The sequence below is a fragment of the uncultured Anaerobiospirillum sp. genome (assembly GCF_902485895.1).
GTDB lineage: Bacteria > Pseudomonadota > Gammaproteobacteria > Enterobacterales > Succinivibrionaceae > Anaerobiospirillum > Anaerobiospirillum succiniciproducens.
The window spans coordinates 1-44,424 of the sequence record NZ_CABTML010000105.1; the positions used below are offsets into that span (position 1 = coordinate 1).

At 43.6% G+C, this 44,424-nt stretch carries 33 protein-coding genes; 9 read left to right on the forward strand and 24 right to left on the reverse strand.

From position 1 onward, the window contains the following. Both RDO37_RS08400 and RDO37_RS08405 read right to left on the reverse strand, forming a co-directional pair. Positions 1-987: flagellin (locus RDO37_RS08400; RefSeq protein ID WP_308498769.1), on the reverse strand; the 987-nt coding region annotated here is incomplete at its 3' end. Between the two features lie 199 nt (positions 988-1,186). Continuing rightward, entirely contained in the window at positions 1,187-2,170 is a 984-nt protein-coding gene (locus RDO37_RS08405) for a flagellin (protein ID WP_308498770.1), read from the reverse strand. A 2,464-nt stretch (positions 2,171-4,634) separates the two neighbouring features. Here RDO37_RS08405 and RDO37_RS08410 point away from each other — a divergent pair. Beyond that, entirely contained in the window at positions 4,635-5,237 is a 603-nt protein-coding gene (locus RDO37_RS08410; RefSeq protein ID WP_156907633.1) for a cell division protein ZapC domain-containing protein, read from the forward strand. A 950-nt stretch (positions 5,238-6,187) separates the two neighbouring features. Then, the gene (rpoD, locus tag RDO37_RS08415; RefSeq protein ID WP_308498771.1) at positions 6,188-8,218 is read left to right on the forward strand and encodes an RNA polymerase sigma factor RpoD; all 2,031 of its coding nucleotides are present in this window, start codon (positions 6,188-6,190) and stop codon (positions 8,216-8,218) included. 187 nt (positions 8,219-8,405) lie between these two features. On the opposite strand, the gene RDO37_RS08420 is transcribed toward rpoD, so the two are convergent. Continuing rightward, complete coding sequence (locus RDO37_RS08420) at positions 8,406-9,068, reverse strand: HAD family phosphatase (protein WP_156907634.1); 663 nt, start codon at positions 9,066-9,068, stop codon at positions 8,406-8,408. An 824-nt stretch (positions 9,069-9,892) separates the two neighbouring features. Here RDO37_RS08420 and RDO37_RS08425 point away from each other — a divergent pair. The 5 genes from RDO37_RS08425 (at position 9,893) to RDO37_RS08445 (ending at position 16,429) form a co-directional block, all read left to right on the forward strand. Next, positions 9,893-10,678: a basic amino acid ABC transporter substrate-binding protein gene (locus RDO37_RS08425; RefSeq protein ID WP_273324605.1), complete on the forward strand. Its 786-nt coding sequence runs from the start codon at positions 9,893-9,895 to the stop codon at positions 10,676-10,678. Positions 10,679-11,279: 601 nt separating this feature from the next. Beyond that, positions 11,280-12,059 (forward strand): basic amino acid ABC transporter substrate-binding protein, encoded by a 780-nt coding sequence (locus RDO37_RS08430; RefSeq protein ID WP_027940520.1) that lies wholly within the window; start codon positions 11,280-11,282, stop codon positions 12,057-12,059. A gap of 548 nt (positions 12,060-12,607) precedes the next feature. After that, positions 12,608-13,264: an amino acid ABC transporter permease gene (locus tag RDO37_RS08435; RefSeq protein ID WP_303073716.1), complete on the forward strand. Its 657-nt coding sequence runs from the start codon at positions 12,608-12,610 to the stop codon at positions 13,262-13,264. Between the two features lie 157 nt (positions 13,265-13,421). Continuing rightward, positions 13,422-14,141 (forward strand): amino acid ABC transporter ATP-binding protein, encoded by a 720-nt coding sequence (locus tag RDO37_RS08440; RefSeq protein WP_027940522.1) that lies wholly within the window; start codon positions 13,422-13,424, stop codon positions 14,139-14,141. A gap of 413 nt (positions 14,142-14,554) precedes the next feature. Beyond that, positions 14,555-16,429 carry a hypothetical protein gene (locus tag RDO37_RS08445; protein WP_308498772.1) on the forward strand — a complete coding sequence of 625 codons (1,875 nt, stop codon included), beginning with the start codon at positions 14,555-14,557 and terminating at the stop codon, positions 16,427-16,429. Positions 16,430-17,013: 584 nt separating this feature from the next. Here RDO37_RS08445 and RDO37_RS08450 read toward each other — a convergent pair. The 9 genes from RDO37_RS08450 to rsfS all read right to left on the reverse strand — a co-directional run bounded on the left by RDO37_RS08450 (position 17,014) and on the right by rsfS (position 28,842). Beyond that, on the reverse strand, positions 17,014-17,937 hold the full coding sequence (locus RDO37_RS08450) for an ElyC/SanA/YdcF family protein (protein ID WP_308498773.1): 924 nt from the start codon (positions 17,935-17,937) through the stop codon (positions 17,014-17,016). 405 nt (positions 17,938-18,342) lie between these two features. After that, positions 18,343-18,621 carry a DUF493 domain-containing protein gene (locus RDO37_RS08455; protein ID WP_044122555.1) on the reverse strand — a complete coding sequence of 93 codons (279 nt, stop codon included), beginning with the start codon at positions 18,619-18,621 and terminating at the stop codon, positions 18,343-18,345. Between the two features lie 277 nt (positions 18,622-18,898). After that, positions 18,899-20,212 (reverse strand): serine hydrolase, encoded by a 1,314-nt coding sequence (locus tag RDO37_RS08460; protein ID WP_281710155.1) that lies wholly within the window; start codon positions 20,210-20,212, stop codon positions 18,899-18,901. 386 nt (positions 20,213-20,598) lie between these two features. Beyond that, positions 20,599-21,777: a septal ring lytic transglycosylase RlpA family protein gene (locus RDO37_RS08465; RefSeq protein ID WP_308498774.1), complete on the reverse strand. Its 1,179-nt coding sequence runs from the start codon at positions 21,775-21,777 to the stop codon at positions 20,599-20,601. Positions 21,778-22,169: 392 nt separating this feature from the next. Further along, complete coding sequence (mltB, locus tag RDO37_RS08470) at positions 22,170-23,225, reverse strand: lytic murein transglycosylase B (protein WP_281710157.1); 1,056 nt, start codon at positions 23,223-23,225, stop codon at positions 22,170-22,172. A gap of 865 nt (positions 23,226-24,090) precedes the next feature. After that, entirely contained in the window at positions 24,091-25,239 is a 1,149-nt protein-coding gene (gene rodA, locus RDO37_RS08475) for a rod shape-determining protein RodA (RefSeq protein WP_273326727.1), read from the reverse strand. Between the two features lie 186 nt (positions 25,240-25,425). Beyond that, positions 25,426-27,438 carry a penicillin-binding protein 2 gene (gene mrdA, locus RDO37_RS08480; RefSeq protein ID WP_308498775.1) on the reverse strand — a complete coding sequence of 671 codons (2,013 nt, stop codon included), beginning with the start codon at positions 27,436-27,438 and terminating at the stop codon, positions 25,426-25,428. A gap of 439 nt (positions 27,439-27,877) precedes the next feature. Beyond that, complete coding sequence (rlmH, locus tag RDO37_RS08485; RefSeq protein ID WP_027940527.1) at positions 27,878-28,348, reverse strand: 23S rRNA (pseudouridine(1915)-N(3))-methyltransferase RlmH; 471 nt, start codon at positions 28,346-28,348, stop codon at positions 27,878-27,880. A 125-nt stretch (positions 28,349-28,473) separates the two neighbouring features. Then, on the reverse strand, positions 28,474-28,842 hold the full coding sequence (gene rsfS / locus RDO37_RS08490; RefSeq protein WP_027940528.1) for a ribosome silencing factor: 369 nt from the start codon (positions 28,840-28,842) through the stop codon (positions 28,474-28,476). 601 nt (positions 28,843-29,443) lie between these two features. On the opposite strand from rsfS, the gene RDO37_RS08495 reads away from it, so the two are divergent. Beyond that, a complete protein-coding gene (locus tag RDO37_RS08495; protein ID WP_308498776.1) occupies positions 29,444-29,626 on the forward strand; it encodes a hypothetical protein in 183 nt (60 codons plus the stop codon). Positions 29,627-29,799: 173 nt separating this feature from the next. Here RDO37_RS08495 and RDO37_RS08500 read toward each other — a convergent pair whose 3' ends face one another. From RDO37_RS08500 to RDO37_RS08550, 11 genes are all read right to left on the reverse strand, one after another. Beyond that, positions 29,800-30,954 carry a hypothetical protein gene (locus RDO37_RS08500; RefSeq protein ID WP_308498777.1) on the reverse strand — a complete coding sequence of 385 codons (1,155 nt, stop codon included), beginning with the start codon at positions 30,952-30,954 and terminating at the stop codon, positions 29,800-29,802. Between the two features lie 261 nt (positions 30,955-31,215). Then, positions 31,216-32,187 carry a hypothetical protein gene (locus RDO37_RS08505; RefSeq protein WP_308498778.1) on the reverse strand — a complete coding sequence of 324 codons (972 nt, stop codon included), beginning with the start codon at positions 32,185-32,187 and terminating at the stop codon, positions 31,216-31,218. A gap of 263 nt (positions 32,188-32,450) precedes the next feature. Then, positions 32,451-33,389, reverse strand: coding sequence for a hypothetical protein (locus RDO37_RS08510; protein ID WP_308498779.1), 939 nt, complete (start codon positions 33,387-33,389; stop codon positions 32,451-32,453). A gap of 118 nt (positions 33,390-33,507) precedes the next feature. Next, positions 33,508-34,311, reverse strand: a complete 804-nt coding sequence (nadD, locus tag RDO37_RS08515; protein ID WP_308498780.1) for a nicotinate (nicotinamide) nucleotide adenylyltransferase — start codon at positions 34,309-34,311, stop codon at positions 33,508-33,510. 126 nt (positions 34,312-34,437) lie between these two features. Then, positions 34,438-35,640, reverse strand: coding sequence for a hypothetical protein (locus RDO37_RS08520; protein ID WP_308498781.1), 1,203 nt, complete (start codon positions 35,638-35,640; stop codon positions 34,438-34,440). Positions 35,641-36,246: 606 nt separating this feature from the next. After that, a complete protein-coding gene (trpA, locus tag RDO37_RS08525; protein ID WP_308498782.1) occupies positions 36,247-37,023 on the reverse strand; it encodes a tryptophan synthase subunit alpha in 777 nt (258 codons plus the stop codon). Next, complete coding sequence (gene trpB / locus RDO37_RS08530; protein WP_308498783.1) at positions 37,016-38,206, reverse strand: tryptophan synthase subunit beta; 1,191 nt, start codon at positions 38,204-38,206, stop codon at positions 37,016-37,018. The genes trpA and trpB overlap by 8 nt, the downstream gene beginning before the upstream one ends. Positions 38,207-38,656: 450 nt before the next feature. Further along, the gene (trpC, locus tag RDO37_RS08535; RefSeq protein WP_308498784.1) at positions 38,657-39,454 is read right to left on the reverse strand and encodes an indole-3-glycerol phosphate synthase TrpC; all 798 of its coding nucleotides are present in this window, start codon (positions 39,452-39,454) and stop codon (positions 38,657-38,659) included. Position 39,455: 1 nt separating this feature from the next. Beyond that, positions 39,456-40,577: an anthranilate phosphoribosyltransferase gene (gene trpD, locus RDO37_RS08540; protein ID WP_308498785.1), complete on the reverse strand. Its 1,122-nt coding sequence runs from the start codon at positions 40,575-40,577 to the stop codon at positions 39,456-39,458. 165 nt (positions 40,578-40,742) lie between these two features. After that, on the reverse strand, positions 40,743-41,309 hold the full coding sequence (locus RDO37_RS08545) for an aminodeoxychorismate/anthranilate synthase component II (protein ID WP_308498786.1): 567 nt from the start codon (positions 41,307-41,309) through the stop codon (positions 40,743-40,745). Continuing rightward, entirely contained in the window at positions 41,310-42,815 is a 1,506-nt protein-coding gene (locus RDO37_RS08550) for an anthranilate synthase component I family protein (RefSeq protein WP_308498787.1), read from the reverse strand. 386 nt (positions 42,816-43,201) lie between these two features. On the opposite strand from RDO37_RS08550, the gene RDO37_RS08555 reads away from it, so the two are divergent. Further along, positions 43,202-43,351 (forward strand): hypothetical protein, encoded by a 150-nt coding sequence (locus tag RDO37_RS08555; RefSeq protein WP_308498788.1) that lies wholly within the window; start codon positions 43,202-43,204, stop codon positions 43,349-43,351. Positions 43,352-43,400: 49 nt separating this feature from the next. Here RDO37_RS08555 and lptE read toward each other — a convergent pair whose 3' ends face one another. Further along, positions 43,401-44,219, reverse strand: coding sequence for an LPS assembly lipoprotein LptE (lptE, locus tag RDO37_RS08560; RefSeq protein ID WP_308498789.1), 819 nt, complete (start codon positions 44,217-44,219; stop codon positions 43,401-43,403). Positions 44,220-44,424 lie beyond the last annotated feature (205 nt).

Sequence of the window (44,424 nt, forward strand, 5' to 3'; positions counted from 1 at the left end):
GCCTAAAAGATTAAGAGCAACGGTTGGACGCTGGTTAGCCTGGCTCAGAATAGTCTGAGAGGCCTGCTGAATAATCTGGTTCTGAGTTAAAGCTGCAGTCTCAGATGCAAAGTCAGTATCACGAATACGGCTGCGAGCATCTGATTCGTTCTCAGAAATTGAGCTCTGATTACGGATGGTGCTTTCCATACGATTTTGGATTGCGCCTAGGGCCGCACGCTTAGAATCAACAGCTTCAATAAATAAATCAACAAACTCTAATGTCTTTTGAGCGGCTGAAGGGGTAGATACCACCCAATATGCCAGACTAAGCTGATTTTGAGCGGTCGCTACAAGACCAAAACCGTCTGCTTTGCCAGCATCAGCTTCAGTCGTTTTAAATTCTAGCTTTGCAGGGCCTGCACCACCACCGCCTCTTCCGACGTTGGCCATACACATGATGCCTTGCATGTGGAATGCACCGCATTCAAGTGTAATTTCGTCCTTAGCGTTCGCGCCAACTTGGAAGAAGTATTCATAAGCATTCTTAGTTTGTGCTGAAGAACGCATGAGGGTGTTGGCACCGCCACCGTCAAGAACCTGAGCGCCAGCAAAGGTAGTTTTCTTTGCAATACGGCTGATCTCGTGGGATAGGGCCTTTACTTCTTCTTGGAGAGCCTGACGATCTTTTGCTGTATTGGTACCGTTGGCAGCTTGGACTGCGAGGGTACGGATACGCTGCAGCATGTTGGTGGTTTCGTCGAGGGCACCTTCGATGGTCTGAGCTAAGGCGATACCGTCATTTGCGTTGCGGTTACCTTGGTTGAGACCATTAATCTGGGCTGTTAAGCGATCAGAGATCTGAAGACCAGCAGCATCATCTTTAGAGCTGTTGATGCGAAGACCTGAGGATAAACGCTGATAGGAAGTATTGAGCGCAAGAGTAGAGTTAGCGAGCTTACGCTGTGCGTTAATCGAGCTAACGTTAGTATTAACGTATAAAGCCATGAATCTCTCCTTGTATCTGTCTCAGTAGAGAGAGCTGTACAAGCACTATCTCCACCTTGCTTAATGCAATCAATATATTCGTAAAAAGCATGGCATGCTGCTTACGAATAGACTGTCTGCTGTGAATCTCTTCTTCAAGAAGGCCGCCTTTGAAGAGGCAGCCTTAGACGATATGAGAGATTCGAAAACTGTTACTAGCCTACCGGCCGCCTAAAAGATTTAAGGCAACAGTAGGTCTTTGGTTGGCCTGGGTCAGAATAGTCTGAGAGGCCTGTTGAATAATCTGGTTCTGCGTTAAAGCTGCAGTCTCAGATGCAAAATCGGTATCGCGAATACGGCTGCGAGCATCAGATTCGTTCTCAGAAATTGAGCTCTGATTACGGATGGTGCTTTCCATTCTGTTCTGTATTGCGCCTAGGGCCGCACGCTTAGAATCAACTGCCTGAATGAACTCATCGATATATTGGAGAGTCTTTTGAGCAGCTGACGGTGTTGAAACAACCCAATATGCTAAGCTTGGAGCGTCAGTAGCATCTGTTGCTACTAGACCAAATGCGTCATCAGCGCCTGCATCCGCCTCATTATCTTTGAATTCGAGTTTGTTTTGGTTTTTGCCTACATTAGCCATGCACATGATGCCTTGCATGTGGAATGCGCCGCATTCAAGTGTAATTTCATCCTTAGCATTAGCGCCAACTTGGAAGAAGTATTCATAAGCATTCTTAGTTTGTGCCGATGTGCGCATGAGGGTGTTGGCACCGCCACCGTCAAGAACCGGAGCGCCAGCAAAGGTTGTCTTGTGGGCAATACGGCTGATCTCGTGAGAAAGGGACTTTACTTCCTCTTGGAGGGCCTGACGATCTTTTGCGGTGTTGGTACCGTTAGCAGCTTGGACTGCGAGGGTACGGATACGCTGCAGCATGTTGGTGGTCTCATCAAGAGCACCTTCGATGGTCTGAGCTAAGGCGATACCGTCATTGGCGTTACGGTTGCCTTGGTTGAGGCCATTAATCTGGGCAGTTAAGCGATCAGAGATCTGAAGACCTGCAGCATCGTCTTTGGAGCTGTTGATACGGAGACCTGATGAGAGTCTTTGGTATGAGGTGTTAAGCGCAAGAGTAGAGTTAGCAAGCTTACGCTGAGCGTTAATAGAGCTAACGTTAGTGTTTACATATAAAGCCATAGTTGTATCTCTATATAGCCGATCCAGCTGCTCGTAAGCTGTGATCTTATATATGGCGCTTTTAGAACCTGTTCGCTATATTCTGCTGAGGCGAGCACCTTATTTTGTTTGTTGATTGCTACCCCAACGACATTTCAAGATTTTGAATCTGTCATATCTATGAAAGTCATGAGTTGCTTGTATATATCGGTTGCAACACAAGTGCCATTTTGAAAATGTACACAAGTGCTATTACTGTTGATGTGTTAAATTTTGTGTGTAATTAGTAAATATGTTTTGACAAATTATTCATCGTAAATGTTTGATTCCCTTGATATTACGGAACACTTATCATTTGAAACATTTCAATTTTTGCTTAATTCAAAAGTGTGAGAGTTTTAACAATTACATGCCTTCACCATACAACAAGTGAGATTTTTGCATAGTCAAATTTGCCGCCATGTTTTGTCAAAAAAGATTAAGGAAGTGGCATTTATGATTCAATAATGAAGTATGTGTTGGTAACGCCGTTTCTGTAAGTTAATTATTGACACACCAAGATCAGAGCGTATGAAGGTAGAGATCAAAAGATCAGCGATCGTCGATCAATAGTGGATGTGATAGCTAAGTAAAAGCGCTCAGAGATCGTGGAAAGGTTGTTATTGGTATGCTGAGATCGTTGTTTGGTGCTGGTCTGTGATCTTGAGAACTTGGAACGTGGGTATATATGGTTAGGGTTGAGATCGTGACTTGCGATCTTAAGATCTTGGGTCGTGGGTATATGTGGTTAGGGTTAAGATCGTGGATTGCGTTCTTGAGAACTTGGATCGTGGGTATATATGGTTAGGGTTAAGACTGTGGCTTGCGATCTTGAGATTTTAGATCGTGGGTATATATAGTTAAGGTTAAGATCGTGGATTGCGATCTTGAGATCTTGGAATGTGGGTGTATATGGTTAGAGTTAAGATCATGGATGGCGATCTTGAGATCTTGGATTGTGGGTATATATGATCGGGATTAAGATTATGGATGGCGATCTTAAGATCTTAGAACGTGGGTATATGTGGTAAGGGCTAAGATCTCGTGGATGGCGATCTTGAGATCTTGGGTCGTGGATACATATATGGTTAGAGCTGAGATCTTGTACAGCGATCTTGAACTAGCGATCGTAGAGTTTGATCTTCGGCATTGATATAGAGAGGTGATCCTTGATCTCTGATCTTTGAACTCTGATCTTGTGGCGTTGATCTTAATTAGCGAGCTGTGAGCGTAAGTGGAGTAGTGCTGGTGTTTTGATCGCGGCTTAACTAGATATTGAAAAAATGTATGGGGATTCAGGCAAAATCTAAAATGAGTAGCCAGTAATTATGTTCAAAGAGATGCTTGGTTAGGGCTGCTTTTTTAAGGCCTCTTTTTGTGGATGGGTGGCAAGGTTTTGCCTAGAGATTGTGTACCGTCACATGAGCTCTGTGGCGTGGAACATTTCTTAACTGGTTTTTAGTAGTGTTGTTTTGGTATAAATGGCTTGTATAAGCCAGTTGTTATGCTTGGTTAGTTGGTTTTGTTTTTTCTGCTGGGGTTTGTATTGGGTGTCGGGATTTTGGTGAAGCGCATGTGTATGAACTTTGCATGAGATTTCTCTATTGTGCACTACTATTGGGCGGATCCTTGGCATGTTCCACAGTATGGCTTTGCAACCTTAGATGGAAAGATATTTTCATACAAGATAATTTACATTCTTGTTATGGAGTGTTCTTGGCTCTGCTTAGCTTAGAGCATCCGTCTAAGGAGAGGCTTATACATGGGATTTTAGTAAGATCTTATGCTTATGAGCGAGAGTGTTCTATACATGTATTTGAGATGAATTTTGGCTCAGAGTGTGAATATCTTTTGTCAAAATTTGTTGATGAGCGTGTCACTTTGTGTTCGTGGGACATATTTCTTTGCAGATCTTTGCTAGAATGTTAGAGTGCAGTAGGTTGTCTAAAAATTGATGACTTACATTGTTGAGTTTTGCCTTTGGCAGATACTTAACTTTTATGTTCCACAGATCTTTTGCTTGATCTGTAGTACGTGCTTTGCTGTTAATGTTTGATTTGACATAGATAGACTTACAGCGATAGCAGCTTTATACAATCTTGTTGGCATGACTTAGTTTTGGCGCCCTCATATGCAGCCCAAGCTTTTAATAAGCTCAAAGGTTGTTTAGTAGCTATTTGTTAAAACTGTTCTAGTCTGATCTTGTTAGTAACTCTCAAAATCAAAGGTCACGCTTACGTAGCCTGATCTTGGATTTGACGAGTAGGTGGCTAAATAGCCCATTGCACTGCTTTACTAGTTTCTATAGTGAATTAAGTAAAGTTCATCAGTACGTTGATGTTACTTTCATTTGCTCAAGTTATAGATACTTGAACATGAGCGAGCTAGCTATAGAAGTGCATGAGTAAGTAGTTTTCAATGAGCATATTTGTCTAAGGTATTCCGTATGAGGATAACTCCGAGCGACTCATGGACATGGTCCATTCAAAGCGTTGAGGGACAAGTGTATCTTGGTATCAACCTCTCGCTAGATAATGGACGTAGGTTCTTTTTTAGAACCAACTACCGTGTCGAAGCTCTAGCATCTTTCCCTGAGATTGGAGAGCCGTTTTGCATTTTAGACGGTCAGATGCTTAATGACTTTACTGCAGGTCTTAATGCTATTGGTGTCCCTGACGTCAGTGCTGTTGATGAAGTGTCTGCAAACATGGAGCTATCTTTGAATGCCGTAGCTGGTGCACGTTTTGTCGCACCTCCACGTAAAGCCATCATGTGTTCATTCTTACCTTACACAGGCAAAAGCTTCCAAATTAAGCGCGGCAGTGTTATCTCCATGTGCACAAGCAAGACTAAGGAGATTTACGACTTCATTGTGTTAGACGATCCCAACACTGTTAAGGATGACGTCTACCGTGTGATGTTCTGTAACCGCGAGTTCCTTATTGACGCACAGCACTCTGTTCAGGTGGGAGCCATCTTTAAGGTTCTCAGAGAGTTTATGTGCCCATATCGTCAGGTTGTAACCGATCAAGGCCGTAACTTAGCCTAGTTACTTATTACAACTCATAGCTTTGGCTCAGGCCAAGGCTGTGTAGATATGTATTGAAGCTAGCTATTCATTTTTAAGGCTGATTGGCCTTTTATACCTTTGTATATTTTTAGCTAAGCTCATTACCATCTTTAGTGCCAGTCAATCGACTGGTATGAATTCTTCAAGACCTCCTTTAACCTTTTATCTTTGCTTAAGGTGCAATGTTTGTTGCAGCTAGGGTAAGTTTTCCCTTAGCGTTTTTGCTCATGATGGTTTTTGGTTGGTCTTATATTGGCGCTGGATGTGAAGAGATTCCTTTCATATATACAACGCCGCATCGTAGATGAAGTGATTGAGATACACGCTCTCCTTCATCTATGAATTTAAAACAGTTTTTCAGGCATAGCTGCATCTATAGCAGTATCCGGATCGCGCCGCATTGAGATTAAAGAGCGGATTCGGCTGACAAAATTTGCATCTGTCGCCACGCCTTGAATGGCAGAGCTAAAGCCTTGAGATAGTTGTGTTGCTATCCGTTTATTAGCTAGCTATTGCTTAGCATGATAGAGCGGTATACAACTACATCATGGCCTGTAAATAGCATCTGTTTAGTCTATGCGTACTGAAAGCATCTATCTGTCAATGATTGTCAGATAACAACTAATTATGCCACTGCAGTATGTTTTTCACAGTGGACTTAGGTAGCAGTTACCTAAAAATCGTTGAGCAATTTACGTGGTCGTACATGTAAGAGGCTAGACCAAAGAAAGTGTACAGGTTAGCTCAGGTTGTATACCAACAAAGACCAGTTATAACAGTGCTCAAAATAAAGTAGGTTGTCACGATGCTGATATTTACAAGACTCATGGGCGTTTGAGCATGTCAGTTTGGTTGACTAGTAGGCAAGATAGGCATATAATTTACTGTTGAGCCTTTTTTCAGCCGATAGATTTTTTTGGGACGATTTGATGGATAACAATTCCGCAAGTACCGAGTTTAAGCAATTGATTGCCCGTGGTAAGGAGCAAGGCTACCTTACTATCGAAGAAATCAATGACCTGATCCCACCAGATATTATCTCTGGCGATCAGTTATCGGTCTTCATTCAGACCTTCATTGATATGGGCATCAATGTGTGTGAGACCCCACCAGATCCTGATGAGATTCTTTTAAATGAGAACTCACAGTCCGTGGAGTCTGATGACGTTGAGACCGTAGCATCTCAGCTCGATAGCAGTGTTGAAATCGGCCGTACCACTGACCCTGTACGTATGTACATGCGTGAAATGGGTAACGTATCACTGCTGACCCGTAAGGACGAAATCGAGATCTCTAAGCGTATTGAGCGCGGTACAAACAATGTGCAAAAGTGCATTGTTGAATACCCAATGGCTATGTTCGATCTCTTTGCTCGTTACGAAGAAGCTTGCGATCCTGAGACCGAGACTAGACTGTCCGATGTTATTGTTGGTTTCTCTGATCCTTATGTAGAAGAGGAAGATGACGTAACAAAGGAAGTTGAAGTTGAAGGTGATGAAAATGAGCAGATTGATGCTGAAATCCCTGATAACATCGATGACATTGAGTCTGATGCCGATGATTTAGAAGGCCTTGATCTTGATGAGAGCGATGACGGTGACGTTAAGAAAGCCTCCAAGAAAGGTCCTAAGAAGCGTACTAAGTCAGCCAAGAGTGCAGCTGTTGATCTCGATGATGACGAGGATGAGGATGCTGCTGATGATGCTGGCGGCTCAGGCAATGACTCTGGTCCAGATCCAGAGCTTGTAAAGCAGCGCTTTGCAGAACTACGTGTACAGTTTGATAAGGTTCAAGCTCTGCGCGTTAAGATGAATGCTGCTAAGGTTACTGCTGCAACTAAGCGTAAGTACGAAGAAGAGCTCAAGCGTTTAGTTGAGTTATTCTCTACTTTCCGTTTAGTTCCACAACAGCTTGAAGCACTGTTAAATCACATGCGTGACATGATGGATCGTGTTAAGACCCAGGATCGTCACATTCGTGAAATTGCAGTTAACCGTTGCGGTATGAAGATCGAAGACTTACGTACTCTGTACACTGAGTCTGAGATGGAAGCATCCATGGATTGGTACGAGAAGGCTATTCGTCCACGCCGTGCATATGCAACTCGCTTAAAAGAGTATCGTCCTCAGGTTGAAAAGTGCGTAGAGGCATTAGCAGATATTGAGGCAGAAGCCGGTATCTCTATTTACCGTCTGCGTGAGCTCTCCCGTCGCGTTATGATGGGCGACGCTATGGCTAAGAAAGCCAAGAAAGAAATGGTTGAGGCAAACTTACGTTTGGTTATTTCTATTGCTAAGAAGTACACCAATCGTGGTCTGCAGTTCCTCGACTTAATTCAGGAAGGTAACATCGGCCTGATGAAGGCAGTTGATAAGTTTGAATACCGCCGTGGTTATAAGTTCTCAACTTATGCTACTTGGTGGATTCGTCAGGCTATCACTCGTTCTATCGCTGATCAGGCACGTACCATCCGTATCCCTGTGCACATGATTGAGACTATTAACAAGCTCAATCGTATTTCTCGTCAGATGCTCCAGGAAAAGGGTCGTGAGCCTACCCCTGAAGAGCTGGCCTTTAAGATGGGCCTGCCTGAGGAGAAGATTCGCAAGGTAATGAAGATTGCTAAGGAACCTATCTCATTAGAGACTCCAGTTGGTGATGATGATGATTCGCATTTAGGAGATTTCATTGAGGATAGCTCAATTGCAATCCCAGCTGATGCAGCAACTGCCGAATCATTAAAGAACGCCATCAACGGTGTATTAGATGAGATGCCTCCAAGGGAAGCTCAAGTTCTGCGTATGCGTTTTGGTATCGGCATGACCTCTGACCACACCTTAGAAGAGGTAGGTCGTCAGTTTGGCGTTACCCGTGAGCGTATTCGTCAGATCGAAGCTAAGGCCTTACGTAAGCTGCGTCACCCATGCCGTTCAGCTGGCCTCAAGGGCTTCTTAGACTAAAAGTTTAGTCTCAAGATAATCACTAATCATTTCTGTTTCCATAAATCCCAGCACTACGCTGGGATTTTTTTTGACCGCTAAATGCATTTTGGCTGCAGCACTTGCCAGATGCTTGACGAGTACAAACAAAAACAGCGGCCTAGGCCGCTGTTTTTTAGAGATAGTAGCATTGGGCTACTACGAGTAATTAGTTGTACTCGTGATTGTGCTTAACAGGCTCTTCACCCTCATCAGGAGCAGGAAGATTTTGGATCTCTTCAATCTTCTTCCAAACTTCTTCTGGGTTGTGCTCCCATAAGATAGCGTGAATGCCGATCTTGTTAGCCATGTCAACGTTAGCCTGATTGTCATCGATGAAGATGCAGTCATCAGCCTTTAAGTGATAGCGCTCAAGCAGTGTATAGTAGATGCGCTTGTCAGGCTTGTTCATCTTCTCTTCGCCGGAGACTACGATGCCCTCGAAATCATCGAGGAAGCGGTAGTGACTAAAAGCAAATGGGAAAGTTTCAGCAGACCAGTTGGTCAGACCATAGGCCTTAAAGCGCTCATCTGCAAGCACACGCTTGAGCAGCTCAACGCCATCAGCATGCTCGCTCTTGAGCATCTTGACCCAACCTGTGTGGTACAGTTCAATTGCCTCAGCCCACTCAGGATACTTCTCTGAAAGTTCTTTTACACCCTCGGCAAAAGGCTTTCCAGCATCCATCTGAGCGTTCCACTCACTATTACAGATCTCAGAGAGGAATTTCTCCATCTTTGCGTCGTCATTAAAATAGTCGCGGAACAGGTAACGAGGATTCCAATCAAGCAGGACTCCGCCGAAATCAAAAATAATGTTGCTTCTGGTCACAGTTAGACTCCACTTAACAACAAACATTAACGTATTATCTAGCATAGCGCAGTGAGACTGTCTTTAAAACCTAAACCGTGATTCTTTCATCTCTTTTGACGGCAAGCTCACCTTTTTGCACAATTGCATTGTCTTTTTACCATGAATTGGCACAAAAACTCACATCAAGAATGCGCGTGTGCACTAAAACATAAGCACAAGCACGCTTTGTCTAAGTAAAATATCTACACACCATAGCGTCTCGCTTAAAGCTCTTCATCGTTCAATTTCAATAGCTCAGATATCTAAGTGCATAAGTCACTGCACCATACCTGCAGCAATAAAGTACCAGGTGCATTAGCTCCCGTCATACATGTATACAGCCATGCCTGGTGGTTAGATCATGCTCTATCTAGTGTGTCTTGCTGTGTTTTGCTTACCGCTCATGGGATTTTTTCATAATAAACACTGCTTTATTAACTCAAATGTGCACGCCTTTAATGCATGGCTATGTGGAGTTTGGTGCGAAATAATTGCTGAGGTATTGCGCAAATAGCGATAGATAAAGGGTTTATGGTTATGCATCAATATGGATGTGGGGTGTGCAATTTTGGGGCGATTTTGCGTTAGACGTTCTATGTAGTGTGGTTGTGCGTATGATTGACTCACACATAAGCCTACGAGGCAAAGAATATTAGACAGCAAAAGCGCAGTTGTTGTTTGCATCTTGTATAAGCGCACAACTAGTGGCAAGTAATGAGCTAAGTTTAGATGCTTATGCGCTACAGACCAAAGCGCAACGCTAGCTGTCATGATCAGCAATTACATCAGGTGGATTATAGATTATGGGTTACTCAATGTTTAAGCAAGCCATGTGCGCAGCCGCTATGTGCTCAGCTGTTTTTGCAACTTCTGCCGCATCTGCTGAGGATAAGCTCTTAGTAGGCACTGAGTCTTCTTATGCACCGTTCGAGTTTACCAATCAAGATGGCAAGCTCGTTGGCTTTGACATTGACCTTACCGAAGCTATTGCCAAAGAATTAGGTCTAGAGGTTGAGTGGATGCAGATGCCTTTTGATGGCCTCATTCCAGCAATGCTCACCGGACAAGTAGATATGGCTGCAGCTTCATTCACTATTACTGAAGAGCGCAAAAAGCGTATTAACTTCTCTGACCCTTACTACACCTCAGGTCTTACCTTTGTAATTCGTGCTGCAGATAAGGCTAAGTATCCTGATAACAAGTCACTTGCAGGCAAGAAGCTGTGTGCACAGCTTGGCTCTGTATCAGCTATGAAGGCTAAAGAGATCTCTCCTGATAACACCGTTACTTTCAATGACGCTTATGCAGCCTACTTAGAGCTTCATTCTGGTGGTTGTGAGGCTGTGCTTAACGACCGTCCCGTAAATCAGTACTACTTATCTACAGTTAAGAATCCAGAGCAATCTTATGAGATTGATGAGGTTATGGATGCTGAGGACATGGCTTTAGTGGTACCAAAGAACAATGAAGAGCTTTTAAAGAAGGTTAATAGCGCTTTAGCTACATTAAAGAGCAACGGTACTTTCCAAGCAATTCACGACAAATGGTTTAAGGCTGCTGACTCTCAAGCAGCTGCTGAGGCTAAGTAATTTAAGCCAAATATAAGCATCTAATTGCTGAAACTTGCCCCACTATCCATCCGATAAGATAGGTAGTGGGGCTTTGTCTTTAATGTAGCTCCAATAAAACTTCACATTGCAAATAGCACGCAATTACATATTGGCAGTAACATGCAAGTAAGTATTGGCAGGACATACAAGTTCAATTGCGCAGTAGCTGCTGACCATGGTTGCGAAAGTAGGGCGTTTTTAAGAGTCTGGTCGCTTTAAGAGCTGTTTACCTCCAATTTGCATGGGTTCAATAGCATGGTTTTTGACTACTATGTTAGAAACATTGTGCAATGATAGGCTTTTGTACTAGGTCACTTTTAGTGCATTAGTCTCTAAACTGTGAGAGAAAACACTTTTAAGCTGATTTTTAGGGTGACTACATGCAAAGTTGCAATGTTTTGTTGTATAAATAGATACCCCTCATGATGGGTATCCCCATCAGAGGTAGTAGTGGCTTATGCAGCCTTAGTTCTTAATGAACGCTACATTAGCTAATGCTAGATTAAGTTTTTGGTTAAGACTCAAGTATTGCAGGGTCTTTGCGATCGCAGGACGCAACTGAGTTAAATAGGAGTTAGTTATGTCTTTAAAGTTAAGCGGTGCGCTCAAAGCCTTAGCTTGTGCAACTGTTTTTACCTGTGCAGGCTTTAGTGCAAGCTCATATGCTGAGACCTTACGCGTTGGTACTGAGGCTACCTATGCACCATTCGAGTTCGCAGCAGAAGATGGTACTTTAACCGGTTTCGACGTTGAGCTAATCAAGGCAATTGCTCAGGAAGCTGGCTTTGATAATGTTGAAATTAGCAACATGCCATTCGACGGCTTAATTCCAGCCATTTTCACTGGCCAGATCGACACTGTTATTGCAGCTATGTCTATCACTCCAGAGCGTTCTAAGCGCGTTGCTTTTACTGAGCCTTACTACACCTCTGGTCTTTCTGCTCTGATTTTAGAGAGCAACAAGGATAAGTATCCTAATGTTAAGAGCCTCAAGGGTCAGGCCATTTGCGTTCAGATCGGTACTACTGGTGCTTTAAAAGCTGAAGAGCTAAGCCCAGGTAAGGTTAAGGCATTCAACACCCAGCCAGAAGCTTTTATGGAGTTAAAGGCAAAGGGCTGTGAGGGTGTAGTTAACGATCGTCCTATTAACCTCTACTTCCTCTCCAAGTCCAATGTTGCTGAAGGCGTTGCTGAGATTCCTGAGATCTTAACTGCTGAGAAGTACGGTATTGCTGTTAACAAGAACAACAAAGAGCTCTTAAACAAGCTCAATGCTGCTCTTAAGACTCTCCACGAGAACGGTAAGTACAACGAAATCTACCAGAAGTGGTTCAAGCTCTTACCTCACAACGAGTCATAATCGACTACAAAAGGTAACAAGCTAATAGAGCTTATACTTCACAAGAAAGCCTGGCATTTGCCAGGCTTTCTGCATTTTGGCCAAAGCAAAAATGCAGCTGCTGCCCATCATCAAAAAGCCAATGCCCAGCCTAGGCCACAAAGCCTTTGCCCGTCCCTGGCAATAATGCAGATGCTCAACCCTGACCATAATGCGCAAGCTCAGACAGTGCTCTCATGCCGAAGCGCAAAGCTTACAAGCACAGAATGCTACCTTATCTGAATATGGTGGGCTAGTTGGGTTAGCTGTGGTTAAAAGGGGCAGTTTGCATGGGCAAATAGTCCATATTAGGCAAAGAATTTGTGATTAAGCTCTAAACTAATAGCGATTGAAAGTGTTTTGAGTTACAATCTTGCGTTCTATGGGCAATGCATTTTAGCCCAGATGGATCAGAATACGGGGCTTCCCGCATTTATTAGTCGCGGCTCATTTTAGAGTCGTTCATGGTTGCATCCTAGTCTCATTGAGACTTGGGTCATCAGTCATAGTTTGAAGAGACTTTCTAACACATGTCGATACCGTTTGACTTCAGCTTGATTATTGACAGCTTGCCACTCCTTGGCATCGGTGCTTTAGTTACCATTGAGATCACTGCTATGTCAGTGTTCTTAGGTACCTGTATCGGTCTTTTTGTCGGTATTGCTGAGCTGGCACGTTATCCGTGGATCCGAATCCCTGCAAAGATCTACGTAGACTTTATTCGCGGCACTCCACTGCTCGTACAGATTTTCATCATCTACTTTGCACTTCCAATCATATTTGGAACCAGAATTGAGCCGTTTGTAGCTGCAGTTGCAGCCTGCTCCATTAACTCTGGTGCTTATGTAGCTGAAATCTTCCGTGCAGGTATTCAGTCCATTGACAAGGGTCAGATGGAAGCTGGTCGTTCTTTAGGTATGTCCTGGACTCAGACCATGCGTTACATCGTAATCCCTCAGGCTTTCCGTCGCACCATCCCTCAGCTTGGTAATGAGTTCATCGCCATGCTTAAGGACTCCTCATTAGTATCCGTTATCGGCTTCGAGGAGCTGACTAGAAAGGGTCAGTTAGTTATTGCATCCACATACGGCTCTCTTGAGATTTGGACTGCAGTTGCGATCATCTACCTGATTATGACCTTAACTATCACCCGCTTCGTGGCTTACCTCGAGAAGCGTTTCAATTAGTAATTTAGTCACAGCAAACAGCAGCGCATCATTTGCTTAGCGCTGCTAGCAAAACAAGCTTTAAAGCCAAAATTATGATGCAAACACTCGCCATCATAAGTTGCTCTAGCTTGTATATGTTGTGAACAGGTACTTAGAGATTTATTAGAGGCCAGCTATGATTAAGATTCGTGGTCTGAAAAAGAAGTACGGCAAGAACGAGATCCTCAAGGGTATCGATCTTGATGTAAACAAGAGCGAAGTAGTGGTTGTTATCGGCCCATCAGGCTCTGGTAAGAGTACTTTACTGCGTTGCGTTAACTACCTTGAGGTTCCAACTGACGGTGTTATCGCTATCGATGGCGAAGAGATTACTCGCAAGGTGGACATCAATACCATTCGTGCTGAAGTAGGTATGGTGTTCCAGCACTTCAACCTATTCCCTCACATGTCTGTTTTAGACAATATTACCCTTGCTCCAATCAAGGTTCGTGGTAAGAGTAAGGAAGAAGCTGAAAAGATTGCCTTAGAGCTTTTAGATAAGGTAGGTCTTAAGGATAAGGCTGCTTCATTCCCATCTCAGCTCTCTGGTGGTCAGCAGCAGCGTGTAGCTATTGCTCGTGCTTTAGCAATGCAGCCAAAGATCATGCTCTTTGATGAGCCAACCTCTGCACTTGACCCAGAAATGGTTAAGGAAGTACTCGAGGTTATGAAGCGCTTAGCTGAGTCAGGTATGACCATGATGGTTGTAACTCACGAAATGGGCTTTGCTCGTGAAGTAGCTGATCGCGTAATCTTCGTAGACGGTGGCAAGATCCTGGAGATGGGCCATCCAAACGAAGTATTCGAGCATCCAAAGGAGAAGCGTACTCAAGAGTTCTTAAACAAGATTCTCTAAGCGCAACTTACCATGCTTTAAAAAAAAGGCTCTCACCATCTAGGTCAGAGCCTTTTGTATTTTTAACGCCGGCAAAATAGAAAGAACTTCCCAAAGCCCAAATAACTAACAGCCTCAACCCAAAACCCATCCATCATAAAAATCACATCACTAAAACCATCATCATTTACACCTGATGGTCGCAAGTATCCGCAAAAAGCGCTTATCTATCGCAGCGGCGCAAGATTCTCCGCCCGTGCATCATTATTGTCAATAATCCCTTATAATTACGTGTGCTTTTCTTATTTAGCATCCGCACTTTATAGCTAGCAAGGCATGCAAAAACAACTGCATCTCATGCCAGACTATAATCACTATGCGAATCTATTAAGCAGCAAGGTCCATTAGCTTATTTGCCTACAGGGAGTTACCACATGTCCAATACAGATGAACTCAAGACTTCACAGCCACGAGACAATTGTGCATCCACTCCCGTAGCTAAAGCCAAATCTGCCCCAAAAGCACAGCCAACAGCTACTCCAAAAGCAGAGTCAAAAGCCGCGCCTAAGCGCAAAGCATCTGACGTTAAATCCACCCCAAAGGCAGCGCCAAAAGCCATAGCAGCTAAGACTGATCCAAAAGGCATAGCAGCCAAGGCTGCTTCAAAAGAAGCTTCAATAACAGCTCCAACAGTGGCTCAAAAAGCCGCCACTGCCAAGAAAGCTCCTAGTGCTGCAGATACAACAGCCACTGTTAGTGCAGCGACTGCAGCTCAAAAGACTCAATCACCTGCAGCTCCTGTTAAAGCCGATGCTAAGGTCGAGACTAAGGAAGAGGCTAAGACTGCAACAGCCACTGTCGCATCAGCTCCAAATACAGCTGAGCAAAACAAGGCTGAACTAAATGCCGAGGTAAAGACTGAGGTTAAGCATCAGAGCAAGGCATCAGATGCAGATAGCAATGCTAAAGCATCAGAAGATACAGCTCCTGCATCTGCTAATGCCGCCGAATCAGAAGCTGCTACCACCAATGCATCTGCAGCTTCAAGTGCTGCTAGCGATGATGCAGCAAAGGCAGAGTCGACTGCTAGTGCTGCCAAGGAAGCTGCCAGCGATCGCAGCAAGGCTCATGATCAAGCTAAAGCAAAGGCTAAGAGCGGTGGTAAGAAGGTTATGGGCTCAGGCGGTGAAGAGGATGTGGAGCACGCTGGTTTCGATCCAGATCAGTGGCAACAGCTTCTGGATGTAAAGTACTGGCCATCATGGTTTGCGCTAGGTATTTTGGCTGTACTTGCTTATGTGCCAAATCGCATTCGTGACTTATTTGCCATCTTGATTGCTTATCCACTGTCTCTTATTAATATCCGCTTTAAGAAGGTGGTATTTGCTAATTTACGTACTGCATTTCCAGAGAAGTCAGAAAGCGATTACAAGCAACTTTACCGCAAGCTTTTAACTCACGCCATCATTACTGGATTTGCCTTTGGTGAAGGTGTTTTCCTGCCACGCTTTATGGTTGAGCGTAGCTGGATTGTGAAAAATCCTGAAGTTCTCAAAGCGGCTTTAGACGATAAGCGCCCAATCATTTTCTGTGTACCACATACCTTCTCATTAGATCGCGGTGGTCTGTATTTAACAGCCAATCGCCATCCAATGTTTGGTGTAGCCAATGATCAATCTAACCCTGTGTTCAACTGGTTTATGAACTATCAGCGCGTGATTTATGGCGGTACTATGCATACCCGTGCTGCAGGCTTTAGATCAATTTTAAAGGCTCTCAAGCAAGGTCGTCATTGCTACTTCCTGTGCGATGAGGACTTAGGCGATGATGTACCAAATGTCTTTACCGACTTTTATGGTGTGCCAAAGGCTATGGTAGACACTCTGCCAAAGATGGCCCGTCTTACCAAGTCTCAGGTAGTAGTTTTAACCATTACTTACAGCATTTCCAAAGCACGCTATGAGCTTGAGTTTACCCGTTTAGATGATTTCCCATCTAACGATGTTGTAGCCGACTTAAACCGTGTAAATAAGGTCTTTGAACAGCACTTAAGTGGCCATATTGAGCAGTATATGTGGTTCTTACGCTTGTTTAAGACTCGTCCTGATTTACGTTACTTTACTGACTGCTATGCTGATTGTCATGGCACTAAGGACGCTAATAGTATCAAGGTTGACTACTATCACCGTCGTGTTCCTCTATTTGATCCTCAGATAGTATGGGATGGTTACGTACCTCCAAAAGACTATAGCGAGATTGCTGCTAAGTTAAAGGCTGAAGAAGAAGCCCAAAAGGCCAAAAAAGCCTAACACTCTTAGACACATACATCTAAAGGCTTTAGCTCCACGCTAAGGCCTTTTGTCTATATAAGAGCCTAAAACCACCGCCTGCTATGAAATAGGCCAAAAGCCAGCCAGTGAACCAGCCAGCCAGCAAGCTAGTAGGCAATGCCCAAAAGGCATGTTTGTAGCTAAGTGGCCAAAAGCCAGCCAGCAAGCAAGCAATGGGCTATTAGTCAGTAGATCACTTTGATCGTACTTATGCTCGACTCATTTGATGCTCAAAAAGCAAGATCTAAATAAAATGTCGGCTATGCTTTAAAGCCTGTTATGCCGATAGAGCTCAAGAGCTTACTGGTAGCAGTGGTGAGTGCAGTTCTGTGCAAATGCTGCAGGACTGATGTGCGTAGCAAGTGCTGGCGTCTCTGGCCGTTGTTTAGGTTTGTTCTACGGCGTGGACGTGCCTATGTGGGAGTGCTTGGTTTTAGCGTGATGCATAAGCGCTAGTAAGTGGGGATGGCCATAATGTTTGGCCAGATGAGTTGATTGCGCTGCAATAAGCTGATGGGCTGATAGGCTGATGCGAGATGATCGAGTTGGGTTTACGCTTTTAGTTATTGCTGGGCAGTAACCTTGGTGTTTTCATCGCGCTTGACCGCATCTTGCAAGTGCTGACGGGCAAGCTGTTGCTGCTTGTAGAAAGTAGCAGCATCGGTTTGCTCTTTTACCTTGGTAGTGAACTTAGTGATATTGTGCTTAAGTGCGTAGGCAGACATGCCAGGCTGCTTTAGTCTGCCGGTTTGGGCCTTAGGAGCATTGCTTGGCTCCTTAGGCATGGCACTATTTCCAATCTGAATTGGGTCGCCTAAGAAAGTAGGCTGAGTGTTCCAAAAGTAGATATCGAAGATGCACTTAATTCTGGCAAAGAACTCTCTTACATAAACGCTGTAGTGAGAGAGGATAGACTTTGGATCAGATGCATTAAAGGCAATTGCTTCCATACCTAAGTTCTTAGCAATGAACAGAGCACGCTCGTTGTGGAACTCTTGAGAGATGATGGTGACACTCTTGAGCATAAAGACCTTGTTGGCACGCGCTACTGAATCAATAGTAGAGAATCCAGCATAGTCAGAGACGATGCGATCTTTAGGAACGCCAGCCTTGATTAAGGCATTAGTCATCTGACGTGGCTCATTGTAAGAGATGTGCTGATTGTCACCAGAGACCAAAACATAATCGATCTTACCTTTACGGTAGAGCATAGCTGCTGCACGAATACGATTGGTGAAGAATGGGTTTGGATTACCATCTGACATCTTAGAGGATGTGCCGAGCAATAAGCCTACCTCATTATGAGGAATGTTATTGAGCGAATCGTAAGTGTCAAAAGCGCTAGCAGAGATTCTGAATAAGGCTAAGACAACAAAGATCAAGAAGCTGAGTAAGCAGATAAGCGAAATGTAGCTAAGTGCTCGGATGAAGTTTCCGAACTCGCTATCAAAGCCATTGCCATCAGAGGAGCGCTTTCTCTTTTTCACGTGTCCAACCTTTTAATGATGCTCTGCTATGTGCATAAGCATTGCTTAAATTATGAGAAATAAAGCCTTTGCTTAGGCCAATGTCTGCCTAGTGTAGCATGTTTGTGCTGATAGGCTGCGCTTATTGTTATCCTGCACAACAACCGCGCTTAACTTCGATACAAATATGCAAGATATTTACACTTTGCAGCGGTTTTGCATGACTTATATGCATGTTGCATCCGTATTAGCATGGCATGGATGCATAATGCATCACTATTAGCAGGCTTTTATGCAAGAAGTCGCTTTGCAAGGCAACGCTGCGGTGTGTTATAGACTCTGCAGCGCTGTTGCAGAGTAAGTGCGCATTGTGCTGCACTGCTGCCGTGAGGCAGCATATTGCTCTTTGTGTGCAGTCGTGTGCTTTTAGAGCAGGTGCTTTACAAATTCGTACTTAGGCAGTTTGTCGTAGAGCATTTCGATCTCTTCGGCGCTGTTAAAGCGTACGCGCACGGTATAGGAAACGTACTTGCCATTAGCCGAGTTGCGTGAATCAATCACGCCATCAACTGAGGTGCACTCAGGTATGAGCTCATTTAAGATATCAACAAGCTTGATTGGCTGTGAATCTTCGTTATTCACGATGATGCGCATGTGCTGATCACATGGGAACTCAAGTAACTCTTTAAACTTGTACTGAGCCATAATTTTACCTACAAAAACATGGCAGCCCAAAGGCTGCCTTAATGAATCTAAGTAATAAAACCACTGTAGCTACAAAAGCTGTTGTGCTTTTAAGCCTTGCCTTGCTTAAGCCTCGCCTTGTTTAGGCCTTGTATCGCATAGGCCTGTCGCTACGTAAGCGATTTTTGCTTAAGGCGGTGTTGCTAAAGCTTTTGGCTGTATAAGTCGCTGTTGCTTAGGCTTGTGGCTGTATAAGCCTGCTTGTGTTGCTGATGCAAGGCTTTAGTTATGATGGCTGTTACTTGCCAAAGGCCATCATAATGCGATCCCATATACGGGATAAGAAGCCGCCTTCGCGAACATCTTCAGCTGCAACTAATGGGTACTGAGCTAAGATCTTATCGTTGAGCTTAAAGTCGATGGTACCAAGCTGAGTGCCAGCCTTAATTGGGGCCTCAAAGGTAGCCTGATTTAAAGCATAAGAGATCTTGATACTCTGCTGAGCGCCACGTGGGATCATGATGTTAACTGGGGAGTTAATCGCTAAGTTAACAGTGTCACGATCGCCTAAACGTACAGGACGGTTTAAGAGGATCTTACCCTGCTCAAATGGCTGATAGGACTCAAAGTAGCGGAAGCCATAAGAAAGCATCTGCTTTGAGAAAGAGGCACGATCAGATTCACTCTTAGCACCAATGACAGTGCCGATAAGACGCATATTGCCCTGAACTGATGAGGATACTAAGTTGTAGCCTACAGCAGAGAGGTGACCAGTCTTGATGCCGTCTACATTTAAAGTCTTATCCCATAACAGACGGTTACGGTTAGTCTGCTTAATGCCGTTGAAGGTAAATGACTTTTCAGAGTAGAGCTTATACTCCTCAGGTAAGTCACGAATTAAGGCACGGCCTAAGATAGACATGTCATAAGCAGTAGAGTAGTTCTGCTCATCAAATAAACCGTGAACGTTGGCAAAGTGAGTGTTGTTCAGACCTAATTGCTTAGCATAGGTATTCATAACACTGACGAAGCCTTCTTCAGAGCCAGCGAGCACAATAGCTAAAGCTACGCATGCATCGTTACCAGACTGAATCACAATACCCTTGTTAAGATCGCTAACCTTAACCTTCTTGCCTACCTCGATGAACATCTTGGAGGAGTCAGAGTACTTGTCTAAAGCAGCCCATGCGCTCTCAGGGATGGTTACATAGCTCTCAGGATCAAGACGACCAGCCTTGATCTCCATACCAATAACATAAGATGTCATCATCTTAGTTAAAGATGCTGGCCAAATACGCTTGTGCTGATCGCGCTCAAAGAGTACCTGACCAGTGGCATAGTCCATTAATACCCATGACTCAGCATTAAAGGTTGGAGCCTCAGGAATAACGATTGGAGCAGCTGGAGCAGGGCTTGGTCCATTGGCAGTTGGAATAGCTGCAGGGGCTGCTGACTGTTGGGCACGAACAGCGGCAAATGGATCTGGGATCTGCTCGGCAAAAGAATTTGGGGCGATAAAGAAAGTGCCTAATGCAAACACTAGAGCATATTGCAGTTTCTTAAAGCCCTTACGGCTAAAAGTCGTAAGTTTGTGTCCGTTGCTGTGATCCATGCTTCCTCCGAAAAAATCAAACTGCCATATGCAGTTTAGCAATCTTGATAGCTACTTTAGCTTTGTAGCACACAGTGCAGGAAACTCTAGGCTAGAAGTCATTTCTTGCCGTAAAACTACCTGCACTGCAAACTAAAAGCGCACCTTAAGAGTCAAGCTCTTAACAAAACAAAACGATCTAAACCATGCACTCATTTCTAAGGCTAAGATCATTGCATTGCAATTTATGCTTGGCAATAGCTTTGTCAAGAAAGCTATTTTAGTGATCTCTTAAGGCACATCAAGGTCAGCGACAGGATCGCTGACCTTGCAAAGTTTGGATAATTATCCAAGGTTTAACTGCACCAAAGTGCAGCTAAGGTTGATTAAATTTCTAGCACGTAATCTTAGAGGTGCTTAATGAAGGCATCAGGGTAGCCTAATTGCTTCATGTACTCTAAGGTAGTGTGCAGATCGCTATTAGAGAGCGGTCCAACACGTACGCGGAAGAGGTTTTCCTCTTGCATAATGACTACAGGAAGAGGAGTTTGAGCTCTTAACTTAGCCTGTAGCTTAGATGCACCTGCTTGAGTTGAGGAGCTAAAGACCTGTACATAGCTGGTACCAGGAATAGCTGGGGTAATCTTGAACTCATCAGTAGACTGCACAGTAGTGGTTTGTACGGTTGTACTCTGAGTTACAACTGCAGCTGGTGGTGCTGCGTAATCTACGGTGTAGTTGGTAGTGCTGTTAGTATCAGCTACAGCACGTGGAGCAGGAGCTGCGCGTCCTTTTTTGTCATCATCGCCTAATGTATTTTCGATGATCTTGCCTGCTACATAGATGCCTGCGCCAATAGCTGCTGCAGTACCTGACTTAGGAGGCTTTGATACAGATGAGCCATTGCCAAAGACGCCATTTAACACACCAGCGATGACCTGACCGCCAACGCCTTGGGTCTTATCTGAAACATTGGAGCTACCACGTACATTGATAAGCTCAAGCTTAACCTTGGCCGTACCCTTGCGGGTCATATCAATAGCTTTAGCCGCACCTTCAGATAAGTCAATAATACGAGAGCCGTGGAATGGGCCGCGATCGTTAACACGCACGATTACGGCTTTGCCATTTTCAAGGTTGGTTACCTTTAAATAAGATGGTAAAGGTAAGTTCTTGTGAGCTGCAGTAAAGCCGCGCTGATCATAGCGCTCACCATTAGAGGTGTTATTACCGTGGAAGCCTGGACCATACCAAGATGCAGTACCAACTTCCTGATAAGAACTGCAGCCTGTCCATACCATATAGTTTTGGCCTAAGACTTTGTAGTCTTTGTTACCGCCACGAGAAACAGGCTCGTACTTTGGCTTAGCGCCAGGTACACCCTTGACGATGACTTTTTCTGACTGTGGGTATGGCTTGGTCTTGTTTGGACCAGTACCGTAGGTATAGCCATCACCTGCCTTAGAGCCATGGGTGGTAGTAACTACATCATCTAAGCTAGATGCGCAACCGTTGAGTAACAGCGCACTACAACCAAAAGCAGCCACTAAGATGAGACTGCTGAATTTGAGCTTGTTAGCCTTCATAAACTATATAGATTTTAAGATTGAATGAAAAAACTGTTGAACCCGCTAAAGTAAATCTAAATCCACTGCCTTAAAGCATCTTAAGCATGCATATGCATACTTGCTGCAGCTTGCACCAGAGTCACTAGATAACTCTTATTGCCAAGATCATAGCTTTGCCCTTACTTGCTCATATGAGCCTAAAAGCGAAGTGGCCTTTTACTGCTCATATGAGCCACAACGCAGAGCATAAAGAGAGGAGCTCTTTTTATTTAAGCTAGCAAGGCCATGATCTCGTACTTATCTTGGCAAGGCTATGAGTGTTAGTTCATTTGGGCAAGGCCATGAGTGATAGCCTGTTGTGGCCTTGCCTGTAGCAACGAAGCTACTAAGCGGGTTGTGTAAATTGGTCCTTACTGGGTCTTGCCCTTAACTGGAACGTAAGTGCCCTGGTTTAACTTGGCCTGACGATAGCCCTGAGCAATAGCCTCAGAGAGCTCGAAGACGGCACGAGCATAAAGTGGGCTCTTGTTATAGCGAGTAATGGTGTAGAAGTTTGACAGAGCAACTTGGTAGTCATACTTACCACCCTCAAGCTCGAATGCGTACAGACGAACCTTTTGATCAGAGGTGAGTGCCACCTTGGTGGTGATACCAGCAGCAGTTAACTCATTTGGAGTTAAATCCCACTCCTTTTTAACTAACTTATCTAAAGTAGCCTTGGAAACGCCCTGACCTTTAACACCCTTTAAGTGCACTGGATACATAACAGCAGCGCCAGTAGTCCAGCCATGACCTCTAAAGTAGTTAGCTACAGAGCCGATAGCATCAGAGCTGTTGTTAAAGAGGTTAACGTGCTGATCACCATCAAAGTCGATGGCAAAGTTTAAGTATGAGCTTGGCATGAACTGACCCATACCCATAGCGCCAGCGTATGATCCCTTGATGTCAGTTAAGTTCCAGCCTTCACGCTGAGCAAGCTTTACGTAGTTGGCAAACTCTTTTGAAAAGTAAGCCTGACGAGCTGGGTAGTGGAAACCTAAGGTATAGAGTGCATCTAATACCTTCCAAGTGCCCATAGAAGAACCATAGAAGGTCTCAACACCGATAATGGCACAGATGATCTCTGGAGCTACACCGATCTCATTACGAGCACGCATAAGCTCTTGCTCGTGCTTTAAGTAGAACTCAACACCGCCTTGAATGCGCTTATCTGTCATAAAGAGCTTGCGGTACATATACCATGGCTTGCCCTCATAAGGACGATTCATGGCATCGATGATCTTCTGCTGATACGTAGCTGCAGTGATAGCTTGATTTAAAGCACTGCGCTCAACACCTGCATACTTAGCAAGTTCGTCTAGATTTACATCAGCTGCTTGAGCTGAAGCAGAGATGGTAAAGGTAGCACTAGTTAAGGCTAATGCACTGGCAGTTACGAAAAGAGAGGACTTGATTTGCTTAAACATTGCGATGGGCTCTGTCAGTCAGATAAGAGGCCGTATCAGAAAGGCTACAAAGGGCCAATCTGCCATATAAAATCACCTCTGATCTTGAGCTTAAAACTCTCACAACATCAGAGGAATTGCATCTAGGACAAGTTTGTCCGAAATCCAATAGAATAGCACAAGTATGTGCTTTTATTAAGATCTTAAGATCGAAAGCAGCGCGATTTGACTTGCAAAGATCAGAGAGTTTTACAAGATCTCAAACTATCGTAGTTATCTTGCTTGTCAGTCCCAATTTAATTGAGTTTTTCGGCCTCACAAGTATGCCTGCAAAAACTTAGTTTAAGCTTAGTTTTGCTAAGATTAATACAAGTTTTTTTTTTAACCCAAGCCCCGTCCAAAAAACATGATCTTGCCATATGACAGCCATGATCTTTCTTAGTGTCTGTCAGGTCACCACGATCTGTAAGTAATGATCTCAACTACCTAAGATCTTAAGATCTCCACAACTCTGCAAAAAGATCATAGCCCACTCCAATACAATGCCTCAAACTAAGTAAAGATCACAGAGCGCCTTCTTCCTCGTCTTGCGTGCATACTGCTTGCCCGTCATCATGAGATCTTAGCTTTTTGAGTAGACCTCTTGCTTGCCATCATGACATCTTAGCTTTACGAGCGGAGCCTCTTAGCCATGTCCTTAAGATCTTAAAGGATTGGCAATATGCTGCGCTCTGCTAAAGGCATATGAGCAGGGAAAAACATCAAGATCTTGGGATGGCAGCAAGCTTAAGGCTGCTGCCAAGTAATGCTGCGATCTTATTTCATGATCTTGGCACGATCGTGAGCGTGGAGATCAGCTGCTTACGAGTGGTTGATGATCGCTTTTTTAGTTACGCGACGAGAAGTAGGTTTGTTTCTTGTGCGTGTGGATCGACATGATGATGCCGAAGGTAACGGCCAGAATAATCATCGAGGTTCCTCCATAACTTACCATTGGTAGAGGAACGCCTACTACTGGCAGAATACCGCTCACCATACCGATATTAATGAAAATATAGAACGGCAATGTGAAGGTATAAGTACCAGCTAAGATACGATCAAAGTTGCTACGAGCATTAAGAGTGATATAGACACAGCGAGAGATGATGAATAAGTAAATGCTCATCAAAATAAGGAAGCCGATAAGACCGGTTTCTTCAGCAAGAACTGCAAAGATAAAGTCGGTATGCGGCTCAGGGAGGAAGTCTAGCTGCGATTGTGAACCTTGTAGCCAGCCCTTGCCGTAGATGCCGCCTGATCCAATAGCGATCTTGGACTGAATAATGTGGTAACCAGCGCCTAGTGGATCCGATTCAGGATCAATTAAAGTGAGCACACGTTGCTTTTGGTAATCATGGAGAACATAGTTCCACATAATCGGGATCGCCACGCCTACCAGACCAATACCAGCTGCAATCCACCAGAAACTGAGGCCAGCTAGGAAAATAGCAATTACACCTGATACCGCTACTAAGATACCGGTACCAAGATCAGGCTGCAGCACGATGAGAATAGTTGGAGCGCCTACTAATAAGAAAGCCAAAATAATGTTGGTGTTCTTTGGTGGCAGGGAGTCACGGGCTAAGAACGCAGCAATAGTTAAAGGCATGGTGAGCTTTAAAAACTCGGAAGGCTGCAGACGCATAAAGCCGATATTTAACCAACGCTGTGCACCTTTAGAGATGTCGCCAAAGAGCTCCACTAACACTAGCATGATCAAGCTAAAGATATACAAGTACAAAGCACCTTTAGCTAGGTACTTTGGTGGGATCTGAGCAAAGAGGATCATGGCTGCAAAAGCTGCAGAAGTACGGACTACCTGACGCTCAAGCATATCGATATGCTGACCAGAAGCTGAGTACAGCACAAAGAGCGACAAGGCTAAACACATGAATAAACCTGAGAGCAATGGCAGGTCGATATGCCAACGCTGTAGCAGTGACAAGTTACCGTTGTCATCAGGCATTTCTAAGTTAGAGTTTTCTGATTTTGCCATCTTTGCTCTCACATGTGTTGCAAGTTACAAGCTCTTGCAGCATCAGTCTTATAGCTAAAAATTCTTTTTAACGCCAAACCATCAACCATGCCGCCATTGTACTTGGCTAAGCCGCCCACTTTACCAATGGTTTTGGCATGGAAGTGTTGGGGCAAGGGTTCTTAGTTAGGTGTGTCTTGAGTGTTCTTAGCGGACTTCAACCGTGCCGCCCATACCAAACTTCATGGTCTTAGGCTTTGAGCTGCCCATGTAGCCATTTGGATAAAGCTCAAAGTAGCGATCCATGAGCTTACGGACTACCGGAGCACCAACTGAAGAACCGCCACCGGCGTTCTCAAGAATGATACCAACTAAAATTCGTGGTCGATGATATGGGGCAAAAGCAACGAACAGCGCATTATCACGGTGCTCGGCTTTAAGCGCATCGGCGTTGTATTTTTCACCTTGCTTAATGGCCACCACCTGAGCAGTACCTGACTTACCTGCAGCCTTGTATTTAGTTCCTGCAAAGGCACGACGACCAGTACCTTCTGGGCCATTAACCACGAGGTACATGCCAGCGCGGCCTACATCGAAATAACTCTTGTCTTTGACCTTGAAGTAAGTGCTATTGAGCGGATCTTTAAAGGTCTGCTCGATCTTCATCGATTTAGGATCGACGATATCTTTCATCAAGTGTGGGGTAACAAAACGACCATGATTTGCCAGTACAGCATGAGCTTTCACAAGCTGAATCAAGGTAGTTGTCCAATATCCCTGACCAATACCAATAGGTACTGTATCACCTAGGTGCCATGGCTGTTTAAAGCGACGCTGTTTCCATTCAGCAGAAGGATTTACGCCTAAGGATTCTTCGGAGATATCCACTCCTGAGATCTTGCCAAAGCCAAATTGATCAAGATACTTGTTAATAGTACCGATACCAGCACGGTGCGCTAAATCGTAGAAGTAAGTATCTGCAGATACTTCAATTGCACGATAAGCATCTAACCAACCATGGCCCCAGGCACGCCAGTCACGGAAGCGGTGAGTAGAACCTGGCAGCATAAATGCCGGTTGACCAAAGAATGAAGAAGTTGGGGTAATGAGATTCTCATTTAAGCCCATAACGGTCAGAAGTGGCTTAATAGTCGATGCCGGAGAATAACCACCTTGGGTCACACGATTAATGAGTGGTCGTCCAGGGTTGTTAAGCAGCTGATTGAACTCCTTTTGACGAATGCCTCTAACAAAGAGGTTTGGGTCATAAGATGGATTGGAGTAAAAAGCTAAGATACCGCCAGTAGCAGGCTCAATTGCAACAATAGCACCCTTGTGATCGCCAAGTAATTCTTGGGCATAGTACTGCAGACGTATATCTAAAGTTAAGGTGATATCACGGCCATGAATTGGCGGATTGTACTTTAAGGTACGCAGAATCTGGCCGTGGCTGTTAACCTCAACCTCACGTGAACCAGTGATGCCATGCAGCTCGTCTTCATAGAACTTTTCAATACCGAGCTTACCAATAGCCTGTGTACCTTCGTAGTTATCAATCTTGCCTTGCTCAGTAAGATTGTCTACGTCGGTGGTGTTAATTCGAGATACATAACCGATGGCATGAGTGGTTGTGGTATCAAATGGGTAGTAGCGCTTTAAGTTAGAAGCGATCTGTACGTTTGGATAGCGATGGCGATTAACTGAGAACAGGGCGATCTGTTCTTCGTTAAGCTGATCGGCAATTTCTACACCGGAAAAACGCAGACGTGTGCGGGACTGACTTAAGATAGTTTTGATGTCAGACTCAGCTAAGTTTAAGGTTAAGAGCTTATCTAAGGCCTCAACTGTTTCTCGGGTGTCGATATTTTTATTTGGGAAAATGACTAAGTGGAAAACAGGGCGGTTTTCAGCTAAAACAACGTGGTTGCGATCGTAGATAATACCGCGCTGTGGTACTACTGGCAGTACACGAATACGGTTTACGTTAGAGCGAGTTTGATAGTCATCATAAGAGAGCACCTGCAGGTAGTACAGGTTGCCAAATAAGATCGCAAAGCAGACAAAGACAACGCAGCAGCCAATGAACACGCGCAGACGGAAAATGCGATTCTCCTGCTCGACATTTTTTACTTTAATGGCCGAGTTCTGCTTGAGCTTGCGTTTCTTATCTTTCTTATTGAATAGAGCACGCTCTTTCTCTTTGCGTTTTTTGGAAAACACAGACTACTTCCTAACACTCTTCCTGAACGCAGGACTCAAACATACTACAGCCAAAGCTATAGCAACCACAAAAGTTGCACCATGCTAAGAGCCACAAGAGGCATCTAAACTAAGCGCAATCACTAGATATTGCACTAGAGCATCTCGCATCATGCTCAAATTATCTCTAGTGACTAACTTGTGCTGCCACCAATCATGTGCGCAAGTTATCGCTGCACCTCATGCAAATGCCACTAAGCAACAGCTAGTAACCAAATGCCACTAAGCTAATGTCAGCTGCCAAAGGCATCACGCAAATGCCGTCAGGCAACGGCCTTTAGCAAAATGTATTTAGCTAACAGCCATCAACACACTAAGTTGCGATTGAACTAATGTAAGCCAATCTAAGCTTATGGGCATAGAAAATGGCATAGCTTAGTTAAAGCAAGTGGCTATAACTTTACTCGCGGTGATATGGCATACCAGCATCAATGCTATAGGCACGATACAGTGCCTCTGCAATTACTACGCGTACCATTGGGTGAGGCATAGTAAGCTTAGATAGAGACATGGTCTCGTTAGCTTTGCTTAAAACCTCTTGAGTAAGGCCCTCTGGACCACCAATGATGATGACAACATCACAGCCCATTTGCTGATAGTCATGAACCTTAGAGGCTAGCTCCATCGAGGTAAACTGCTTGCCATGCTCATCAAGAGCAATGATGTGGGCGCGTTTTGGTAAAGCCTCTAAGATGGCCTTGGCCTCAATTTCCTTAGCCTTGCCGGAGGTTGACTTACTCACGCGGCGTACTGGCTCAATTTCTTGGAGCACTAACTGCATATGAGGAGGCATACGCTTTTGGTACTCGGTAAAACCAGTAGTCACCCACTGTGGCATCTTAGTGCCAACAGCTAACAGTATAAACTTCACGTCCCACCCCAAACAGGCATTGTATATAGTATTGCAGCCAAGATAGCTTCACTAACCTAAGTGTACGTGAAGCTATGAGCATCAGTCTTAATCAAAAAGGATTAAGGCTTTAAGCTAAAGTAGGCTTAGGCCTCAGACTCAGAAAGACCAGCAGCCATGGACTGATAGAGGTTTTCAAGCTGATAGCGCTCACGCTCAGACTCTTGCATGACGTGAACCATTACTACACCAACGTCAGCAATAACCCACTTACCCTCTTGCTCACCAGAAAGAGAAACGCCATGAATGTCGTGCTTAGCAAGGTGCTCAACTAAACGATCGGCAACAGCGCAGACGTGACGGTTAGAAGTACCGGTGGCAATAACCATTACATCGGTAATTGAGCAGTGCTCACGTACGTCAATTGAAACCATTTCCTGGGCCTTAGAAGAGTCTAATGAGGCCATAACGAGATCTAAAATCTCTTCGGTGGTGTAATCTTTTGAACTGATCAAGAGAGTTTCTTCCCAAAAATCTTATACAAGCTCTGTGCAATGCTTTTAACTAAGCAGTCAGTAGATGCATGAGTACATCATCGTCGATGTATGTTTGCATCAATGGTAATGGCACACAGAAAGCGAAAATAAGCAAAATGTCTTCGCGCTAACATCTATGTTAAAGCCATATTTAATAAAGTTAGTCTCAAAGCAAAGCTGAAACGATAACTTATACAAAAGCCAAACGGCTTTTGCAAGCGTTTTTTGATTTGTATGACGAAATTAGTCAGCAAGTAGTCTGCAGTTTATGTAATTAGACATCTTAAGTGCGTTTTGGTTTCACCACAGAGGCAAAAAATCTTAGCAAAACCCAAAGCAACAATCAGCGCAAATACTAAAGGCCCAATTCATCCTAGCCATCACCATAAGCTGATCTTCAAGAAAGATATTAGCTAGATAGATTATTAGAGCGCACAGCTACTACGCCATTCTTTTAGAAGCCTTAGCTGTACCTGCCAAGCCTAGCACTGACTATGTTTTGCAAATACAAACTTGCTAATTCTTTCCTAACATAGCAAGGCTAGAGTGGTGGTAGAGAGTTTAGTTATGAGGATTTCAAATGAATACTAAATTGATATCACTGCTCAGCGCCTTATTTCTAGCCACTGTGCTCAGTGCTTGCAGCTCTAATGCAGATAATGTTGTCAATGAGCAAGAGGCTTCTCAAGCAGATGAAAAGTCAGGCTCAACTTCAACATGGGAAGAAACCTATGTGAATGATGTCTACCCAGATATCTCATAGCAATCACGCTGCTCAGCCGCTTGCGACACGCTGCAGCCTAGTTGCAGAGCGTGTTTGTGGACAGCTGGTTGCAGCAGCCTAGAGGGAGCTGCTGCTGGTTGCAGCGCGTATTTTGTGGGCTGGTAGCTGCAGCTTAGTTGGGGCTGCAGCTGTTATTGATGGCTGTGTTTGAGTTAGAAGTAGAAATGCTTGAAAACGCCTACTTGCAGGCGGTCACACAGGGCAGTTAAGAACTCAGCTGAGTTTGATGGGAGACGCAGACCAGTTTCGTTCATGAGGCAAGAGGTCTCGCCCTTAGCATCCTTAAGCTCGGATTGATGAGTTAAGAAAGCTGAAACGTACTTAAAGGCTGCATAGAGGTTTTGAGCAAACTCGCTGTCCTTAAGTTTTGGATCCATGATGCTCTCAGACTCATTCCAATCTACCTCAGGAAGATTGTCGTCACGTTCAAGAATAGTAAGTGGCTCATCATCTTCATTAGAGATCATGAAATAGCCCATCTCACGGACTAAATCACAAATAGCCTTGTCCTCATCTAAGGTGAAGGTGACGCTATTGTTAAGCCATGATCCGTCATAGCAAAATGAGATTGCAATTTCGTCTAAGAAGACATTTTTGTCGGTGGTGTTGGTGCTAACTAAGCTTGGAGCAAAGCTATCGTCCTTTGGCTTATTGTAAGACAGACGGCCAATCATCAGACCACTTAAACGACCGCACTCAGGGCATTCGCTAAGATCAAAGACTAAGTTCCAAGCAGGCATCTTGTAAAAGAGATCGCAGGTGTTTAATAACACGGGATCGCCGTGATCTTTAGCTTTTACATGGATGATCTCGCGGTTTAATGCGAGTGACTGATAGAGCATTGGAGTGGTCAGAGCGCCAGTAAGATCATCGTGATCGGCGCTTTGTACATTAAAGAATGACTCTGACATGCCCTTGCCATCCATGTTCAAGAGAGCCTTAGCCACCTTGTACATATCAGCATAGACACTGTGAGTGGTGCTTAAGGTTGAGGTGCCTTTGTAATTGCTTAAGATGGCATTGATGATCTTGTTAGCCTCTAAAGCTGCACCAGAGAGCTCGGCACTATCTTTATTTGCACCACCTTTTGCGCTAGCAGAGCCCTCTTTATCTGCATGGCTCTTGCCTTTACCACCTTTGTTGCCGCCTTTGTTAGCTTGCTGAGCTTTGTTTTGCATATGCTCAACGTGCAGACGGAATAGGTTGTGGAAATCTGAAGTAGCCTCATCATCCATTGCAAGGTCTTCAAAATAGTCTGCAGCGGCGCAGATGAGGTTAGTTAAAAAGGCCTGCTCGTTCTCAGTCATAAAATTTTACGCGCACTCATTAATACAAGCAGGCAGTGGTGGCATATGTGATCACCACAGTGCAAGCTGCATTAAATGACGCGTCCTCCAAAATATATGTTAACGATGGACAAGATGAGACTACATTGCCTCTAAAGTTCGTCTTATGTGAGGCAAGGTAGTGCTTTGATTACCAGCATCTTTAAGCTGGTATTGCTTTAATTACTAGCAAATTTAAGCAGGTAGTGCTTTGATTGCCAGTAAGTTTAAGCTTTGAGTGCTTTAGTCAAGGTACAGATGGGTAACAGCTGATGGGGTGCCGATAAGCTCGAATGGATCGTTTGGATCAATGCGGGTATTGGCACTTGGGTTGGCTGCAAAAGAGGTCTTATTACCCTGAGCATCCTTAAGCTCATCACTGTGCTTTAGGACATAGCATAAGTAAGAAACAATGAGCTTCACAAACTCATGGTTTTCAGCAGCCTGAGCCTTAACTTCCTCAACATTTTCACCCTCAATCCAGGTGCTATCAAAGAGGTTGTCGTTAAAGAAAGCAAAGGTAGCATCGATAGACTGACCAACAGTAGTGGTCTCATCAATGGCAATGGTAGGACCAAGATCAAACTTGCCGTCTTTAAAGAAGATTAAGGTAGACAGATAGTTCATCACTGAGGCTGGTTCACCGGCTACTTTAACGCTTGCCTTGAGCTCTTCAGGCATATCATCAGGTGCATTTGGGATTTGACCAATGAAGGAGCGAGCAAAGCTAATACCGGCTACTTCTTTGCCTAAGTACTTGATGTCGTGATCCATTACATTGATTAACACCGACCACTGAGGGAGTTTGATAAGCTCGGCGGTGTTTAACTTTAAGTCTTCGCCATTAGCTACTTGAGGAGCCATGTGAACAATAGTTCTGAGCTTTTCGGCTGGAAGCAAGTGGTTGGCAATTAAAGGTAAGTAGAGATCACCCTCAACACTGTTGCTCTGCTCATCAGCATTCTTATCGCCAAATACATCTGGCTTAATCTCAAGAAAACCAAAGATAGCTAGCAGCATGTCAATTGATACATAGGCAGTATCAGTAGGCCATGGTGCACCATCAGCAAAGTTATTCTTAATGCTGCTGCAGCGGCCCACGTTTACGGCCTTGCTAAGCGGAGCTGCATCAGCAATCACGCCATCGATGAGCTCATGAATAGACTTGTCAAAGTCAGCTGCATCAGTAAAACAAATAGTTTTCACTTGTTCCAAGATATATTTCCTCCAAAATAATGAGTCATCTTACCACAAGCCCATAAAGACAATATGAGACAAACTATCCTAGCTCGCCTCATAAACAATACTTTATGCATAATACAAATAATGCTTTGCGCTCATATCCATAATGCGTGCTGATGATCCTGCAAATAAGGCTTTGCTGAACCAGCAAATTATGCTTTGCGCATCCAGCACCATTTGACCAATGGCGATCTTAAAATCTCTTCGATCTTAAGAATGGACTTGCACTCAAGGACTTAGTCAAGGTAGAGGTTGCTTGCTCTCTTGTGATTGCTATAAATACGGCTTTTGAAAGTCTCCATATACAGGTCTTTAGGTGGATTAGGCCTAAATGAAGCACGCTTGCCTGATGCAGTGTGTAGTTTGTCTAAATTGTCGAGAAGATAGAGTAAGTAGCAGAGCATTTCAGATGCAAAAGTGATGTCGTGGTTGGAAAATTCTAAGATTTGCCTATCAGAGTAGCGCTCATGTGGAGGACGGTTCTTTCTATAGGATATGAGGCGATTTCTTGCAGCATCTAAACAGTCTAAAATGGTCTTACTATCATCAAGTGGAATGTCGCAAATATGGAAGTACCGACGATCCGAGACGTATGCCATCAGATTCAAAAATCTATATGGCTTGGTCTTCTGACCTTTGCGTTTTGCAGATTGATTATCTGATGCCTGATAGCCACTGCAAAAGCTAATAGCACAAATATCTTCGTCGTTGTAGGTAAGTTCATTACCCATTACATTCATAACCACGGACCATTGAGGCAGCTTACAAAGCTTTTTAGCGCTTTGCCTAAATGATAAAAAATCTAAAGGCACATATGGCATATTCACCACAGTACGTAGCTTCTGAAGACACAAAAAGTGAGTAGCTAAACGAATGTACTTCTGATGATAGTCAAAGATGCCAGCATCTTCTTCATCCATAAGATTCTCTGCAAATACTCCATTTGTTGCTGTAGCAAGAGAAGCCATCATGACATCTACAGAGGCGTAGACGGCATCATAATCCCATTGCATGTCCTTGAATTCTTTTGCTTTAGATTTTGGAAAACTACAAACGAATTGATTGATAAGCTCGCTTAGTCCGTCTACTTGAGATAAATCATAATCGTTATATGCAATAAGCTGCTTATTGAATTCTTCTCGTGTGCTGAAATATTGTTCTTGGTTTAGAAACATATGCATATTCCTAGTTTAGTTAAGATGGAGACTCATTTTCAAAGAAACCATCATGGTTAATTTCTGTGTCAGTGTATGACAATCTCAAGTCAGAACGCCAGATAGTTTTTGCAATGACTTAATTTGCACCATAGAAGTGGCGTGAGTAGATGATATCGATAACTTCTCCACTTAAAAGCTCATAAAGCTGCTTAGGAGCTTGCTTAGGACTTGAGGCAATGAGTTCACGCAATTGCGTGGATGAGACATCAAAATCTTGGTTCTGAGCAAAATGAAATTGATGGCCACATGCACAGCATGGTTCATTCTTACAGATATTTAAGTCATCACATGCAGATGGAGCATCCTCGCCCATGTTTAAGTGGAGTCGATCAGATGGCGTATCATCTTTGAGATTTAGTGTCTTACATGTAGATGGATCATGCTCGCTGAGATTTAGTGCCTTACAGGCAGATGCGCTGAGGTGGCGGCAAATGCACTCTTTGGTGTCAGCAATAAGATCATTTAGATCATAGCCAGGGCGGTTTAAGACAATGATGTCGCACAGCTCTATGATCTCTAAGCCGCGTTTCCAAGTATGCAATGCCAACAGTGAGTCCATGCCCATAATGAACGCAAAGCGATCGTTTGGATGTTCTTTACGTAGCTCAGTTAAGGTCTCGTAAGTATAGTGGGCAATGGAGGAGTCTTGCTCGGCAGTGCTGATCTCAAGAGGCAGATCGTGGCACTCAGCTAAGGCGGCCTTGAGCATATCCATACGCGCATCATATGGCAGCTTGACTGTATTTTTGTGCGGTGGCGAGGCATTAGGCATAAACATCAGCTTATCGAACTTAAAGTTCTTGATAAGCTCAATGGCAGTCTTGATATGTCCATTATGAATGGGGTTAAACGAACCGCCATAAAGCGCTATATATGCCATGACATGTCCTCAAATTATGCTTTGCTATCCTTGATGTGTTTTTGCCAATGCTTTGGCCATGCAAAGTTCTAGTTAAGTGCTATTTCACCTTTAGCCAAAGTTGAGGTAGCTTAGGTACTTGCTATACTAGGCAAAGAGGCCGTCAGAGAGATTGGTAACGGAGCGGCGATTAGCTAGACACATGCGCTGCAGGGCGCGATAGGCACCTTCAACATCAAAGTGGGAGAAAGCTTCACTTGCCTCTGTAAGACAGCGGTTTAAAAAGTCGAGCATCTCATCAGGCATGCTACGAATAGCTTTAAGATGTGCCTCTTGCGATGGAATGACCCTGATATTGTTGGCCATGAAGAATGCCATACGCTTATTGTAGTCAGCTTGATGAATGCCTTCTTTCTTGCCTTGATAAACTGCGTTGATGCTCTCATCCATACGTGAAATGAGTAAGGATACAGCAGCAGTTTTGTTCATGCCCTCACCAGAGCAGAAAGATGAAATGATGTTTAAAGCCTTAAGGCTGTCGGTAGAGAAAATGGCCACAGGTAGCTCAAAGCCAGTGTAGCGAGAGTCTTGAGTAAAGTAGACCTCAGCATCTTCAAGGCTTAAGGTGGCATTAGCATTATTACCCTCACGCATCATTTCCATAAGCTGCAGTGAGTGGTCAATAATGAGCAGATTGTTATCACAAGCTCTGGCGATGTAATCAATAGCGTTAGCATCAATAGTCACGCCATACTTGTGACCACGAGCACCAATCCAATTACGCAGCTCATCACCCTCTGGTGGATACATTGGTAAAAACTTAGCACCGACAGCAAGCATGTAGCCTACGGCTTCTTTTTTACGTGTCTCTAAAGATGGAGTGCGCTTACTCTTGCCTTTGGCCTTGTCTTTACCCTCAAGTAAGGCTGCACCGCTGCTGCCTGGAGCAAAGCTTAAGATGTGCTTTAAAGGAGTAGGATCAACTGGCTTTACATTGATGGTAGCTTTAGTTACACGTGGCAGATCGATAACGATAAATAAACCCGGTCTAAAGGAGCCAGCAATTAGTTTAAAGAGCTCTACAGCAGTAGCATCTAAGTCTTTTAAGATGATCTTGATGATGCGATCACCACCAAACAAGCCTGGATCACTCATCTCATTTTCTAAAAGCTTAAGATTGGGAGCTCCTCCAGCAGGGGAGAGGTCTGAGTGTGTAAAGAGCATAAACTCAGCATCAGGCAACTTGCTTCTGCCTAAGGCAATGAGCTCTTGTGAGCAGTCGAGTTTGAGCAGAGGATCATCTGAGCACATTACAAAGATGTCGCCGTTGCCGTAATTGTTTGTGGCCATGATTTCCCCTGTCTAACTAAGATGAATCTAGTGTTGCAAGATAAGATGCTGTGCGCTCTAAGCACTGCGATGCTATGAAAGCACGCAAAGCAATGTCTTTACAGCTAAGTACTGCGATGCTATGAAAGCACGCAAAGCAATGTCTTTACAGCTAAGTACTGCGATGCTATGAAAGCACACAAAGCAATGTCTTTACAGCTAAGTACTGCGATGCTATGAAAGCACACAAAGCAATGTCATTAAAGCAAAGTACTGCGATGCTATGCAAATTTGAGCATGGCACAGAAAAAGTACTGCAAAGTAACAGCCTGCAAGTGCAAATTATAGCCTGATATTGGTCTATCTTTTTAGGATGTGCAAAACGAAAGTCCCAAACCATACAAAGACCTTTGCAGTAATTTGGGATCTACAAATAGTTAGCCCCGCCTATGTAATCTTAGTAAGGTAGGGGTGGGCTTTAGCAAAAAATAATACCCATTATTAGCAGTTAATTTTGTCACTATGACTGCAAAGTGTGGGATAACAGCTTCGTGATAATTTGAATAAGAAAGGATGTGGTACCTAGGTACTACAGCCTTTTTGTGTTTTCTAAATATTGAATTTAAATTAAAGATCTTTAATAGCATCTTTCATGGAGCGCACATAAGCTCCTACATGAGATGGCGCTTCTTTGCCATAAGCAGCTATGATCTTTACTATGGCTGAGCCGACAATGGCACCGTCAGCTAAAGAGGCCATGTTTCGCGCTTGTTCTGGGGTAGAAATACCAAAACCTACGGCACAAGGAGTATTAGTATTAGCCCTTACTACTTTGACTATACTACCAATATCAGTACTAATATGGGCTCTAACACCAGTTACACCTAAGCTTGAGACAATATAGACAAAGCCTCGAGCATGCTTAACTATCGTGGCAATACGATCCTCAGAGGTAGGAGATACTAAGCGTATCATTTCAACATTATGCTTAAGGGCGCTTTGCTCAAACTCCCCCATTTCCTCAAAAGGCACATCAGCAAGCACAATGCCGTTAATACCTACTTGAGCGCAACGCTCAAAGAAAGCATCACAACCATAGGAAAACACTACATTGGCATAAGTCATAAAAACAAGTGGAATACTAACCTCTGTTCTTATTTGCTCTACGGTCTTAAACACATCATCGGTGGTGACTTCATTTTTCAGTGCACGCACATTAGCTTCCTGAATTACAGGGCCCTCAGCTGTAGGGTCAGAAAAAGGAATGCCCAGCTCGATAATATCAGCCCCATTGTCAGCTGCTGCTTTTACTATTTGCGCTGTAGTTTGCAAATCAGGGTCGCCACAAGTAATAAAAGGAATAAAAGCTTTGCCATTTACAAAAGCATCAGAAATCTTACTCATGGATCACCTCTCCTCTATAGCGGGCAATAGCAGCTACATCTTTATCACCACGTCCTGATAAGTTAACTACAATAATTTTATCTTTACCCATAGTAGGAGCTAATTTCATAGCATAGGCTACTGCATGAGCTGACTCAATTGCAGGAATAATACCCTCACAACGAGCTAAGTACTCAAAGGCGTTTACAGCCTCCTCATCGTTGATAGGCACATATTGGGCTCGACCTATATCATTAAGGTGAGCATGCTCAGGGCCAATGCCAGGATAATCTAAGCCTGCGCTAATGCAGTAAACAGGAGCAATTTGGCCATATTTGTTTTGGCAAAAATATGATTTCATGCCATGGAAAATACCAAGCTTACCTACACACATAGTAGCTGCAGTATCTTTGGTATCTACTCCCTTACCTGCACCCTCACAACCAATAAGCGCAACCTCAGGATCATTAATAAAATGATAAAATGCACCTATAGCATTAGAGCCGCCGCCCACGCAAGCAAGTACAGCATCAGGTAAACGACCTTCCTTTTGTAGTATTTGCTCTTTAATTTCTTTAGAAATTACCGCTTGGAAATCACGAACAATAGTTGGGAATGGATGTGGGCCCATGACTGAACCTAAGCAATAATGAGTATGGCCTACATTAGTACACCAATCTCTCATTGCCTCTGATACCGCATCTTTTAAAGTAGCAGTGCCACTATCTACAGGATGGACTTTGGCACCTAAAAGCTTCATACGATAGACATTTAAGGCCTGACGCTCAGTATCCTCACGTCCCATGTAAACATCACACTCAAGGCCCATTAAAGCTGCTGCGGTAGCTGATGCTACGCCATGTTGACCTGCACCTGTTTCAGCTACTAAACGGGTTTTACCCATCTTTTTAGCCAGTAAGGCCTGACCTAACACATTGTTAATCTTATGAGCACCAGTGTGGTTTAAGTCCTCACGCTTTAAATAAATCTTGGCACCGCCCAGATCTGCTGTCATTTTCTCAGCAAAATAAAGCATAGAAGGACGATTAGCATAATCGTTAAAGAGAGAGGTTAATTCTTGATTAAATTGAGGATCATTTTTGTAATGATCATAGGCTTGTTCGAGCTCGATAATGGCATTCATTAAAGTTTCAGGTACATATTGACCACCATGAATACCAAAGCGTCCTTTTTGATTTGTCATGACTTAATACCTCGTGATTGCAGCCTTACACACACACTCATAGCCACAATCTTTAGCCAGGGCTAATTTTCCCCTCTCCATAACTCAATTAATGCCTAAAGCTTAGGCTTATTAGTGCGCCTACGTAGTGGCACTCTTGCGCCTTTGCTCGCATAGCACCATGTGCTCTTGCACGCTACTGCGTGGGCGATTTTGCTCCCTTATGCCCTTGTGCACTTACACTGTTGCAGCTATTGAGCCTTGGCACATTGGTTTGTGAGCAGCGGTGCTGTTGCTCAGCTGTTGCTGCGCTGCGGCGCTGATGCTGGGAAATGGAGGGTTAAAACTAGAACATTAATACTTATTGCTAGTTTGCTTTAATAAGAATGATCTATGCTGGCCACGAGGGCCCAAGTTAACTTGGGACTTAATTTAAAGCTCATAAGAGCCACCTTTTAGTATTAATAAGATTTAAGCATTACGTAGCATATTAAGATGGGCTGTTTTGTTGTCAGCTCTCATTAAGCTTTCACCCACTAAAATAGCATTAACTCCTGCTTTTTTGAGTGCTTGCACATCAGAGGCGCAGCTAACGCCACTTTCGGCCACAAAAAGCACATCTTGGGGCACTAATTGACGCAAACGGGTGCTATTTTGGGTATCTACAGTAAAGTCTTTTAAATTACGATTGTTAACTCCGATTAATCTAGCACCTACGCTAAGGGCCATTTCAATCTCTTGAGCATCATGAGCCTCAACTAAAGCACTTAGCTCTAGTTGGTCGCACAGTTTAATCATATGTAAAAGCTCATCTTTACTTAGTAAAGAGCAAATTAACAATACTGCACTGGCACCTAAGAGCTTAGCTTCATAAATTTGATAATCGCTGATAGTAAAGTCCTTACGTAATACAGGTACTTTTACTTCCTTAGCTATTTGTTCTAAATAGCTATCACCACCTAAAAACCACTTAGGCTCGGTGAGCACGCTAATACCATCAGCCCCTGCACTTTCATACTCTTTTGCAATAGCTAAATAAGGAAAATCATGAGCAATGATGCCTTTTGAGGGGGAAGCCTTCTTACACTCACCAATAATGGCAATTTGGCCTAGCTCATTACGTCTTTTTAAAGAACGCTCAAGAGCAAAAGGCTCTAAGGCCAAGGAGCACTCATTAGCTAAAGACTGGCACTTTTCAAAAGAAAGCTTTTGCTGAGCTATAGCTACACGCTCATGGGCATGGGCTGCTAATTTATCTAAAATATTCACCCTAAGAAGGCTCCTGTTCCTTATTAGTTTTAATTTCGTTGCTCAATTGCACTAACTTATCTAAAGTGTCGATAGCTTTATGCTCATCAATTAAAGAAGCAGCTAGTTCTATACCTTGAGCTATAGAGGCAGCAGCACCACCTAAATACAAAGATGCACCAGCATTTAACAAGACCACATTACGCTTATGGCCTAAAATTTGACCTGATAAAATACCTCTGGTAATAGCAGCATTTTCCTCAGGAGTACCGCCCTTTAAAGCTTCTTTAGTACAGCGCTCCATACCAAATTGCTCAGGAGTGATTTCAAAGGTACGATACCAGCCGTCTTTAAACTCGCAAATGGTAGTAGGAGCCGATAAGGATATTTCATCAAGCTTATCCTTACCAAATACCACCATGCCACGCTTTATCCCCAGGCTCATTAAAACCTTGGCTAAAGGCTCAACCAAATACTCATCATATACGCCCAGTAGCTGGATTTTAGGACTTGCAGGGTTGGTCAAAGGGCCCAAAATATTAAATACTGTTCTAAAGCCTAATTCTTTACGAATAGCACCTACATACTTCATGGATGAGTGATACTTTTGGGCAAAGAAAAAGCACATTCCTACTTTATCTAATAAAGTTAAACATTCTAAAGGTGATAGATCAATATTAACGCCCAAGGCCTCTAAGCAATCAGCAGTACCACATAAAGATGAGGCTGCTCTATTGCCGTGTTTAGCCACTTTTAGGCCACCTGCGGCGCAAATTAGGGCTGTAGTAGTTGAGATATTAAAGCTATGGGCATTATCACCACCTGTACCTACAATTTCAAACACATCATAAGGGGTAGGCACTTTAGTGGCGTGATCTCTCATAGCCGAGGCACAACCAGCAATCTCATCAATAGTTTCTGCACGAGCACTCTTAGTAGATAGTGCTGCTAAAAAGGCTGCATTTTGGGTAGCTGTTGTTTGGCCTGTCATGATTTCATTCATCACGGCATAAGCCTCATCAAAGCTTAAATCTTGTTTATTAACAATTTTTACAATAGCTTCTTTAATCATTTTCTCTCTTGCCTTAACTGGTGCTGACCCTGCAGCTAAATTAAGCTTAAAGCTTAGCACTGTAGGGCTCATACTTGCTCTAAGTGCGCCCTGCGCTTGGTCAATGGGATTGCGTCATTTGTATCCTGCGCAAGGAGCGGTGCAAGCTTGGCCATACGACATGGGCCTTGTGCCCATAAGTGTATGGGCGCATGCGCTCATGCACCCACGCGCATGTGTAAGTGCGCTCTGAGCTTGCTATAGAGCTAAGAAATTAGCAATCATTTGCTGACCATCTGGGGTCATAATGGACTCAGGATGGAATTGCACTCCAAAGATAGGGTAATGGCGGTGAGCTACGGCCATAACTTCATTATTTTCCGTTTTAGCCGTCACTACCAAATCATCAGGCAGAGTATCTTCTTGCACGCATAAGGAATGATAGCGTGCTACTAAAGTACGCTCAGGCAAGTGGTGAAATAAGGGACAAGTATTATCAAGCTCTACCAAAGATTGCTTTCCATGCATTAACTTAGGAGCATAAGTTACCTTGGCTCCAAAGGCAGCACAAATGGCTTGATGGCCCAAACATACGCCTAAGAGCGGTATGGTACGACCTAAAGTTTTAGGTAGCGACATAATAATGCCAGCATCCTCAGGACGACCAGGGCCTGGAGAGATAATAATCTTTTCAGGATTTAATTTAGCTATGTCCTCAACAGTCATTTCATCATTGCGAATTACTTTTAAGTCGCTATTAATCTGACCAATAAGCTGATACAAATTGTAAGAAAAGCTGTCGTAATTATCGATTAATAAGATCATTTACAGCTCCTCATTATCTTGCGCCATGGTTAAAGCATTAATTACAGCTTTAGCTTTGTTAATGCACTCTTGGTACTCATTTTGACCAATAGAGTCAGCAACAATGCCCGCTCCTGAACGTACATGAACTTTGCCGTCTAACAAATAGGCTAAACGTATAGCAATACACATGTCCATATTGCCTGTAAAGTCAATGTAGCCAAAAGCACCGCCATAAATACCACGCTCTACCCCTTCTAATTGACCAATCAATTGACAGGCACGAATTTTAGGAGCTCCCGATAAAGTACCTGCTGGCAACACAGCAGCAATAGCATCTAAGGCATCACAATGAGGGGCAATTTCTCCGCTTACGGTGGAGCCTATATGCATAACATGGCTATAGCGCTCAATGCTATGTAATTTAGTGACCTTAACACTACCAAAAGAACAAATCTTGCCTAAATCATTACGACCTAAATCCACTAGCATATTATGCTCAGCTAGCTCTTTTTCATCATGCAAGAGCTCAAAAGCAAGACGCTCATCCTCTTGTTCATTATGTCCTCTAGGTCTGGTTCCAGCTAAAGGAAAAGTATGAACAATGCCATCTTGTAGTTTAACTAAGGTCTCAGGAGAAGCTCCTGCCACCTCAATCTTATTACTACTAAAGAAGAACATATAAGGCGATGGATTAGTTGTACGTAAGATACGGTAAGAATTTAGTAAAGAACCCTCAAAAGGTACACTAAGCTTATTAGAAAGTACTATTTGAAAAATATCACCCTCATGGATATAGCGCTGGGCTTTTTCTACCATGGAGCAATATTGCTCTTTACTAAAGAGAAACTCAATCTTATCAAGCAAAGGTGCCTGCGCTTTGGTCTCTTTACTTACTTTGCTAAGCGGTACTTGAGCTACTTTATGCAAACCCTCACTTATCTCTTTGAGCTTGGCAATAGCTTGCTCATAAAGCTTTGCTTGCTCTTTACCGTCTTTACTGAGCTTAATATTAACTATTAAGACTATTTTTTGCTTGAGGTGGTCAAAAGCAATTACCTTGTCAAAGAGCATCAGATCAATGTCGTTAAAATGCTCTTTTACTTGATGATTTACCTTGGCTGTAGGTTCAGCATAGGTTAAGTAATCATAGGCAAAATATCCCACTAAGCCACCAGTAAAACTTGGCAAAAAGTGAAATCTAGGAGCTTTATAATCCTTTAGCAGCTCACGAATATGCTTATTGGGATCGCTGGTGGAAATTTGCTTATCACCTACTTTCATTACTCCTTCACGGCAGGTAATTTCTAATGAAGGTTGCCATCCTAAAAAAGTATAGCGTCCCCATCGCTCATGGGCGGCAACAGACTCCAAAAGAAAGCACACTTCACCTGCATGCTTGAAATAATTAAGCGCCTGAATAGGAGTACAAAGGTCAGATAAAATCTCACAGCTAATAGGAACTATATGAAATTTTTCCTCTTGAGCTAATTGATTGACCTCATCTAATGTAGGTACAAATTTCATAAATAAGAAAGCCTGTAAAAAGACTTGCCAGGTCGAGTCCTAAGCAGTCTTAGCTATACAATAAATCACACACGCACTAACAATTAACTATCCTTTCTATCTTAAGGAATCAAGAAACTAATTGTCTTGGCCATGCTAACACAGGGCAGAACCCTCTCTTAGCGCTTTGGGCATTACGAGCTAAAATTGCACCACTAGTACTCATAATGATAGCTTTACCAAAATATTGCTCATTGGTAATCATATGCTGTTGGTTAAGATTCAAGGTTCACGCTGTGAGCTAAATTTGCGCATAGCAGTGCACCATAAAGGCATAGAGTTAAGCTCTTAAGCAGTCATTTAGCTGCGCTATTGATACTCACAACCTTAGTGCCAGTGTTGAGCAAATGAGTAAGCGCAAAGCCGCTCTGTACCTTAACGAATACATGCCTAAAGCAGAGCCTTTCCCATTTTTCGACGACTTGCTTAAAGAATTATCCGCATCAGGCAAACGCATTGCAGTAATTTGGGAGCTACAAATAGTTAGCCCCGCATAGGCGGGGCTAGAGCTATAGAATAGAGCAAATTTGCTAGGACAAGATTAGCTTATTGATGAGGAGCGGCATGATGGAGACGCTCTGGCTTAACCTTTGGCAGCTTATAAGTACGGTTTAAGATCTGGTTACCGTTGTTAAGCTCATCTAAGGAGACGCTCTTTGCGTGAGCCTGATCGTTGTGATCTTGCATTTGCAGAGCCTCAAGTAAGGTTAAACCCTCTGAGTTTGTGTTGTTATTTACGGCCTCAGGAACATACTCACCCTCAGCACTAATGAGCTCATATGGTTGTGGAATAGCTGCATTTGGGTCGGATGGACGACCTAAGTAGCCTAAACGAGTAACGAGCTGATCGGCTAAGTGCTCAGTGGTTTCGTAAATTACAGTCTGCTTTTCAACATCAGAGTTTAAAGACTGACCTGGCTTATTAATCACCGAGCGAGTAATGGAGTTACGCATTAAGATTGGTCGGTGATTTGGAATAGACAAGGTGGCGGCTACTGATACATTCAACGCATTCTCAATACTCTGTGCGCGAGTATTTACCGAGATAACCTCATCGATAATCTTTGGAGCTGGCAGCATTAAGGTTGGGATGCTGTCGCTTAATTGAGGATCGTAGCCTGAGTACTGTGCATTAACCTGTACACCGTTAGCCTTAAGACGGTTTACTACCATCTTATAAAAAGGCTCATGGTAATCGCCAGTTACGTTAATAGTTGGAATGGTCTCTTTTAAGCTAGCCTGATTTGGCAGAGTAAAGCCACATGAGCTCAGGAGTAAAGAAGCACCAACTGCAGCTGCGAGCTTTAAAAAGCCGCGCTTAAACAGAGCACGCTTGTGTTGTGGTGTTGCGTTGAGTTGTGCCATGGACTGCTCCTGATATAAAAACTAGCTACTGCACGTACAAGTATTCAATGACTTGTCGGCGCAATTGTGCAGTCAATTCTAATGCAAATTAGCTCAAAGATAAACGCAAAAGCGCAGCCCTGTACAAGTATAAGAGCAGATGTGGCATTGAGTCCTGTACAAGTATAAGCGCGGATGTGGCATCGAGGCCTGTACAAGTATAAGA

Coding starts and splice junctions, on each gene's coding strand:
- RDO37_RS08440 (WP_027940522.1), top strand. CDS start 13,422: ATGATTAAGATTCGTGGTCTGAAAAAGAAGTACGGCAAGAACGAGATC.
- RDO37_RS08455 (WP_044122555.1), bottom strand. CDS start 18,621: ATGGCTCAGTACAAGTTTAAAGAGTTACTTGAGTTCCCATGTGATCAG.
- trpD (WP_308498785.1), bottom strand. CDS start 40,577: ATGAGCCCTACAGTGCTAAGCTTTAAGCTTAATTTAGCTGCAGGGTCA.
- RDO37_RS08435 (WP_303073716.1), top strand. CDS start 12,608: ATGTCGATACCGTTTGACTTCAGCTTGATTATTGACAGCTTGCCACTC.
- RDO37_RS08520 (WP_308498781.1), bottom strand. CDS start 35,640: ATGGCCACAAACAATTACGGCAACGGCGACATCTTTGTAATGTGCTCA.
- RDO37_RS08500 (WP_308498777.1), bottom strand. CDS start 30,954: ATGACTGAGAACGAGCAGGCCTTTTTAACTAACCTCATCTGCGCCGCT.
- RDO37_RS08465 (WP_308498774.1), bottom strand. CDS start 21,777: ATGAAGGCTAACAAGCTCAAATTCAGCAGTCTCATCTTAGTGGCTGCT.
- mltB (WP_281710157.1), bottom strand. CDS start 23,225: ATGTTTAAGCAAATCAAGTCCTCTCTTTTCGTAACTGCCAGTGCATTA.
- RDO37_RS08460 (WP_281710155.1), bottom strand. CDS start 20,212: ATGGATCACAGCAACGGACACAAACTTACGACTTTTAGCCGTAAGGGC.
- trpB (WP_308498783.1), bottom strand. CDS start 38,206: ATGACAAATCAAAAAGGACGCTTTGGTATTCATGGTGGTCAATATGTA.
- RDO37_RS08425 (WP_273324605.1), top strand. CDS start 9,893: ATGGGTTACTCAATGTTTAAGCAAGCCATGTGCGCAGCCGCTATGTGC.
- rpoD (WP_308498771.1), top strand. CDS start 6,188: ATGGATAACAATTCCGCAAGTACCGAGTTTAAGCAATTGATTGCCCGT.
- RDO37_RS08495 (WP_308498776.1), top strand. CDS start 29,444: ATGAATACTAAATTGATATCACTGCTCAGCGCCTTATTTCTAGCCACT.
- RDO37_RS08555 (WP_308498788.1), top strand. CDS start 43,202: ATGAGTAAGCGCAAAGCCGCTCTGTACCTTAACGAATACATGCCTAAA.
- RDO37_RS08510 (WP_308498779.1), bottom strand. CDS start 33,389: ATGTTTCTAAACCAAGAACAATATTTCAGCACACGAGAAGAATTCAAT.
- RDO37_RS08405 (WP_308498770.1), bottom strand. CDS start 2,170: ATGGCTTTATATGTAAACACTAACGTTAGCTCTATTAACGCTCAGCGT.
- nadD (WP_308498780.1), bottom strand. CDS start 34,311: ATGGCATATATAGCGCTTTATGGCGGTTCGTTTAACCCCATTCATAAT.
- RDO37_RS08430 (WP_027940520.1), top strand. CDS start 11,280: ATGTCTTTAAAGTTAAGCGGTGCGCTCAAAGCCTTAGCTTGTGCAACT.
- RDO37_RS08550 (WP_308498787.1), bottom strand. CDS start 42,815: ATGAAATTTGTACCTACATTAGATGAGGTCAATCAATTAGCTCAAGAG.
- trpA (WP_308498782.1), bottom strand. CDS start 37,023: ATGAGTAAGATTTCTGATGCTTTTGTAAATGGCAAAGCTTTTATTCCT.
- lptE (WP_308498789.1), bottom strand. CDS start 44,219: ATGGCACAACTCAACGCAACACCACAACACAAGCGTGCTCTGTTTAAG.
- RDO37_RS08410 (WP_156907633.1), top strand. CDS start 4,635: ATGAGGATAACTCCGAGCGACTCATGGACATGGTCCATTCAAAGCGTT.
- RDO37_RS08445 (WP_308498772.1), top strand. CDS start 14,555: ATGTCCAATACAGATGAACTCAAGACTTCACAGCCACGAGACAATTGT.
- RDO37_RS08545 (WP_308498786.1), bottom strand. CDS start 41,309: ATGATCTTATTAATCGATAATTACGACAGCTTTTCTTACAATTTGTAT.
- rodA (WP_273326727.1), bottom strand. CDS start 25,239: ATGGCAAAATCAGAAAACTCTAACTTAGAAATGCCTGATGACAACGGT.